At 32.2% G+C, this 57,671-nt stretch carries 49 protein-coding genes and 1 pseudogene (1 of these 50 running past the window's edge); 15 read left to right on the top strand and 35 right to left on the bottom strand.

The features are described 5' to 3' along the window. Together Q4Q35_RS03850 and Q4Q35_RS03845 are read left to right on the top strand one after the other, a co-directional pair. Positions 1-58, top strand: partial view of a PspC domain-containing protein gene (locus tag Q4Q35_RS03850; protein ID WP_303276615.1) — the final stretch only. Its footprint begins 1,778 nt before the window's first position; the window shows 58 of its 1,836 coding nt (coding positions 1,779-1,836); its start codon lies beyond the left edge, outside the window; it ends in the stop codon at positions 56-58. Positions 59-163: 105 nt separating this feature from the next. Next, the gene (locus tag Q4Q35_RS03845) at positions 164-892 is read left to right on the top strand and encodes a head GIN domain-containing protein (RefSeq protein WP_303276614.1); all 729 of its coding nucleotides are present in this window, start codon (positions 164-166) and stop codon (positions 890-892) included. 61 nt (positions 893-953) lie between these two features. Here the strand turns inward: Q4Q35_RS03845 and Q4Q35_RS03840 are convergent, their stop codons facing one another. The 12 genes from Q4Q35_RS03840 to Q4Q35_RS03785 form a co-directional block, all read right to left on the bottom strand. Further along, positions 954-1,538, bottom strand: coding sequence for a LutC/YkgG family protein (locus Q4Q35_RS03840; RefSeq protein ID WP_303276613.1), 585 nt, complete (start codon positions 1,536-1,538; stop codon positions 954-956). Next, the gene (locus Q4Q35_RS03835) at positions 1,531-2,898 is read right to left on the bottom strand and encodes a lactate utilization protein B (protein WP_303276612.1); all 1,368 of its coding nucleotides are present in this window, start codon (positions 2,896-2,898) and stop codon (positions 1,531-1,533) included. The genes Q4Q35_RS03840 and Q4Q35_RS03835 overlap by 8 nt, the downstream gene beginning before the upstream one ends. Before the next feature lie 2 nt (positions 2,899-2,900). Then, positions 2,901-3,638 (bottom strand): (Fe-S)-binding protein, encoded by a 738-nt coding sequence (locus Q4Q35_RS03830; protein WP_303276611.1) that lies wholly within the window; start codon positions 3,636-3,638, stop codon positions 2,901-2,903. A gap of 37 nt (positions 3,639-3,675) precedes the next feature. After that, positions 3,676-4,005 (bottom strand): L-rhamnose mutarotase, encoded by a 330-nt coding sequence (locus tag Q4Q35_RS03825; protein ID WP_303276610.1) that lies wholly within the window; start codon positions 4,003-4,005, stop codon positions 3,676-3,678. A gap of 4 nt (positions 4,006-4,009) precedes the next feature. Beyond that, on the bottom strand, positions 4,010-5,371 hold the full coding sequence (gene fucP / locus Q4Q35_RS03820) for an L-fucose:H+ symporter permease (protein ID WP_303276609.1): 1,362 nt from the start codon (positions 5,369-5,371) through the stop codon (positions 4,010-4,012). 44 nt (positions 5,372-5,415) lie between these two features. Then, positions 5,416-6,198 (bottom strand): SDR family oxidoreductase, encoded by a 783-nt coding sequence (locus Q4Q35_RS03815; RefSeq protein WP_303276608.1) that lies wholly within the window; start codon positions 6,196-6,198, stop codon positions 5,416-5,418. 27 nt (positions 6,199-6,225) lie between these two features. Continuing rightward, positions 6,226-7,056: an amidohydrolase family protein gene (locus Q4Q35_RS03810; RefSeq protein WP_303276607.1), complete on the bottom strand. Its 831-nt coding sequence runs from the start codon at positions 7,054-7,056 to the stop codon at positions 6,226-6,228. Continuing rightward, a complete protein-coding gene (locus Q4Q35_RS03805; RefSeq protein WP_303276606.1) occupies positions 7,056-7,910 on the bottom strand; it encodes a fumarylacetoacetate hydrolase family protein in 855 nt (284 codons plus the stop codon). The genes Q4Q35_RS03810 and Q4Q35_RS03805 overlap by 1 nt, the downstream gene beginning before the upstream one ends. 20 nt (positions 7,911-7,930) lie before the next feature. After that, a complete protein-coding gene (locus tag Q4Q35_RS03800; RefSeq protein WP_303276605.1) occupies positions 7,931-8,713 on the bottom strand; it encodes an SDR family NAD(P)-dependent oxidoreductase in 783 nt (260 codons plus the stop codon). 32 nt (positions 8,714-8,745) lie between these two features. Next, positions 8,746-10,407 (bottom strand): UxaA family hydrolase, encoded by a 1,662-nt coding sequence (locus Q4Q35_RS03795; RefSeq protein WP_303276604.1) that lies wholly within the window; start codon positions 10,405-10,407, stop codon positions 8,746-8,748. Between the two features lie 184 nt (positions 10,408-10,591). Continuing rightward, complete coding sequence (locus tag Q4Q35_RS03790) at positions 10,592-11,455, bottom strand: AraC family transcriptional regulator (RefSeq protein ID WP_303276603.1); 864 nt, start codon at positions 11,453-11,455, stop codon at positions 10,592-10,594. A gap of 380 nt (positions 11,456-11,835) precedes the next feature. Continuing rightward, positions 11,836-12,021 (bottom strand): hypothetical protein, encoded by a 186-nt coding sequence (locus Q4Q35_RS03785; RefSeq protein ID WP_303276602.1) that lies wholly within the window; start codon positions 12,019-12,021, stop codon positions 11,836-11,838. A gap of 324 nt (positions 12,022-12,345) precedes the next feature. Here Q4Q35_RS03785 and Q4Q35_RS03780 point away from each other — a divergent pair, with 324 nt between their 5' ends. After that, positions 12,346-12,861, top strand: a complete 516-nt coding sequence (locus Q4Q35_RS03780) for a CAP domain-containing protein (RefSeq protein ID WP_303276601.1) — start codon at positions 12,346-12,348, stop codon at positions 12,859-12,861. 43 nt (positions 12,862-12,904) lie between these two features. Here Q4Q35_RS03780 and Q4Q35_RS03775 read toward each other — a convergent pair whose 3' ends face one another. The 23 genes and pseudogenes from Q4Q35_RS03775 to Q4Q35_RS03665 all read right to left on the bottom strand — a co-directional run bounded on the left by Q4Q35_RS03775 (position 12,905) and on the right by Q4Q35_RS03665 (position 41,137). Beyond that, positions 12,905-13,699 carry a LuxR C-terminal-related transcriptional regulator gene (locus Q4Q35_RS03775; RefSeq protein WP_303276600.1) on the bottom strand — a complete coding sequence of 265 codons (795 nt, stop codon included), beginning with the start codon at positions 13,697-13,699 and terminating at the stop codon, positions 12,905-12,907. A 2-nt stretch (positions 13,700-13,701) separates the two neighbouring features. Next, a complete protein-coding gene (locus Q4Q35_RS03770; protein WP_303276599.1) occupies positions 13,702-14,505 on the bottom strand; it encodes a hypothetical protein in 804 nt (267 codons plus the stop codon). A gap of 786 nt (positions 14,506-15,291) precedes the next feature. Then, positions 15,292-17,589: a GumC family protein gene (locus Q4Q35_RS03765; RefSeq protein ID WP_303276598.1), complete on the bottom strand. Its 2,298-nt coding sequence runs from the start codon at positions 17,587-17,589 to the stop codon at positions 15,292-15,294. Between the two features lie 164 nt (positions 17,590-17,753). Further along, the gene (locus Q4Q35_RS03760) at positions 17,754-18,509 is read right to left on the bottom strand and encodes a polysaccharide biosynthesis/export family protein (protein ID WP_303276597.1); all 756 of its coding nucleotides are present in this window, start codon (positions 18,507-18,509) and stop codon (positions 17,754-17,756) included. 1 nt (position 18,510) lies between these two features. Continuing rightward, positions 18,511-19,548 carry a non-hydrolyzing UDP-N-acetylglucosamine 2-epimerase gene (wecB, locus tag Q4Q35_RS03755; RefSeq protein ID WP_303276596.1) on the bottom strand — a complete coding sequence of 346 codons (1,038 nt, stop codon included), beginning with the start codon at positions 19,546-19,548 and terminating at the stop codon, positions 18,511-18,513. Between the two features lie 30 nt (positions 19,549-19,578). Further along, positions 19,579-20,274, bottom strand: a complete 696-nt coding sequence (locus Q4Q35_RS03750) for a WecB/TagA/CpsF family glycosyltransferase (protein ID WP_303276595.1) — start codon at positions 20,272-20,274, stop codon at positions 19,579-19,581. Between the two features lie 343 nt (positions 20,275-20,617). After that, positions 20,618-21,823, bottom strand: coding sequence for a delta-aminolevulinic acid dehydratase (locus Q4Q35_RS03745; protein WP_303276594.1), 1,206 nt, complete (start codon positions 21,821-21,823; stop codon positions 20,618-20,620). Then, positions 21,807-23,951: a bi-domain-containing oxidoreductase gene (locus Q4Q35_RS03740; protein ID WP_303276593.1), complete on the bottom strand. Its 2,145-nt coding sequence runs from the start codon at positions 23,949-23,951 to the stop codon at positions 21,807-21,809. Before Q4Q35_RS03740 ends, Q4Q35_RS03745 begins: the two co-directional genes overlap by 17 nt. Before the next feature lie 11 nt (positions 23,952-23,962). Next, positions 23,963-25,186: an O-antigen ligase family protein gene (locus Q4Q35_RS03735; protein ID WP_303276592.1), complete on the bottom strand. Its 1,224-nt coding sequence runs from the start codon at positions 25,184-25,186 to the stop codon at positions 23,963-23,965. Continuing rightward, positions 25,183-25,641, bottom strand: a complete 459-nt coding sequence (locus tag Q4Q35_RS03730) for an acyltransferase (RefSeq protein ID WP_303276591.1) — start codon at positions 25,639-25,641, stop codon at positions 25,183-25,185. The genes Q4Q35_RS03735 and Q4Q35_RS03730 overlap by 4 nt, the downstream gene beginning before the upstream one ends. After that, positions 25,638-26,804, bottom strand: coding sequence for a glycosyltransferase family 4 protein (locus Q4Q35_RS03725; protein ID WP_303276590.1), 1,167 nt, complete (start codon positions 26,802-26,804; stop codon positions 25,638-25,640). The genes Q4Q35_RS03730 and Q4Q35_RS03725 overlap by 4 nt, the downstream gene beginning before the upstream one ends. Further along, entirely contained in the window at positions 26,797-27,891 is a 1,095-nt protein-coding gene (locus Q4Q35_RS03720) for a glycosyltransferase family 4 protein (RefSeq protein WP_303276589.1), read from the bottom strand. The genes Q4Q35_RS03725 and Q4Q35_RS03720 overlap by 8 nt, the downstream gene beginning before the upstream one ends. After that, the gene (locus tag Q4Q35_RS03715) at positions 27,888-28,973 is read right to left on the bottom strand and encodes a glycosyltransferase family 4 protein (RefSeq protein ID WP_303276588.1); all 1,086 of its coding nucleotides are present in this window, start codon (positions 28,971-28,973) and stop codon (positions 27,888-27,890) included. Before Q4Q35_RS03715 ends, Q4Q35_RS03720 begins: the two co-directional genes overlap by 4 nt. Further along, on the bottom strand, positions 28,951-30,111 hold the full coding sequence (locus tag Q4Q35_RS03710; protein WP_303276587.1) for a glycosyltransferase: 1,161 nt from the start codon (positions 30,109-30,111) through the stop codon (positions 28,951-28,953). Before Q4Q35_RS03710 ends, Q4Q35_RS03715 begins: the two co-directional genes overlap by 23 nt. Continuing rightward, on the bottom strand, positions 30,108-31,262 hold the full coding sequence (locus Q4Q35_RS03705; protein WP_303276586.1) for a glycosyltransferase family 4 protein: 1,155 nt from the start codon (positions 31,260-31,262) through the stop codon (positions 30,108-30,110). Before Q4Q35_RS03705 ends, Q4Q35_RS03710 begins: the two co-directional genes overlap by 4 nt. Before the next feature lie 6 nt (positions 31,263-31,268). Continuing rightward, a complete protein-coding gene (locus Q4Q35_RS03700) occupies positions 31,269-32,420 on the bottom strand; it encodes a glycosyltransferase family 4 protein (RefSeq protein ID WP_303276585.1) in 1,152 nt (383 codons plus the stop codon). Then, positions 32,413-33,867, bottom strand: coding sequence for a lipopolysaccharide biosynthesis protein (locus Q4Q35_RS03695; protein ID WP_303276584.1), 1,455 nt, complete (start codon positions 33,865-33,867; stop codon positions 32,413-32,415). Before Q4Q35_RS03695 ends, Q4Q35_RS03700 begins: the two co-directional genes overlap by 8 nt. A gap of 193 nt (positions 33,868-34,060) precedes the next feature. Next, on the bottom strand, positions 34,061-35,158 hold the full coding sequence (locus Q4Q35_RS03690) for an MraY family glycosyltransferase (protein WP_303276583.1): 1,098 nt from the start codon (positions 35,156-35,158) through the stop codon (positions 34,061-34,063). Between the two features lie 10 nt (positions 35,159-35,168). Beyond that, positions 35,169-36,299, bottom strand: coding sequence for an OmpA family protein (locus Q4Q35_RS03685; RefSeq protein WP_303276582.1), 1,131 nt, complete (start codon positions 36,297-36,299; stop codon positions 35,169-35,171). A gap of 512 nt (positions 36,300-36,811) precedes the next feature. Further along, positions 36,812-37,564 (bottom strand): LytR/AlgR family response regulator transcription factor, encoded by a 753-nt coding sequence (locus Q4Q35_RS03680; protein ID WP_303276581.1) that lies wholly within the window; start codon positions 37,562-37,564, stop codon positions 36,812-36,814. 156 nt (positions 37,565-37,720) lie between these two features. Beyond that, positions 37,721-38,270, bottom strand: a pseudogene (locus Q4Q35_RS03675) (transposase); the annotation flags it as partial. Between the two features lie 1,153 nt (positions 38,271-39,423). Further along, the gene (locus tag Q4Q35_RS03670; RefSeq protein WP_303276580.1) at positions 39,424-39,687 is read right to left on the bottom strand and encodes a hypothetical protein; all 264 of its coding nucleotides are present in this window, start codon (positions 39,685-39,687) and stop codon (positions 39,424-39,426) included. 406 nt (positions 39,688-40,093) lie between these two features. Further along, positions 40,094-41,137 (bottom strand): LacI family DNA-binding transcriptional regulator, encoded by a 1,044-nt coding sequence (locus tag Q4Q35_RS03665; RefSeq protein ID WP_303276579.1) that lies wholly within the window; start codon positions 41,135-41,137, stop codon positions 40,094-40,096. A gap of 225 nt (positions 41,138-41,362) precedes the next feature. On the opposite strand from Q4Q35_RS03665, the gene Q4Q35_RS03660 reads away from it, so the two are divergent. The 12 genes from Q4Q35_RS03660 (at position 41,363) to Q4Q35_RS03605 (ending at position 57,368) form a co-directional block, all read left to right on the top strand. Next, positions 41,363-44,584: a TonB-dependent receptor gene (locus tag Q4Q35_RS03660; protein WP_303276578.1), complete on the top strand. Its 3,222-nt coding sequence runs from the start codon at positions 41,363-41,365 to the stop codon at positions 44,582-44,584. Between the two features lie 133 nt (positions 44,585-44,717). Continuing rightward, complete coding sequence (locus tag Q4Q35_RS03655) at positions 44,718-45,656, top strand: class II fructose-bisphosphate aldolase (protein ID WP_303276577.1); 939 nt, start codon at positions 44,718-44,720, stop codon at positions 45,654-45,656. 16 nt (positions 45,657-45,672) lie between these two features. Next, positions 45,673-46,557, top strand: a complete 885-nt coding sequence (iolE, locus tag Q4Q35_RS03650) for a myo-inosose-2 dehydratase (RefSeq protein ID WP_303276576.1) — start codon at positions 45,673-45,675, stop codon at positions 46,555-46,557. 3 nt (positions 46,558-46,560) lie between these two features. Beyond that, a complete protein-coding gene (locus Q4Q35_RS03645) occupies positions 46,561-47,412 on the top strand; it encodes a 5-deoxy-glucuronate isomerase (protein WP_303276575.1) in 852 nt (283 codons plus the stop codon). 9 nt (positions 47,413-47,421) lie between these two features. Then, on the top strand, positions 47,422-48,459 hold the full coding sequence (locus Q4Q35_RS03640; protein WP_303276574.1) for a Gfo/Idh/MocA family oxidoreductase: 1,038 nt from the start codon (positions 47,422-47,424) through the stop codon (positions 48,457-48,459). Between the two features lie 35 nt (positions 48,460-48,494). Continuing rightward, on the top strand, positions 48,495-49,316 hold the full coding sequence (locus Q4Q35_RS03635; RefSeq protein ID WP_303276573.1) for a phytanoyl-CoA dioxygenase family protein: 822 nt from the start codon (positions 48,495-48,497) through the stop codon (positions 49,314-49,316). Between the two features lie 11 nt (positions 49,317-49,327). Continuing rightward, entirely contained in the window at positions 49,328-50,332 is a 1,005-nt protein-coding gene (gene iolC / locus Q4Q35_RS03630; protein ID WP_303276572.1) for a 5-dehydro-2-deoxygluconokinase, read from the top strand. Beyond that, positions 50,333-51,349 (top strand): Gfo/Idh/MocA family oxidoreductase, encoded by a 1,017-nt coding sequence (locus Q4Q35_RS03625; RefSeq protein WP_303276571.1) that lies wholly within the window; start codon positions 50,333-50,335, stop codon positions 51,347-51,349. It begins immediately after the preceding gene. 11 nt (positions 51,350-51,360) lie between these two features. Next, positions 51,361-53,238 carry a 3D-(3,5/4)-trihydroxycyclohexane-1,2-dione acylhydrolase (decyclizing) gene (iolD, locus tag Q4Q35_RS03620; RefSeq protein WP_303276570.1) on the top strand — a complete coding sequence of 626 codons (1,878 nt, stop codon included), beginning with the start codon at positions 51,361-51,363 and terminating at the stop codon, positions 53,236-53,238. A gap of 13 nt (positions 53,239-53,251) precedes the next feature. Then, on the top strand, positions 53,252-54,730 hold the full coding sequence (locus tag Q4Q35_RS03615; protein WP_303276569.1) for a CoA-acylating methylmalonate-semialdehyde dehydrogenase: 1,479 nt from the start codon (positions 53,252-53,254) through the stop codon (positions 54,728-54,730). 39 nt (positions 54,731-54,769) lie between these two features. Next, the gene (gene iolG, locus Q4Q35_RS03610; protein ID WP_303276568.1) at positions 54,770-55,753 is read left to right on the top strand and encodes an inositol 2-dehydrogenase; all 984 of its coding nucleotides are present in this window, start codon (positions 54,770-54,772) and stop codon (positions 55,751-55,753) included. 37 nt (positions 55,754-55,790) lie between these two features. Further along, on the top strand, positions 55,791-57,368 hold the full coding sequence (locus tag Q4Q35_RS03605; protein WP_303276567.1) for a solute:sodium symporter family transporter: 1,578 nt from the start codon (positions 55,791-55,793) through the stop codon (positions 57,366-57,368). Positions 57,369-57,671: the final 303 nt, after the last annotated feature.

Below are 57,671 nucleotides of genomic sequence, written 5' to 3'. Positions count from 1 at the left end.
TGATGTTGTAAAAGTAAATATCGATTCTACCGGAATAAATATAGAATCGAAAAACTAACAATTCATCAATAAAAAACTACAGCTCGGATATTTAAGTTATTAATCAACAACATTTTAAAAGATATTTGAGCATTATATTAATCATCAATTAAAACGAATTATTATGACAACACTCATTAAGTTTATTCTAGCCACCATTTTAAGTTTAACACTTTTTTCTTGCAATTTCGATCTAAAGTTCGGCCACGGAGTTCAAGGAAATGGAAACGTTACGACAGAAGAAAGAACCATCCATGAGCCTTTTTCTACTATTAAAGCTACAGAAGGTTTAGATGTCTATTTAACACAAAGTGATAACGAAAGTATTACTGTTGAAGCAGATGATAACTTACACGACCTTATTATCGTTGAAGTAGTGAATGATGTTTTAAAAATACACACAAAAGAAAACATTGGTAAATCTTCATCGAAAAAAGTAATGGTAAGTTTTAAAGATATTTCCAGTATTATATCTACCAGTGGAAGTGATGTATATGCTACAAATGTTATTACTACTGAAAATTTAGAACTTAAATCGACTAGTGGTAGCGATATGAAACTTGAAGTAAACACATCTGTATTAAACTGTAAATCGACAAGTGGAAGTGACTTACGTTTGTCTGGAAAAACGATCGAGTTAATTGCAGAAGCCTCCAGCGGAAGCGGTATAAAAGCAAGTAATTTAATTGCAGAATCTAGTCATGTAAAAGCTACCAGTGGAGCAGATATTAGCGTAAACACTTCTAAAGAACTTACGGCAAAAGCAACTAGTGGAGGGGATATAAGATATTACGGAAATCCTGAAACAGTTAATAAAAACAACAGCGTTTCTGGGAGTATAAAAAAACAATAAATAGATTTAAGCTAAGAATACTAGGGTTGGATTTTTTAATAAAAGTCTAACCCTTTACTTTTTAAACTACCATAACCGTTAGACTAACAGCACCATGCGCTCCAATAACTAAACACTGCTCAATGTCTGCCGTTTTTGATGGCCCAGCAACAAACAACCCAAAAGTTCTTTCTCTCTTTGAAATTAATTTATAAGCATCATGTAAGTGTAAGCAAATAGCATCTTTGGATATTACCAAAATTAAATCGTTTGTTATAAATGGTAAAACCCTAATACTGAAATCATTTTCAGAAATCCAAACAGCTCCATTTTCTGCAACACCAAATTCTCCTTGTATAATCGCTAAATCAATAGTTTCTAAACTATGTGGATCTGTATCTTTTGAAATTGAAACCGTGCCAAAATCGGATTCTTTAACAGAAGAAACAATTTGTTTTGCATTAGGATATAATGCTTTTATTTCATTATCTAAATCTGATATTGAATTTAATACTTTGGCACGTCCTCCTACAAGTTCTACACTTTTTATAAATGTTTCAAGTAAGTTAATATCTTCATTAAAAACATCTAAATCGATTTCCGGTAATGGTAATAATTCAGGTTTGTTATTTTTAACCGCTTTTAAAATGGAATCTCTACTACTCATTTTTTTGTCTTTTTTTATACCACTCATCAAAATTACCATCCTTCACTTTAGGCAATTCTCTTGCTTTCCCCCAAGCATTTAACTTAGAATATATCATAAATCGAGGCATATGCTTTAGCATAAATCGCGCTGATTTACCCATAAAACCATACATTTTAGAATTCGCTAAAACACGTCCGGTTATTTTTAAAACAGATTTCTTTACAACAGGCTGCTTTACTTCTTTAGTTATTATTTGCCTCCATTGATATAACTGTTCATGAATATTGATTTTTACCGGACAAACATCAGAACATGAACCACATAAGGTAGATGCAAACGGTAACGAACTGTTTTTCTTTAAATCGATACCTGGTGATAAAATAGAACCTATAGGGCCTGGAATGGTTGTTTTATAACTATGTCCACCACTACGTCTGTATATGGGACATGTATTCATACAAGCACCACATCGAATACAGTGTAAAGAAGCTCTAAAATCATCACGGCTTAGTTGTTTGGTTCTTCCGTTATCGACAATTACGATATGCATTTCTGTTCCTGGAGCCGGTTTATTAAAATGCGACGAATAAGTGGTAATGAGTTGTCCTGTAGCACTACGTGCCAATAATCGAAGGAAAACCCCTAAATGTTTTTCTTGCGGAATGATTTTTTCCATACCCATGCACGCAATATGAACTTTTGCAAGGTGCGTGCCCATATCGGCATTTCCTTCATTGGTGCAAACTACAACACCACCTGTATCTGCTACTGCAAAATTTACTCCTGTAATGGCTGCATCTGCTTTTAAAAACTTTTCTCGTAAATGCTTTCTCGCTTCACTTGTTAAATATTGCGGATCACCATTACTCGGTTTTGTATTTAAATGCTCTTGAAACAAAACATCTACTTCTTCTTTTGTTTTATGAATAGCTGGTAGAACAATATGGCTTGGCGGCTCTTTGGCCAATTGTACGATGCGTTCACCTAAATCGGTGTCTACGACTTCTATACCATTGGCTTCTAAATAGGGATTTAAGTGACACTCTTCTGTTAGCATCGACTTACTTTTCACTACTTTTTCTACCTTGTGTTTTGATAAAATGGAATGAACAATTTTATTATGCTCTTCGGCATTTGCTGCCCAATGAACATGAACTCCATTTTTTTTGGCATTTTCTTCAAACTGAACCAAATAATTATCTAAATTAGATAACACATTAGCTTTAATGGCTGAGGCTAAATTTCGGAGTTCTTCCCACCCTTTAACATTACTTCCAGCTTTGTCGCGTTTATTTCTAACAAACCACAACGCTTTATCATGCCAATTAACTTTTGATTCGTCTCTATTAAATATTTCTGCTTCTTTTGCGTGTGCCATGATTACATTGTGCTATTTAAAATTTCTGCAATGTGCATCACTTTTAATGGTTGATTATTTCTATTTATCAACCCCTCTAAATGCATTAAACAAGAATGGTCTGCTCCTGTTATGACTTCAACATCACTATCTATATGATCTTGTATTCTATCTTTTCCCATTTTAACCGAAATGGCTTCTTCAAAAACAGAAAACGTTCCTCCAAATCCGCAACATTCATCTGCTCTATTTAAAGTCTTTAATTCAAGAGATTTTACTTCTTTAAGTAAACTTTCTTCTGTAGAGTAAGGATCATCCATACGTTCGGAACATGAACCTAAACGCAATCCTCTTAATCCATGGCAACTTTTATGAATCCCAACCTTAAAAGGAAACGACGCGCCTATATCTGTTCTTCCTAATACTTTATAAATAAATTGACACAGTTCGTATGTATTATTTCTCACCTTTTTTACAGCATCTGTTTGTTCTAAAATATCAAAATGTTTTTTTACATGATATACACAACTTCCAGAAGGGCCAACAATGTAATCGTAAGCTTTAAAGTTTTCAACAAACAACTGACATGCGCCTTTAGAATCTTCTTCATAACCAGAATTACCTAAGGGTTGTCCACAACAGGTTTGCCCCATTGGATAATCGACTTCAACCCCTAACTTTTCTAATAGTTCTAAAGTAGCAACTCCAACTTGCGGATATAACTGATTTATGTAACAGGGTATAAATAAACCTACCTTCATTATTCTTTTTATCTAATTAATTATGAAATACATCTCATTAAAGTTTAAAAATGCGCTCCATTAAAATCCATTTTTCTCCAGGCTTAGCATTTGGTAATGCTTTTTGATAGTTCCACATAAGATCTTCCCATTTTTGAACTATTGGGTTTTCAGAATCCATTTTTCCTTTATTTTCAAGAGAAAATGATTCATGGGTATCTATTATTAAAAACAATCTGTCGAAAACATGGTATATTTCAGCATATATAATTCCAGAATCTTTTATACTCTTTAAAATTTCTGGCCATACCTTTTTATGATACTCTATATATTCACTAATTAAAGCAGGATCATCTTTTAAATCGAGTGCAAAACAATACCTTTTCATAAAACTAAGCTGTTTTTACTTCGTATTTTTTAAATACATGAAATCCGTACCAAGCGATATATATAAAACAAACTAAAGGTAAAATAAATGAAAAATTAACTTCTGAAACGCCCATTATTATAGTATCTGAAACACCTGTTCCTTCAATATCAATAATCATTCCCTGTAACATAGGCATTAAAGCACCTCCTACAATAGCCATAACTAAACCAGCAGAACCAACTTTAGATTCTTCTTCTGTTAAGTCTCCTAAAGCAATGCCATATATGGTAGGGAACATTAAAGACATACAGAATGAAATTCCAACTAAACTATAGACACCAAACATACCTTCAATCCAAATTGTACCTGCTGCGCATATTGTTGCTAAAACAGCAAAATACATTAAAAGTTTTCCAGAACTTACAAAACGTAATAAATACGTACCAACAGCTCTTCCTACTACAAATAATATGAAAGCTAAAAATTGATAATAAAAAGCATCTTTTTCAAACTCCAGACCCAAAATATTGATACTCGAAATTTCGAATACATTTTTGGCTAAAAGCCCTTGCACATAATGATATATATATGTCCAACACATAATTTGCGCACCAACATATAATATTTGAGCTAAAACACCTAAAACGTATTTATTATTTTTAAATAAAATAATAAAGGTATCTTTAATACTAGGCATAGCTCCCTCTTCTTTAGATTGTGGCATTTTACTAACCAAAAACATTATAAAAACAGCAATTATAACTAAGCCTAAAACAACATAAGGATCACGAATAACAGATAAGTCAGCCATTCTTATAGCATCCCTAGTCGATTCATCTAAAGTAGAAAAATCAGCAATATCATCTGATTGTAATTTTTCTTTAACTGAAAATTTAGCAATCAACAACCCTGCTACTAATCCCAAAGGATTTACTGCTTGAGCTAAATTTAAACGTTGTGTTGCTGTTTCTTTTGCTCCCATAGCTAGTGCGTATGGGTTTGCAGCTGTTTCTAAAAATGCTAATCCAAAAGTTAACACATATAATCCTAAACAAAAAAATATAAAACTTTCTGTTTGTGCAGCTGGGTAAAACAAAAGTGCTCCAGTAGCATATAGTGCCAATCCTATTAAAATACCTACTTTATATGAATATTTACGCATAAATAAAGCTGCTGGTAATGCCATACAAAAATATCCGCCATAAAATGCCATTTGCACCCACGATGCTTGAGTATTTGATAATTCTAATATCGTTTTGAAAGCTCCAACCATTGGATCTGTTACAGCATTAGCAAACCCCCATAATGCAAATAATGAAGTTACCAAAATAAATGGCAAAAGCATTTTTTTAGGAACTACTGGAATTTTAGTCGTGTTTTTCATATTCATGGTTTTAGTTTAGTTTCAATATATTTAATTATTGTGTATTATTCAAGAGCTCTATCCAGATGGGTATAACCACCATCTACATATAAAAGTTGCCCTGTAGTATGACTGGATTTATTTGATAGCAAAAAGGCTACAGTATCTCCAATTTCCTCGGCGGTTGTCATACGCTTTTCTAAAGGTATATTTTTGGTGATTCCTGCTAATTTCTCCTCTTTATTAGGAAATGTGCTAATCCATTTTTCGTATAAAGGTGTATAGCATTCTGCCACAATTAAAGCATTAACACGAATGCTATAAGGTAATAACTCTACTGCCCATTCTCTTGTTAAAGCATTTCTACCTCCATTGGAAGCTGCATATCCGGATGTGCCTCCTTGACCTGTATCGGCTGTTTTAGATCCTATATTTACAATAGCGCCTTTACTTTTTTTGAGTGCTGGCAACGCATAATGTGCCATAAGGTAATAATGAACTACATTGCGTTTTAATGATGACATAAAACCTTCGTAATCGCCATTTTCTAAACCAATACCGTCATTTACACCAGCATTATTTACTAGCCCGTCTATTTTTCCGTACTTTTCTATAACACTTTCTACAGCTGCTTTGCATTGTTCTTTATCTGTAAGTTCTGCAAGCGCATAAAAAAGGTCTATCCCTCTTTTTTTAAACTCTGGTATAATCTCTAAAACACTAGCTTTATTTCTAGTTATTATAGCAGGTATAGCTCCTTCTCTAACTAAGGATTCTACAATCCCTAGGCCTATTCCTTTAGACCCCCCTGTTACTATTACGACCTTATCTTTTAGTTGTAAATCCATTAATTAGTCTCAATTTAGTTTCTTTTCTTAATCTAGTTTATATATTCTTGCAGCATTCTCACCCATAACCTTCAAAACATCTTGTTTTGAAAACTTTTCAAAATAACGCTGTACTATTTGTATGACTTCTCCATAAGTTCCAGCGAGTAAACACACCGGCCAATCGGAACCATAGAGTAATCTATCTACGCCGAAAGCATCTACTATGACATCTAAAAAAGGCGTAAAATCTTTCTCCTGCCATTTAAAGTCTTGTGTTTCGGTAACCATACCCGAAATTTTACAAGACACATTTTTATATGCCCCTAAAGCTCTCATGTGCTTTTCCCAAATCGAATCTACACCATTAGATATTTTAGGTTTTGCTATATGATCTAAAACAAACTGCTGATTTGGGCATTTTTCTACCAAAGCAACAGCTTGAGATAGTTGGCCTTCATGAATTAATATATCGTATGTTAATCCAAATTGTTCCAGTTTGTTAATACCATTTAAAAAATCTGGCTTGAGCATAAAAGCATCATCTGTTTCTGCTTGTACAATATGTCTAACTCCTTTAAATAGTTTATGCTTTGAATAATGTGTTAAACGCTCTTCTATATTTTCTGCCCGTAGATCTAGCCAACCTACAACCCCTTTTATAAAAGGATTATTTTTAGCGCATTCTAGAAGAAATTCTGTTTCTTCTTCTGATTGGTCTGCTTGTACTGCAATACACCCATCAACATTATTGGCTTCTAAAACTGGCCTTAGGCCTTTAGGTAAAAAATCTTTACGAATGACCTGCATCGAATCGTCAATCCAGCTATCTCTAACTGGATCGTAATTCCAAAAATGTTGATGTGCATCTATTATCACTATTTATAAGCTTTTACGTTTTGTTTAGATACTCCTAAACCTTCTATTCCTAACTCCATAACATCACCTTCTTTTAAATACATAGGAGGGTTTAAGCCTAAACCAACACCAAACGGCGTTCCTGTTGAAATGATGTCTCCTGGTAAAAGTGTCATGAATTGGCTAATATGGCTCACAACGTGCTGTACGTTAAAAATAAAATCTGACGTTGAGCTATTTTGCATCTCTTCACCATTTAGTTTTAACCACAAGTTTAAGTTATTAGGGTCTTTAATTTCATCTTTAGTTGCAATAAAAGGACCTACAGGTGCAAACGTATCGCAGCCTTTTCCTTTACACCACTGCCCTGAACGTTCTAATTGATAAGCACGTTCGCTTACATCGTTGTGTAATACATAACCTGCTACATGATCGAAAGCATCTGCTTCTTCAACATAAGATGCTTTTTTACCTATTACAATGGCTAACTCTACTTCCCAGTCGGATTTCTCGCTCCCTTTTGGTATAATAACATCGTCATTAGGGCCCACTAATGCTGTAGTCGATTTAAAAAATAACACAGGCTCTTTAGGTATCTCCATACCTGCCTCTGCTGCATGCTGCGCATAGTTTAGTCCTACACAAACTATTTTAGAAGGTCGTGTTAAAGGAGCTCCTAAACGTACACTATCATCAATTACAGGACAACTTGATTCGTTTTGCTCTAACCAAGCACTTAATTTTTCGATACCATCATTTCCAAAAAATGCTTCATCATAATCACTTCCAAATGCCGATACATCTATGTTAGTTCCGTTTGCTAATTGTACACCTGGTTTTTCTTCACCAACAGCTCCAAATCTTATTAATTTCATATCTATACGTTTTCTCTATTTTAATTTCCGTTTAATTTTATAAATCCGCCATCTATCGCGTAATCTGATCCTGTGATAAACTTAGCTTCGTCTGAACATAAAAACAAGGCTAAATCTGCTATTTCCTGTGGCTTACCCATTCTACCTATAGGTTGTGTTTTAGATAATTTATCGAACATTTCGTCTTCCTTACCCGGGTAATTTTTCTTAATAAATCCATCTACAAAAGGTGTATGTACTCTAGCGGGAGAAATACAGTTACAACGTATCCCTTCTAACACATAATCTTTTGCTATAGAATATGTCATGGTTAATACGGCTCCTTTAGTCATAGAATAAGCAAATCGGCTATTTATACCAACTGAAGAAGCTATTGAAGCTAGATTTAAAATAACACCGCCTCCATTAGCTTTTAATGCAGGTAAACTGGCTTTTATACAGTTGTAAACACCTTTTATATTAACGTTATATAATCTATCCAGATCTTCTACCTCTACTGCTTCTATATTACCTACATGGGCAATACCTGCGTTGTTTATTAAAATATCTATGGTATCATTTTTAGTAATATTTTCAATAATCTCGTTAACATTACTTTGGTTAGATACATCACATTTGTGTGCAGCGGCCTGTTCTCCTAAGTTTTCAATTTCTTTAACTGTTTCTTCTGCTGCCTCTATATTAAAATCTAGGATATGTACTTTTGCTCCTTGGCTTGCAAAGGTTAAGGAAATTGCTTTTCCTATACCGCTTCCGCCTCCTGTAACTAATGCTACTTTATTTTTTAAACTAAACTTGGTCATTTTTAACTAGGTTATTCTTTTTTGTGTTTTTATTATAACGACATGCCTCTTTTCCACGGAATAAAATCGTCTTGTTTTAGCAATCTTGCTTTAGTTTGTTTTCCGCTAGCAACTTCAATCACATGGTCTAACAATGCTTCTCCCATTTCTTGAATTGTAGCTTTTCCTTCTATTATTTCGCCTGAATTAAAATCTATAATATCTGGCATTTTTTTATAAAGTGACGTGTTTGAAGATACTTTTACCGTTGGGGTAATAGGATTCCCTGTTGGGGTACCTAGTCCTGTTGTAAACAAGATGACATTACAACCAGAACCAGCTAAACCTGTTGTAGATTCAACATCATTACCTGGAGTGCATAATAAATTAAGCCCCGGTTTTTCAACTTGTTCTGTGTAATCCAACACATCTTCTACTGGTGAATTTCCTCCTTTTTTTGCTGCTCCTGCAGATTTTATAGCATCGGTAATTAATCCGTCTTTTATATTCCCTGGTGATGGGTTGGCATAAAAACCTGCTCCTAAAGCATCTGCTTTTTCATTGTAGGCAGACATGATACTCGAAAATTTATTTGCTTTTTCCTTACTTGTACACCTATTAATTAGTTCTTGCTCTACACCATTCAATTCTGGAAATTCTGAAAGTACTGTAGTACCTCCCATAGCAACAACTAAATCGGATACATATCCTAGTGTTGGGTTTGCAGAAATTCCAGAAAATCCATCAGACCCTCCGCATTCTAAGCCAACTATTAATTTATCTAGAGTTGCTGGTTTTCGTTCTATTTTATTCGCTTCAATTATACCGACAAAGGTTTTCTTTACAGCTTGTGCTAATAATTCTTTTTCAGATTTAATTTGCTGTTGCTCTAAAACATAAACTGGTTTTTTGATATCAGGCGACATTTTCGCAAGTGCTTCTTGTAAAATAGCTGATTGTGCATGTTGACATCCTAAACTCAAAACCGTTGCTCCGGCTACATTCGGGTTATTAATATACCCTGCCAATAGGTTACAAAGTGTTACAGAATCTGAAGTTGCTCCACCACATCCCCCATCGTGGGTTAAAAATTTAATGCCATCTACATTTGGAAAAAGTGGGTTTTTATTAAAATCTTCTCCATCCTTCAATATATTTTTTTCTAAAATAGTATCTGAAGATTCTCCTTCTTTATAACTATTAATTAGCGAATCAACATCTAAACTTAAATGTTGTTTCTTACCATAGCCTAATTTTTCTATTAACGCATCTTTTAAAACCTCAACATTTCTATTTTGACAAAACACTAATGGTATTACTAACCAATTATTTTCTGTACCAACCTTACCATCTGCTCTATGATAGCCTAAAAACGTTTTATCTTTAAACTTAGAAACATCTGGTGTATTCCAAACTATTTGTTTTTCTTCATTTTTAACACCATATTTCTCGGTATCGTGAACTAAATTGTGTGTATGAATTAATTCGCCTTTCGAAATGTTTTGTTTTGCTCTTCCTACTAACACACCATACATGTATACGGCATCGCCCTCAGATAAATCTTCTGAAACAAACTTATGTTTAGCATCAATATCACTTTGAAAATGATATTGCTTACCTTCAAAAGTGATTTCTGTTCCCTTTTTTAAATTGCATAAGGCAACTATAGCGTTATCTTTTTCATGTATCCTAAGGACTTTCTGTTCTGTATTCATTAAAAAAATAAAATAAATATTTGTGTGTTACAATACTAACACTTCTAAGACAAGATAGCTTCCTAAAATTTGATTAAATATAATACTTTTTTTGCCCTTATTTTAACTTATTGCTAATATGAGCAAATTTAAAACTTATTCACTTTAATCGTTATCGACTAAAGATAAGCCACTTAATATATTTTTAAGCGTTATACTCTTTAATATATGAAGATGGTGTTGTTTTCATGATACGCTTAAATTGCCTATTAAAATTAGAGATATTATCGAAACCAGATTCGTAACAAACCGCTGCTATATTAAATTTATCTTCTAACAAAAGCTTACATGCATACCCTATTCTAATTTCTGCTAAATACTGCGAAAAAGTTTTTCTTTGTATACGCTTAAAAAAACGACTGAAAGCTGAAGGATTCATACATATAACTTCTGCTACGTTTTTAGCACTTATATCATTTTTAAAGTTATCAAAAATATAATCATACATTTTATCTAAACCTTTATTAGTAAATTTATTACTTTGACTAATAAAACCCTGACTTGCCAATAATGTGTAATTTTTATGATTTGACAGTTCATATAGGATTTCTATAAACTTAATGGTTCTATTAAAAGCGGTGTTATTATTTAAATTGATTATTTTATCTTTTAAGGCCTTATTAACACCAATAAACCTAATACCTCGTGAAGCTCTTTCTATAAGCGCACTAATGGAATTCATTTCTGGAGCGCGGTTAAAAATATCACCTAAAAAATTCTCTGCAAAATGAATCGCTATGGCTTTAGCTTGTAGCTTTGATGTTTTAGAAAAGTAGTTACTGTCATTAAGCCATTTATGGGGAAGATTTTTTCCAATTAAGATAATTTCACCTTCTTCAAATTTCTCAATACTATCTCCTATAAAACGAGTTCCTGTACTTTTTAATATTACAACTAATTCTAACTCCGGATGATAATGCCATAATTTTAAAAAATGGGCATAGCTATTTTCGCCTATAGAAAATGAGGTATTATCAAATATTGTTTTATCTAATAAATGAAGTTTCATTAATACAATGTTTATAACACTCTAAGATTACGAGGCTGTTTCGAAATAAAAAAGCTTCGATTTTGATTAAGATATTAGAGTTTCAAAGATATAAAACAAAGTTTAAACGAAGTCAAAAATCGCCATAGCAAAATTTACATACTTTTTTATGATATGTTTAATTACTAAAGGTTGGTAATAGTCCTATGAGGTAAGATTATATAGCTATAATTATTTATTTGGGATGCTTAAAAAAAAAATATATCATCGTGTAGTTACCAAGAAGGCTTTGAAAAGTTGCTGATTGTTTAAAACAAAATAGAGTGGCTAATCAAAATTTATTGCAATTGTTCCTACTAAGGTATTCTTTTAGTATACAATGTTCATTTTCTCATCAATTACTAATTACAATATAAATCTTGTCCTTTTTCATTTTTAGCATCTTTAATGGCTTCTTCTTTTATGAATTTAAACATTTTAAAAAACAAATAAACAAGTGTTACGATTAAAAAAAACAAAATGAAAAAGAAAATACTTTTTAGTTCTGTTTGTGTTAGGCTTAATGCCACTTTAATAATATGACTCATTGTATTCATTTTAAAATATCTATTAACATAATCGCTTCTTTATAAGCTTTTGTAAATGTAGATAATGCATATACCGTTAGTAAGTACAAAGTAATAACTGTATCATATCTCGAATATCTAGTTAAGCAATCGGTGATATACTTAGTTTTTAGTTTAAAAAAGCTACAAATCTATATGCTATTATTAGGATATGTGATATTAAGCCGTTAAATAAAAACCGTTTATTTCTATTCTCTCCCTGTTAAAAAAAGAATACACCCACTTATTACTTTTCACTTATAAAACCTCCTTTTTATTGTCAGTTTTGTAGCATAATAATTGCTTATGATTTCTGATAAATTAACACTAAAAACAATTACGCTTTCTTTCATTATAATGTCTGTATTATCGTGTACAACCGATAAAATGGAGGATAATAATCTTGGTTTATATAACGATATTGATTTAGCTCTTGTTAATGAAAACGACTGGAACATGTCTAATACTATATTAGACTTAATTAATAAGCATAGAAGCGAAAAAGGCAAAAGTATACTTAAAAAAGACACCTTATATGCAACTGCTTATGCTGTTAAGCATAGTAAATATATGATCTCTACCGATAATGTTAGTCATGACTTTTTTTACTTTAGAAGTAATGGGTTAAAAAGCAAAGGTGTTATTGATGTAAGTGAAAATGTTGCTTATGGCTATAGTTCTGCTCAAACGGTGGTTAATGCCTGGTTAAAAAGTGAAGCTCATAGAGAAGTCATAGAAGGTGATTTTTCGAATATAGGTTTTGGCGTATTAAAATCATCATTAAAGGATAGGTACTACTTCACTACGTTATTTTATAAATGATTTTTTTTGAACTTATACCGTTTCAAATACGCAGATAAACAGATTATGATGCTTTCATTTTTAATAAGCAATTATATTCCAAAACGTTGTAAAAATCAATCAGTTGGTGATAAACTACTAAATGTTTTTCTTTATCTGTTAAATTAGTAAATGATTTAATTGCCATTATTTTTGAAGCACAATCTAGTGCTTCTGTATACATATCTAAAGATAAGTAATCCTGTCTATTTAATATCCCATAATTAAACCCTTTTTTTATACTATTAAACCATTCGTGAGTTTTTAATTTTTGAAATATACTCTTCTTTAATGCACTAACTTCATCTATCGATAATTTTAATTCTTCGATAATAAAACTGGAAGGCAAACCTTTAAATTTAAGTTCTAAATAACTTTTTTCTTTTAAATTAAAAAAGACTTTGCTTTTTGCCTGTAACTCCATTTCGCATGTCTCATAAAATTCAACAACAGCCATCCCTAAAGTATTTATACTATTATTACCCATATCTTCTGTTAGCTCATTTATTCTATTACTAACAGTATCTGCATAAATAGATGCCTGATCTTTTATAGACTCTTCTACGAAGTCATACTTATCTAAAATATTTAATTTAAAAGCTTTAATTATAGTATCAACATTCGTTTTACATTTAAGTTTATCTTTTACCCTCTTTGTATATACATAAAGTGTTTTCTTTTTAACATTCAAAAAATCGCAAATCTCGGAAGTTTGACAGCCATGAGATATAAGTCTTAAATAGTATATCTCTTTAGACGTTAATTCAGTTCTTTGTTTTACATTTTTTTTGCAGAAATTTTCTAAATATAAGTCAGTCATAATTACGTTAGCATGTTTTTGGGGAATACATTCTTATTCAGTAAATAAGAATATTCAATATCTGTATATAGTTTATTTAATAAATAATAAACCTTATTTTTTTTCTCGTAATAGTCTGTGTTTAATTTGTTTATAGCATTTAATTTTTCGGCGGTTTTGTTAATTTCAGTATCTAAATCTATTAACCAATAATCTCTTTTCTCTAAAATATTAAGTTGAAATGCTACCCTAAAAGCATTAAACCAATTAGAAACATCTAGCTTGTAAAAAATACTTTGATTTATCTTTTTAAAGAATTTAAAATTTGGTAATTTTCCTGAAATACTTAGTGGTACCATCAAACTTTGATATTTATATTTTATAAAATCAATCTCTTCCGACATAAGATCTAATTTCATTTTATGAAATTTCTCCTTCATTATTTCATTTTCGCAAGACCTGTAAAACTCTAATAAATAACTTTTAAGTTCGTTCGTTGTTAACGACTCTAAACAAATATGTTTATCAAAAATAATTTGAGTTTTTTCTATAGAAAGTCTTTTAACAGTACTTTCGATAAAATCCTCTCTTTTTATAAGCCCTTTTTCAAAAGCTTTAGAGATTATTTTTATCCAATTTTTAGAACCAAATTTCACATGCAAATTATGCCTTATTAAATAGATTTTTTTAGTGTCAATGTCTAAAAAATCTTTTATTACAGTATCATTAAAATTATGAATGTAAAGCCTTAAATATGTCAATTCAGAATAGTTTAATATTATTCTGTTTACATTGGTATCCTCCTTTAATGTATATATCTTAACCATTTTGAAGTATTTTATCAACATATTTACGATTAAGTAGCAACAATAAAAAAACCCGAGTAATAAGTGGACTTAGACTAAAATAATTGACGATACGATTGTAAACTCAATTCCGTTTTCGATACCTCTCTAAAAAACTATTAACTAAGTTGAAAAGTTTTAAGTTTCTATGATTACTAAAAATAAAAAGGAGAACAAATGTTCTCCTTTTCCCCAAATCTACTTTCTAATTTAACCTACTTAGATCAGAAAGAAGTACTAAGGTAAATTAATAATATATATATTTATTTAATAAAGTAATAACTGAACGTATATTCTGGTAAGTGTTTCTTTATCTGACTACTTTACTATTTACAACCATCAAAAAAACTACCTGAAGGACATGTTTGTAATAAGTTATTATATTATTCAACTCAATACTTGATAAGCTCCAAAGAGTAAGGCCGCCAAAAAAATAAGACAGCACAAAAATTCTTTAATACTAAGTGACACTTCATAGCAATGTTTTAGATGATTTCGTTTTATTGTCATTTATTCTAGGTTTTTATATGCTTTTCGTCTGTTGATATTTATGATTTTTTGCCAGATTAGTTTTTTCTTAACCGCTAGGCTCTAGTTTTAATCATGGCTATTCTTCTTTTTAGTAAAGAAAAACATATACAGGTTGCATATAAAAGCATAAGTAATATATGGGCATTATTACTTATAATCGAGGTATTCAACTCACACAGACTATGTTACAATGGTGTATTCATTTAATATAAACTAATTATTTTTCTTTAATTAGGATTAATTTTTATACCCATAGCTATACCCATAGTTATAATTATCTTTTTTAACCCCATTAACTACCAACGCCATATTTGATAATTTTTCCGTTTCATGTAACATTTTTAAATGTTTAATTATCTTTTTATCCGAATAATTTGCTCTAACGACATACAACACTATATCTGCATATTTAGAGATAAGAAAGGTATCTGAAACTAAAATTGTTGGCGCCGTATCTACTATAATATAGTCGTATTTATCTTTGGCTTCGTCTAATAGCTTTTTAAACGACCCGTTAATTAATAATTGAGGAGCGTTTGGAGGAATAGGGCCTCCTAACAAAATATCTAAACTTGAACAATTTTTAAATCCTTTGATTAGGTTATCTTCCCAGTGTGTGTTATTATCCCCATTATATAGATAGTTAGATAGTCCATTATAATTTTTATCATAACCAATAAGGTTATGAATTTGGGGATTTCTTAAATCTGCTCCCACCAGTAAAACTTTTTTCTTAAATGATGCCAAAACTAAAGACAAATTCGTACTTACATAAGTTTTCCCTTCCCCTTTAATAGATGATGTAGTATAAATAACTTTTGACTGGTCTTTTTTACTAAAAGAGTTAATTAAACTTATGTTAGAACTTAATATCCTAAATACTTCATTTTGTATGGTATTTTCGTTTGAATTAACAAGAATTTGTTCTTTAGGGCTTTTGTTTAACGGGATTTCTGCTACTATAGGAATTTGCGGCACAAATTTTTCTAAATCTTTAACGCCATGTATTTTTGTATCTAATGTAAATACAGCATATAAAACTCCAAATGGGCATAATAATCCTAATAAAATAGCCATAGAATAGATTATAAATGGCTTAGGAGATATGGCGTCTATATTAGATTTAGAATATTCTACAACCTTTGCCGATGGTTCTATTACAGATAGATTTATAGCCGCTTCTTCTTTTTTTTGGAGTAATAGTATATATAGACCTTCCTTAATCTCCTGCTGTCTTTCAATAGAACGCAATAACTTTTCGTTTAAAGGCAATGAAGCTATTTTTGTGTTTATTTTTTTATTCTGGCTCTTTAATTGAGTTTTTTTAAATTGAAATTCTTTAATAAATATATCTAAAGAATTCTCTAAATTATTTTTAATTTTATCGAGTTGCTCTTTAATATTTATGATTAATGGGTTACCAATTCCGGCATTCGAATTTAGTTTTTTATACTCCAATACTTTCGTATTATAATCATCTATAAAGTCATTTAGATTATCATTGTTAAATCCAAAATTCGCAGGTAATAAATGTATCTCTTTAGAATTGCTTATCAATTTATCTTTTAAAGCATTAGCCAGAAATAACTGATTAGATATTTCAAATACTGAAACATCAGACATATTAAGCTCCATAATGCTCTGAGCTGCATTTTTTTGTATATCTAAAAACTTACTTTGTAGTTTAAATTCTTTCTTATTGTTTTCAATTGAATCTAGTTCTCCAAATAAACCTATTAACCTTTCATTAATAAACTCTATAGTTTTTCTGGATACCGATTGTCTGTCTTTTATACCATCTTGGTTATATTCTTCAATCAAGGAATTAAGTATTAACTCTGATTTTGTTTTATTTTCACCTTGCAAACTCAAGCTTAGTACATTACTCAAATTTCCAGCTTTTTTAATCTTTATTCCCAATTTCAATTGACTTACTACTTCTTCTTTTGGTGTAAATTTTATTTGATATGTATGCCCTATAAGATTACGCATATTTTTAGCTTCTTCAAGTATTTCAAAAGGAAGTTCGTCTACATGATCTAAAGTATTATAATCTTTTATTTGTATTCGTTCATTTTTGTTTTGATTTAAAATATCGTACCCGTTAGAAGTAATGGTAATATCGAAACTTTTTGTAGTGTGAATACTGTCACTCTTTACTAGTGCTATTAATTTAAACGGTAGCTTTACTAATTCGGAGGTTTGTATGCTTCCTTTCTCAAAAAAAGTAATATTTAAATTATTATTAACAACCACCTTTTCTATAATTGGATATGATTTTAATAACTCAACTTCATTCTCTAAATTAACATTCAATCTATTAAAAAGAGATACAGATGCGTTCAGTTCAATGCCTTTCGCCTTATCTAATACCTGTATTTTTGCATTTGTTAAATAAATTTTAGTACTATACTTTAAATAAAAAAAACTAATAGTTATGGTACTTACTAATACTATTAAAAACCAAGGCCAATACTTTAAATATTTACGAATGTCGTCTAAAACATTAATTTGATCTGCTTCTGTATTAAACATTGATTTATTATTTTGATTTTCCATATTTAACTATTGCAATCTCTTTTTTAATAGAAAGCATACTTATAATTGTCTTTATTGCTGGTGAATACTCCTTTTGTAGTAATATTTTTATTGATAATTCACTGTATTACTTATTAATATTCTTAAAATCATATTTAAGATTAACGCGTAATTAAAATAATGGTTGATATTAAAATGGAAGTTACAGATAAAACTGTTCCGAAATTATTTATGTAACCGCCACTTTTCACTTTAGCCATGTTGGGTTTTACGTAAATAACATCATTTTGTTTTATGGTATAATATTGATTCTTCAATAGGTTGGCCGATGTTAAATCTATATTGGAAATATGCCGAATACCATTCTCTTCTCTAATAACCAAAATATCATTTCTTTTACCATTAATAGTTAAATCTCCTGCATAACCTAATGCTTGCAATAAGGTAATAGATGCTTCGCTAAAATTATAAGTTCCGGGAGCATTAACTTCTCCTAAAATGGTGACTTTAGAATTTAATAAACGAACGTCTACATTGGGGCTGTCTAAATGATTGCCAGATAAAAGTTCTTCTTTAATCACTTCTTCCAGTTGTGCTGGTGTTTTATCCTTCACAGAAACCGCTCCAATTACAGGAAGTTTAATCATATATTTTTCTGATACTAAATACCCTTCTAATTTTAAAAGCTCTACACTACCACCAACTGGATTCGTTTGTTTATTGTATGGAATTGCTGCTTCTGGAACCGGAGTTCCTATTGTAATTTTAAGAATATCGTTAGGCTGAATGTATGCATCGTAATAGTCAATTTGTGAAGCAATATCTGTATTTGTATTTTGCAGGTATATAATGCTTTTTTTACCTGTACAGGATTGTACAATAAAAACTAGAATACAAATAAGAATTTTTTTTATCATTCTAAGACGTTTTTTTTAATTCACAAATCAATATGTCTACAATTCTTTTTGCAGCTTTTCCGTCCCTCAAAGGAATATCTTTAGACGTTTTCCATTGATTAGAGCCCAAACTAACTGTTGCAGGTCTTTCTGTATCATTACACAATGTTAAACATGGAATATTTAATACACTGGCTTCTTCTGTAATGTCTCTGGAATCGGTAATAACAGCTTTAGAATTTTGTATCAAATAATTGAATTCTAAATAACCCATTGGTTTTACGATGTGTAAACGCGAACAATTGATTCTTAAACTATTAAAAGCTTTAACTGCTCTTGGGTGTATTGGAAAAATAATAGTAAGGTTGTTTGTATTATTAATTATTTCGGTAATTAATCCCTTTAAGTTTAGCATTTCATCAACATTAGAAAGACGATGAAGCGTTAAAACGAAATAATTTTCAGCTTTTAACTTTAAGGAATCATAAAAATCAGGTTTCTTAAAATTAGGTCGTTGTTTTAATAACGTATCAATCACTGTATTCCCAACAAAAAAGACTTTAGATTCATCAAAACCACTTTTAACAAGGTTTTCGCTTGTAAGGCTTGAAGTCGTAAAGAGATAATTTGAAATACTATCAATTATTAATCGATTTATTTCTTCTGGCATACTCCAGTCTTTTGAGCGTATCCCAGCTTCTATATGTGCTACTTTAATGTGTAATCTTTGGGCTGTAATAGCACAAGCCATTGAAGAAGTTATATCGCCAACAACCAATACCAAGCTTGTTGGATTAGCCATTAATTCTTTTTCAAAGCCCTTCATTACATTGGCTGCTTGTTGTATTTGAGTTCCTGTATTACATTCTAAATCAGCATGAGGCGCAGGAATTTGAAGTTGCTTAAACATGTTTTTATCATAACGCCGCCCGGTATGAACTAATCTAAAATCTATAGGTATAAATTCTGATTGTAAACGCTTTATTTCATGAATAATTGGAGCAACCTTCATGAAATTTGATCTTGCGCCAGCTACTATTGTAATTTTGGGTCTATTCATATATTAATTGATTCTAAAAACACTAGCCTCTTAGTACTTAAGAACCAAATTAAAAACAAAACGCACTAAATGTATTTGACGTTTAATTCTTGAAGGTTGTTTAATTAACCTGTTAGCCCATTCTAAATTATTATCTCGCCACCATTTTGAAGCTCTCTTAATACGACCTGTATACACATCAAAACTTCCTCCTAATCCTTGATAAACTGTTTTATACTCTTTTTGCAAAGATTTCATAAATTGCTCTTGTCTAGGCGATCCCATAGCAATAAAAACCACATCTGGTTTATGTTCCTTTATATCTTTAATTAAATCTTGTTTTTCTTGTTCTGTTTTTATGTATCCATTCCTGTAGTTACAAATATTAACCCCTTTAAAATCTTCCTTTAACTTCTTAACAGTACTATCAACAACATGTTGCTCTGCTCCTATTAGATAAAAGGATTTGGTTTTATAATAAGATTCTATTATTTGCAGCCATAACTCGCATCCGGGAACCTTAATAGCATTTTTATTTCCTTTTTTCCTTAAAATAAGAACAGCTCCATAACCATCTGGATAGCCTATATTTTCGTTTATAAGATTTTTAATTTCTTTTGATGAGTGCAGAATTTTTTCGGCGTTAACAGCTATTAACATATTTTTCTTATTAAATGCATACTCAATAAGTTCCTGCTTTGAAGTGGGAGCATACGTTTTCACACCATTTAAGATCTTAAATTCCATCCTTTTACTTGATTTAGTATCCCTTTTATTACGCTACCTTCTGTAACACTGAAAAACAATAAGTCAATCAGTGTTAAGAAGCTTTTGAAAATGACTAACACGAACAATAAAATATAGCATTGATATTAGATTGATGGCGCAAAAATATCATGTGACACCTGACTTAATAACTGTAAAGTAATATGTGGGAGCTATAATGAATAAGAGGCTTTAAACTTATTTTTGAAAGAGTAAAAAACACTCTTTTTTGAATCGGATTTGTAACAAAGAATTTCTTGAAACCAAATATCCCCAAGGCAGAGCCTAGGGGAATTCTTTTCGATTGACTATACCGATTTACAACTTAAATTTTATGCTTTTGGATTTCTTTTTCTAACAGGTAATAAGACATGGCATTAAACATAAATGCATTACTCCATCTCATATATGAGATTTTAGAATTTATTCCTTTTTTTATTTGATAATAGAAAAAACCTCTTTTGTCCTGCATATGTTTTATTGTCCATTGCATTACCTGTTGTGCCAGAATATTATGCAAAGGAAAAACATTGAGTTTGGAGAGTGTTACAAACAATTGTCCTGGGCAATGGATATCTATTGGGTAGGTTTTGTTATGATAATATTTAGGGGTGCCATTACTTTTAAAAAAATGCTCTAAATAAAAACTTAACCCTTTGGCAATATTGGCTTGAAATGTTATATCTCCTGTACAGTCTTGATATGTTTGTATGGCATCTAAATTATAACCTGTGTGAAAACTATCAATCCAACTTTGTATAGGTAACATACCATAAATCCAAGAACCATTTTTATTCTGAGCTTCACAACAAGCTTTTATAGTTCTTTTTGCTGTTGTTTTTAATATATCATCTTTAGTATACATATACACCTGACTAAGAATTTTTGCACCTAACAAGCTGGCATTAAAAACTGTATTATTACCATTTAAAGGGGAATAAGAAAATAAAAATCCTGATTTATATTCTGTTCTATTCAAATCATTCAACACAAATTTTGATGCAGAAATACAGGCATTTAAATAAGTCTGTTTTTTTGTAACAGTATAAGCCTTTAACAAGGCATCTACTGCAAATGAAGTCGCTACAACTGTAGGTGTGTTTTTTGGAAATAAAAATAACCGTCTGGCTTGCCAATCAAAATTATACCCCCAACAAGCGCCACTATGATCTTTATTTTGAAGTGTTAATAAAAGGTCTGCCAACTTAATAATATATCCTTTTAGTTCTTTTGAAGAACCATAACTTGTGTTTTTAAATTTCGAAACATTATAAAGATTGCAATAGCCTGATAAAAACAAGGCAATACCTTTAGCATTATACGCTTTGGGCACACCTGTCAAAGTTCTAAAATTTACAGGAGAACGCTTAAAAAACTGAATCCAAAGTAATCTGGCAACATCCCATTTTTTAAATGGCAATGCCTGAAACAGTTTGGAATTCAACCCGTCATAAGGATCCCAGCCTTTATAATTTTGAGCTTCGCAATATTTTTTAAGCTTGTTAAAAGCTATCTCAGTTAAACACTTCACTTTGTTGACCTCCATTCTTTATAGATTCCAAAACCTTAAAAGAAGCTCTTGTAACTGCGACAATTTCATTAAAATCAATAGGGCTTGGTTTTCCTTTTAATAAACTATCCAAAAAAGTTTCAACCATGTTTTTCTGTCCTTTGTTTTGGTTGATTAATTTCTGCTTGTAAGGCTTTCTTTTTCCGTAAATTTTTAATGCTTTAAAATCGCTAAGAATGGCTGTTGTACCTGAGGCATATATTTCAACATATTCTTTTGACAATGATTTAGAACCATTGGCATAATACCCAATAGTTCCTGTAGATCCGTTTTCAAACTGAATTAGAATATTTACAGTATCATTCAAATTTAAAGGATCTGGTAAGGCATTTGCCGACACTTTAATTGGTATACTTCCGTTTATAAATGTTAAATAATCAATAAAATGGCACACTTCACCTAGTATTCTTCCACCACCAATTTCCGGATCTTGAACCCAAGTATCTTTAGGAATATACCCTGCATTAATTCTATAAATCATAGTCATTGGTCCAGAGCCTAGCGTATTTTTAATCTTTTGTGTTAAAGGAGAGAAACGCCTGTTAAATCCAACCATTACTGTATTGTTATATTTCTTTTGAGCATGAATTATAGCATTAAGCTCGGTTTCTAACAAACACAATGGTTTTTCTACAAACACATGTTTATTAGACTTTAGGCCTTTTAAAACATAACTCCCATGAGAATCGTGACGACTTGCAATAAACAATGTATCTGTTTTATCATTAAATATATCTGCCTCCAAGGTTGCACAATATTCAAATCTAAATTTTTCTGCAACTCGTTTAGAAGTAGTCCCCGTATTGGTTAGTACTCCTACTTTTTGTATTTGTTTTGATGGGGTTATATAAGGTAATAAACTACCTTGTGCATAGCTTCCTGCTCCGATAAAAGATATGTTTATTAAACCTCTTTTTGATGGATCGGAAATAATAACCTTGTCTTTAATTGCCGTTTTTTCAATATTATATTTTAAAGCTATTCCTGTAAAAGGCTCGGTTTTATTCACAACCAGATCAAAAGCTTTTGGGGCTGCTTCAAAATTAAATTCATGGGTTGTTAAATAATCTATGTCAATCCTTTTCTTTGATAATAATTCCTGAAAAGCTTGCATATTTCTTTTCTCGGTCCAACGTACATAGGCTACCGGATAGTCTATGCCTTTTTCTTCATAATTTAAATCGTACCGCCCTGGGCCATACGAGCAAGACATTTTTAACTCTAATTCTTTAGGGTACCAAAAAGGGTTTCTATTAAACCCAGAAGGAACATCTCCTAAAATAACGACTTTTCCTTTTTTTCTTGCAACTGCTCCTGCAAAATTTATAGGATCTAAGCTAGAGGTTGCTGCTGTAATAATAACTGTATCTGCTCCTATACCTTTGGTATAAAGACGAATTTCCTCTTCTAATCCGGATTTATTTCTTGTAAACCCAAGATCTACTGCTTTGTTTTTTACGGCCTGATTTAACGCCATTTCGGAAACATCGATACCAATAATATTAACACCAGAAGCTTTTAATATAAGGGCGGTTAATTGCCCTAATAAGCCAAGTCCTATAATGACACAGGTTTCGCCTAAACGCATATCGGCTTGTCTTACGCCTTGCATAGCAATGGCTCCTAATGTATTATAGGCGGCATGCTTTAGATTAGAGGTATCCTCTAATTTTACACAAAGGTTTATTGGAATAGCAACAACCTCTGCATGATTAGCATACCCTGCTCCGGCACAGGCCACTTTATCGCCAATTTTAAATTCTGTAACACCTTCTCCAACTTCAATAACTTCTCCTGCCGAACTATATCCTAGTGGTGAATATGCATCCAGTTTTTTCATAACTGCCCTATAAGTTTGCATAGGCCCTTGGCTTTTTAAAGTATCAAGTACTTGCTTTACTTGTTGTGGACGTTCTTTTGCTTTGCCTATTAAACTTTTTCGAGCTGCCTGTACTGTTGATCCTTCTGTGCCTGCACTAATAATGGAGTAATGATTTTTCACAATAACAAAACCTTTGCTTAGTTGCGGATACGGTATGTCTTGAATGATCATATCTCCAGAACCTAGTTTTTGTGTAAGTTGTTGCATGTATCGTTTTTTTAAATATTTTTAAGTAAATCAGGTTTTAATAACAACAAACCAATAATGCCCCATACCAATATGCTGTAATAATAGTAAACTCCGGGGGTTAAGCCTAAACTATCTATAAAGAACATTCCTAATAACATCAAACCAAAAACCCGTACTTTTTTATTAATTTCAAAAACATATTTTATGCTTCTAAAAATGAAAAAAGAAAACAAGATTAATCCAATAATACCGTTTGCTAATAACACTCTTAAAAACTCATTATGGGTAGGTCTGTTTATGCCATCTCCGGTCCATTGAAACAATGGGATTTGTTCATTTATCCAAAAACTCCATAAATCGTCCCATATGTAGCCACGACCCGCAAGCGTATATCTTACATCGGTGTATGTGCCGTCATTATATCCAACTTCCTTGCTAAAAAGTTGTTGGATATTATCATAAATGACATCTCCTAAATTAACAGATACCAGAATGAAGCATATGGAAAAAAAGAAAACATATTTAAGTTTTATCTGTGAAAAAGCAAGCATTAACAATGTCCATAACACTATAATAGTAACTGCTGCTTTACTGAATACCAAATAGACCGAAAATAAAGCGGCACAGCATAATGCTATTAAAACAACAATTGAAAGCTTGTTCTTAATTTTAAAAATAGAGAGGTACATGAGACATGAAAAAAGTGTAAACATCCCATAAAACCTAACTGGAAAGGCATCATGATAAAGCCCAACATATCTGGTTAAACCGGCTGTTTGCCGTTCGGAAAACAAAATACCTGTTTGAAACTGAAAAATACTGATTGCTATAGGGAACATTCCAGAAACCATAATAGCGATTAACAACTTTCGGAGTTTATCCCTACTATCAACCAATAGAGGTATTAGTAAAAAACCCATTAAAATATTAATGTTTATTAAAAGAATCTCAAGGCTTTCCATAGGTTTTATTGGAAAAGCAAACAACACTCCAAAAGAATAGGCTATAAATAATAATTTGGCGTTTGAAATCCACTTACCGGGCAAACACCTCATTTTTAAAAATACTGGATAAAATAGTATGGGAATTAAAATACCTCCTACAGAACTAAATGATAATGGACCAACTCTTATATCCCAAAAAGCATCCATAAATGATTTTGTAGCTACTAACACTAAAAAAGCAGCAAACATGCCCTTAAACAATCGGACAAAAATGATAACTATTAGAATTAAAACGAGAAATACAATCATTTTACCAGCTTATGTTTTTTAGGCAATATCTTGTAAGGTTTTGGCAACTCTTTTATTATCTTGATAGGGTTTCCTGCAGCCACTACACCCTCTGGTATATCTTTGTTTACTACAGAGCCTGCTCCAATTACAGCATGATCGCCTATTGTTACATTACGCATTACAACAGCATTTACGCCTATAAATACATTATTACCAATGGATACAAAACCTGAGCCATCGTCTTTATGATTGATAACATGTGCGGCACCATCATGTGATAAAATATAACAACCATGAGTGATTAAACAATTATCTCCAATGACAACCTTTCCACGTCTTACATCAATCTTTGCATTTAAACTTATCATCGTGTTTTTTCCAATTTTTACACCAGAAGCTCTTAGAAATGACATGTGAAAAAACCTAAGTATATTTCCCAAATGATGAATAATATGCCTAATTAAATGTCTCATTTTGCTAACGTCTTTAAAATTATAGATCTAAAATCATTCGCTATTTTATCTAATGAAAAATTGTTTTTTACATAGTCTGAGTTTGCCTTACCTATGGTTAAAAGCTCATCTGAATTAGTAAGCATATAAGTTAAAGTTTCTTCTAATTGATTCAAGTTTCCTGGTTCAAAACTAAAACCATGTATTTTGTTTGTAAACACTTCTTTATGGGCACCTACCGGTGTATATGCAACAGGTTTCCCTACAGCCATAGCTTCTAAAAGAGACCTTGAAAACCCTTCAGAATATGAAGCACTTAAATACAATTGAGCCGTTTTAAGATGTATCATTTTATGCACACCTGTAATAATTCCCAGATTATTATAATGGGTTTTATAGACAGAATCTTTAATCTCTTTTTCGGCTAAAAAAGGGTCTTCATATTGCAACTTCTCCCCTGTAAATTGGTTATAAAAAACACCGCGTTCTCCTTTTCTTATATTACCGGCGAAATAAAACTCTACATACGGAAATTGCTTGCATATTTTTGGAATGACCTTTAGTATATCTGTATAGCCTTTTGCTTTCGTGAGATGCCCTATAACTAGTATCTTTCCTTTAACTGTAGAAAAAGAATGCTTAGTAGAGTACTCATGTACATCTATAGATTGATATAAAACCTCTATATTTTTTGAACAAACATAGGGGGCAAATTGATCTTTAAGATACTTTGCCTGTACCACAGCTGTATCAACTTTCTTTAAACTATATGCTATTAACCTTTTAAAAACTGGATAAAATTGAGCAAAATTGAGTTTAAAATGGCTTCCTCGTAAATGAATAATAACTTTAATTCCAAATAGTTTACTTAATATAATAGTCCATACATCTCTACCCACCCAACCTATTTGTGTTGGCGTTACCGGATAGTACACACATTCGGGACGTACAACTATTAGCAATCTAAAAAGCTTAAAAAAGTAAATAAAGAAGTTCGTAATCATTAAAAAATCGAACAACCCTTTTCTTGTATTGTCAAGCCTAAAATTGGTTTTTAAAAAAGTAATAGAGAACGCATCGTTTAGCACATCAGATTCTAAAAATTGTTGCATACTCAATTCCGGACCGGAAAACGGTGGTGGTGTTGGACCTATAAATAATATTTTGGGTTTATTATTATTCATGTAACAAGCTAAATGTTATTTGTTGTACCCAATGCTCTATAGATAGCTCCTCACCTTTTACTTTAGCATTTTGGCAAAACGTGGTTAATAAGGCTTTACTTGTAAGTAGTTCTAATAATTTAGTGGTGTTTTCATGAAAAGTTCCGCTAAGGATATACCCATTTTTGCCATGTTCTAAATAATTAATTTCTGGTCCATGTTTATCTGCTTCTAATGTAATATAAGGGCGACTATAAGTAAATGCATGATTGATTGATAAACCTGACAAACCAGGAACAAAAACTATGCTGCATGTCTTCATAATTTTCGATATTTCTACCTCATCAACAACAGCACCGTGGTGGGTGATATTTTTATCTTCTTTTATAGCAGATATCAGAGTTGAGAGTTCTGGCCCGTCACCAATTATATCTAATTTTAAATTTGGTAAATGCGTTTTTAAAACTTTATAATAGCGTATTAAATCATGCAATCGCTTCGATGGAATGAGTCGTCCTATAAATAAAATCGCAGGTGTTTTTAAAAGCGGCAACTCAAATGAATAATATTTTTTCACTTCCAGTGTATCGATCGTATTATTAGCCCAATAAGCTTTTTTTGAATCTATTAGTTTTTTTTCAATTGCCCACTGACAACTTTGCTCTGTATAAAAAATAACCCGATTTAATTGCTTATAGTAAAACTTAGTAATAAACCAATCCAAGAAAGTTGTTTTCCTTTTTCCAGATTTTGATATAGGATGTGTATACGTAAACAACTTGGTTTCTCGATGTCTTATTCTCAAATACAAGGCATAAATAAAGAGCAATAAATTTTTCTTTTCTGTTGGAATTAACACCCAATCATAGTTTTTAAAACAACCTTTAAGTGATTTTCTTACTAATGCTGATTTTCCGAAATTTTGTTTATTTATATTTAACCGAATTTGATTAAAATGATATGATGTATCTATTTCTTTGTCACCCATACCCTCTCTACCAGTACCCGAAAGTACTGTGAGTTTTATTTCCTTTACGTTTGCTAAATAGTTTAAAAACCTAGCTTTGTAATGGTTAAAGGTTGGTGCTAACCAAAGTACATGTATCATCTTAATAAAATCGATTTATATGCCTTATAATAATCTCGTTCCATACGCTCTATACTAAAATGTTTTTTAGCATAAGCAATTCTATTTTTTGATGCTTTGAAAATTTCTGCTCTATGATTTTCATAAAACAATAAACGCTTTGCATACTCATCTTCATTTTCAACAATGTTATAAGGCTCTATAGGTTGTATAACCTCTTTCATTCCTCCTGAATCGTTAAATACAATTATTGGTTTGCCATATAAAAAAGATTCGACTGCTATTAAACCAAATCCTTCATTATCAGACGGATGAGCAATGATATCAAAAGCATTATAATAGTCTTCTACATTGGTTTTATAACCAACCATTTTTATTAAATTTTCTAACCCCAAACCCTTCACCATCTTCTTAATAGTATTAAATTCAGTTCCATTTCCTACTAAAATTAACTCACCTACACCTCCAATGTTCCTATATTTATTAAAAGCATTTATAAGTCTGTCTATTCTTTTTCTTGGTGTAAAACGAGAGACTAAACCTATTGTAAACTCATGGTTTTTAGGAACTGAATTTGGAGTATAATCGGCTAGCTTGATTCCATTTAATATGGTTTTTGTTTTAACCGTTTTTAAACTATAATGCTTTCTGGCTAAATCTAACGTATAATGAGAGTTAGCTATTAAAACATCTACGCTGTTAAGAAACCATTTTTTTAGAAATTCTCTAGCATGATATTTTAATCGTTCTTCTTTTCTCACATTTTTAGATAATCCGTGAATCGTATATATGGTTTTTACTTTTGAATGTTTAGCGGACATTGAACGTAGTACCGAAAAGCTATGTAAGTGAACAATTTGAAATGCTTTAAACTGTTTTTTTAATTGTTTATATGTTTTATAATTAAAATCCCAACCACCTTTAATACCCGAATCCAGAATAGGAATCTCTTGCTCTAACAGATAGTTATAATACTGCCCTTTACAGGTATCTAACATTATAGAAACGTCTATGCCCTGCTTTTTTTGAGCAATAGCAAACTCTATAACCAACCGTTCTATACCGCCAACATGTGGACTATTAAGACAGTGCAACACTTTCATTCTTTATTGTTTTTAAAAAATTATCTGTCATTATTTTAATACTATGATTTTTACTGCCATATTTATAGGCATTATCAGATATTTCCTTATAAGCTTTATAATTGGACATTAGTAAGTTTAGCTTTTCTATGCCTTCATCAAGAGATTCTACATTATAACCTAATTTGTATTTTGTAATAATATTATCAGGGTTAAATCCAAAACTTATAACTGGTATTTTTCTTAACCATGCTTGAACAAATGTGTTCGGAAAACCATCGCCACCTGGGGATGACGTATTAATAAAAATTGAAGCGAAATCAAAATAAGTTAACGCCCTTTCAAAAGGCAAATGACCAGTACAATATAAATTAGAAGGTTTATCTTTTAAAAGATCCTTCATATAAGCTTTATCACTATGACCTCCAACCATAATAAATTTGATAGAAGTATCTTGCATATGCCTAGCTAACTGAACGAACAATTCCGGACGTTTATGTATTCCAAAATTAGCACACCATAATACAGTTTGAAATGCATAGCATGTTCCCAAGCTATAATTATTTTGAGGTTTTGGATGCCCCGTAATCATAGTATAAGTTTCAATATCAAAATTTTGTTTTATTGTTTTTTTTTGAAACTTGTTTTGAGAAAACCCATAGTCAATATGTTTCATGCCATTATTGCGATAGCTATCCATTATTTTAGCATTTATTAAAAAAAGGACGTATTTCAATAAAGAGGTATTTTTTAAATTAAACCTTTCTTTAAATTTTTTAACATGAAAATTTTTAAACGGGCTTAAATTATCGGTACAAACCCAACAATATCTGGCTTTATTTTTTTTGCAATAGTTCCCTATGATATAGTTTACATTTGATGTTAAACGCTGAATAATTATATCTGGTTTTATTTTATGTAGTGGTTTATAATATTTCCCTTGATCTAACCATGGAAATCGACCAGATGGCTTTAGCCAATAGATATTTATATGGTTAACTGTCTCTATACGATCTATTTTGTTTTCATTTTTGGTTTGACATATATAATTTACCGTATACCCCCTATTTGCTAATTCTAATGCCAGATAATTGGCCTGAACCTCTGCCCCACCTCCTCGTTCTGATATGTGCCAAGGCATTATAAAAGTAATATTCATCTTAATGTTCTTTTAGAGGTGTTTTTAAAAAGTGTTATATACTCTTGTATAATGGATTGGTTGGTAAATATTTTTTCAGCAAACTCCACAGCGTTAGCACTCATAATTTCTAAGCGTTTTGGTTCATTTATTAACAACTGTAGCTTTTCTTTTAAAGCTTTAATATCTCCGTTGGTACAAAACCCTATATTATAAGTTTCCATCCAATTATTTGGGTCGTGATTTAAGGATAAAACAACCGCACCACTTAACCAGCTCTGAATAAATGCGTTAGGCAAACCATCTGCTTCTAATTTACTTGTATTAATATATATTCTGGATGACTTATAATACCTGAAAGAGTCTTTAAAATCAATTTTTCCTTCCACCTCAATGGATTGTTCTTTAGCTAAACTGATTATTTTACTTTCATACTTCTTATCTAGTGTTCCACCACCTAAAATTGCCTTCCATCCATTTAATGAACAACCATTTATTAATTCTATAAACAAATGAGGCTGCTTATTAGGTGATAAATTTGCCAGCCAAAGAATTTTGTTCTCTTTTATGTTTGCTCCTTTATCCTTAATAAAGTAGCTTGGTAATATTATACCTTCTTTTTTAAGGATGCGTTTGGTTTCTTTTTGCTGGTATTCTGACTGGTTTATTATTTTATTTGCCATTTTCATACCTTTATTGATATAACAATCTTCGTATGCCTTAATAGGCCATAGTAAACACTTTTTATAAATAGGTTTGTTAGTATTTCCAAGTCTTTTTATATTTTTCCAAAACTCGGCACTATCATCACCATTTGTAGCCCAGACGTAAGGAATATTATATTTTTTAGCATATTTTCCAGCAACGTACTGCATAACATTTCTACCTCTTACATACAGAGCATCTGGTTTAACTTCTACAAGTACATCTGTATAAAAAGACATCATTTTTTTCCAAGAAAAAATGCTTGTTTCAGCTTGTATCCAATGAAAATGGATACCATCTATAATTTCTTTACCTAACTTAGCTTTATCTTTGGTACTTGCTATATAATGCACTTCAAGACTTGCTTCTTTAAAGCCATAGGCCAGATTATGCAACTGTACTAATGTCCCATTAATTCGTGCAGTTTTATCATATAAATAGGCTTGCGCCAGTAAGGCTAGTTTCATAATAGGTTAAACTATTTTATTAAATATGTTCATCATTTGTTTAGCTATATTTTCCCAAGTTAAATGTTCCACCGATTGGCTAATCATAACTTGATTATTATTAAAAGTGTCTCTTTGCTTATAAAAAGTCAATATCATCTCAGCTAAAGAAGCTGGGGTTTCTTCATCGATGACCCATCCGGTTTCACCTTCAACTATGGCATCTCTTATGCCATGTTTTTTTCCTATAATAATTGGAATACCACAAGCCAAACTATCTGCAGCAGCGTTACCAAAAGATTCCACATAAGATGTTGAAATGTATATATTTGATGAACGATATAGGTTTATTAGTTCTGGGTATGGTGTCTGAATATTTATATTCTGATTTTTAGGAATCTGTCCCGTAAAAATTACATGATCCTGTATTCCTTTATTTTTAGCTAATTGTTGTAAACCTTGAACTGGTCCTACACAGATACACTTTATTTTTTTATACTCTTTTAATTTTTCAAGCGCTTCGAAAAGCAAAGACATACGTTTTACAGGTTTATTTCTTCCTACTGTTATAATTAAAAAATCATCCTTTTCAATACCCCACAATGCTCTTTGATTCTGAAAGGGGATTTTATTAATCTCTTCTATTTGTATCCCATTATGGACAATAGAAATTTTGTTTGCATCTGCCCCTAAGTCTATCATATTTTGCTTGTTAATTTTGCTTGCAGCAATGAGGTGATCAGCATGTTTAACAACCTTTTTTATACGTTGCTTTAAATTAGAATCCAATAAAGCACCATACGCTATAGCTTTTACAACCTGAACATCAGCCCCTTGTAAATGTGCTATATAAGGAATATCTTGCTTTAATTTTTGTTGGTAACAATAATACCCTCCACCGTGTAGCATTGGGTCATGAAGTAAATTAATATGTTGTTCTTTTATCATTTTATCTTGATTGTATTTAAACAACCAAGGGGTTAAGTATGAAAAACTTTTAGCCCGATAACAGTTATAATTATAATGAAAGGTTTTAGAAATACCTTTTAAAGAGTTGCAAGCCACATTAACTTGTACGCTATCATTTTTATGTAACTCATTTGCCATGAAATGAACAGCATACTCCATACCTCCAAGTCTTGGGTAATGATGTGCTGTTAGAATTCCCAGATTAATCATAAGACTTAACTGATATTTTGTTTAGTTTTCTCTTAAAAAACAGCATCATAGTCTGTTTTTCGCTAGTTCCTATCATTAAATAATACACAACTAAGGAGGATATTATCTGTAAAATTAAGCTCAACTCTCTTGAAATATTTAAAATATATTGAAGCGAAACTACTACAAAAATGACAGCCCCAATCTTTACCCCCTTTTGCATTCCTTTGAGAAAAGCATATTTTAAATTGACTTCCCTATTGTAAATAATACCTGTATAAAGAAATCCAAAAAAAACTCCAACAAGGTAGGCACCTATTAAGCCATTAACTTTATATTTTGGCATCAAAAACCACATCATTGGTACAGACACTAGCATTTCAATTAATGCCGACCTAAAAATAATTTGAGACTTTCCTTTTGCTAATATGGCAGAACGTAGCATATGAGAAATGCCTCTTAAAATACCAACAAAACATAGAATTAATAAAAAAGGACTTGCTCCACTCCAGCTATTACCATAAAACAATGGAATAGTATTATAACTAGAGGCCGCTATAAATAACATTAAAGGAATAAAAACTAAGGATGTATACTTTAACATTAAACCATATCCGTTGACAAATTTTTCAGTTTTAAACTGTATTTTTGAAAAGCTAGCCGTTAGTACGGTGGTAATAATGGTCTTAATTTTAGTAGCAGGTATTATTGCCAAATTATATGCCAAATTAAATAAGCCCAACACTTCTTTCCCCAAATATTTTCCAGTTAGTATGGCTACCAGATTCTCAACGAAATAGTAGACCATATTAGACCCTAACATATTAACACCAAATTTAAATAAGGGTTTTATACCTTTAAATTCCGGTTTTGTAGGTAACCAATTTCCATAATAAAAAGAAAGTAATCCAAAAAGTATTCTTTGAATAATCAACCTCCAAACCAGTGCCCAAACCCCATAACCTATAACCGCTAAAAAAATGGCAACCCCATTAGATAAAACCATCGAAAAGATTTCAATTAATGAAAAGCTTTTGAACTTTAATTCTTTTCTCAATAAAATATTTGGAAACTGTAATGTTTGCAAAACAATAACAAAAGAAAACACTCTAATTAGCGGTGCTAGCTCTAATGCTTCGAAAAACCCTGCTGCTAAGTCTGCACTAAAAAAAACAACTATGGTTAAAAAAATATTTATAGTTAATTGTATATAAAAAATGGCTGAAATCTGGTTCTTATTAACCATTTGGCTTTGTATAATTGCACCTCCAAACCCTATATTGGTCATTGCCACTACAAACCTGTTAACCAGCATTGCCATTGCCACCAAGCCAAAATCACTTTTAGAGAGTAACCTAGCTAAAATCATAGTGAAAATAATTTGCAATATCTGTTGTATGATATCTGAACTACCTCGCCATGCAATACCCGATAAAGTTTGATTTTTTAAAGATTTTTTATTCAACATTATAAACTTCTGAAACTAATGATAGATTTTAGAAAGGTTTCTAAAACCCCCATTACATAATTCTATTTCTTTAATCCAAAAACCTGGATCTTATTTATTTTCTAACCCAACCAATGGGTGTTTTCTGGCAAATAAATAGGCTAATGAAAACTCTATGTAGTTCAAACCCGTTACTGCAATTCTATAGAAAGCACTACTCATGCTTATATCTTTTATGAAATTGCGAAATAAGCGGGATAAAGTATATAAGCATAGACATTATTAAAATGATAATAAAGTGATTATTTATGTTTAAAAATCTTAGCATAAAGGCAATCAAAAAAAGCAAAATGGTATAAAAGACAATAACCAACGTACTCATCCTATGCGATAAATGTAATTTAAGTAAATGGTGATGCATATGGTTATTGTCTGCTCTAAAAGGACTTAACCCTTTAAACAACCTAACAAAAAAAACTCTTAGTGTATCTAACAAAGGATAACTAACTAACGCCATAATTATAATTTGAAAATTTTTAAACAGCTTATCGGTAGCTATGTCTTCTATTTGAACACTTTGATTAATGGAAAGAATAATACCATAGGCACTTATTAAGCCCAAACATAAAGCTCCATTATCTCCCAAAAATATTTTTCTTTTCAGGTTACGGCTAAAATTAAAAAACAGAAAAGACAGTGTAGCTCCCGAAAAACTAAACATGATAATAGCATTAAAAATGGAATCATTTTTAATAAAAAAGAATCCCATAAAGAGATTGCTTATTATACTAATAGATGCCGAAAGTCCATCAATACCATCAATCAAATTAAAAGAGTTGATTAAGAGTATAAACACAAATAAAGACAGTATATAACTAAACAAAGGATTTAAAGAGTAAATTCCAAAAAGGCCATTTAAACTTAAAATATTAACATCACTAACCGATATTAAAAAAGATACCGCAAGTATTTGAAATATGAATTTCTCGATAGGTTTAGTCCCTACTAAATCATCTTTCAACCCAATTAAATTTAGAGTAAACAATGCTACAAACAAACCAAAACCAAGCTTTAAGTCTAAAATATTCTTACTCAACGGGTATGTACTGCCTATTATTAAAACAACAAATATTGTTGACAAAAAAATACTAACCCCACCCAAATAAGGTACTTTTTTGCGATGTGACTTCCTTAGAGATGGCTTATCAAATAATTTAAACTTCCTTGATATGTATATAATACGTGGTAATATCGAAAATGAAATAAGTATTGATAAGAAAAAAGGTAAAACCGAAGTAATTATCTTGACCATAAAAAAGAGTTTAATCAATTCTTACTATTTCAACTCTTCTATTTTTTTGACGCCCTTCTTTTGTTAAATTTGATGTAATAGGATACAACTCTCCTTTCCCTATTACAATAAGGTTATTGGGATTGACTCCCCCCGCAACTAAATAATTTTTCACGGTATTTGCTCTTTTTTTAGACAATATTTCATTATCATTAAACTCACCAACGCTATCGGCATGCCCCTCTATTCTTAATTTAATATTAGGGTATTCTAAAAGCCTTAAAAGAATTCTGTTTAAGTCTTCATAAGACTCTTGAGTAAAATTATAATTTCCAACTTTGAATTTAATTTTCCTCGATAAGTTCAAAATATAATTAGCTGCAACATCATCAAAATCATTTTCTGAATTATCTATTTTCTCGGTATTAGATTCAATTTGATTAGGCGCCACATCCTTATTATTATCAATCTCTGGCGCAGCTTGTGCATACGCATCTTTTACTACATCTTTAGATTCGGAGTTAACTTTTAAAGTATTATCATTCAATTCATCCAATGCTTGTTTTTTAGTACCATTAGATAATTTAAAAATAACAGCTGCTGAAAACTGAAGATGATTGGTATCATACTTAGCAGGGGTTTCATCTAAAGTCCATTTTGAAACAGCTGTCAAATTCAATCCTATTTTTTGAGAAAGCCAAATATTAGTTCCTCCTCCAAAATTACCACTCAAACCACCTTCATTTATTTTAAAGTAGCCAACACCTACATCTAAATATAAATCCAACCAATCTGCATTTGAAAACCAATTAAAAACCTCATCTACATAAAGGTTTAATTTCGTATCTAAAGAAAAATAATCTTGATCTTCTGTTATTTTTTCTAAATCTATTACAGCATCAGGTGCTTTCCATTTGTTTATACTTCCATCTACCCCTACAGAAAATAGGTCACTAAACCTATATTCGACACCTAATTTTAAAGGCTGACTAAAAGCTCCCTTTTTAAATGACGTTAAAAATTTAAACGGATTCGAATCTCCTGAATTATCAACATAGTTTGCTCCTAACTTAATCAAAAAACCATTCGGGTTTTTAGGTTGATTTTGAGAAAATGAATAAAAAGACATTATACATAAAAGAGAGAGAGAAAGAACTTTCATAATTTAAAACATTTTGACGCAAAGCAAAAGGTTTTACGCCTTACATAACATAAAGAAGTAACAAGTGGTTCATTTATATAATAAGTGCTTTATTTAACTATATCTGTTATAAAGCCCATTTATAAACAGCTATTTAAGTTCAATCTTATCCAGGTAAGAAAATCTAGAACACTACAGTTAGAAAAAAATAAATATTTAGAAAGTTGTTGTTTTCTATAGTCAACCTATGACAGGTATGGTATGCACATACCTGAATTTAAAATTTTGCCTTAGCTTAATTGGTGATTGAAGAGGTATTAAAATTGATCTTACAATCCTTTTAATATTGCATATATAGCTAAATCATCATAATTTGACATAGGCGGAATTTTATATTAGACCTGCCAGGTTTTAAAAACCTAGCAGGTCTTTCGAAAGAAGTAAATCTAATTAATGACGATTTATTTTGATTTAGCTATATCACATTAACAGATAACTTTTATATTATAAACTAAGAATGCGTAACAACTAGGTTACTTTAAATTTAAAAACCTATTTAATTCATCCTGTCTTCGCTTAGCAATTGGTAGTGTTTTATGGTTCATCAAATGACAATAATTGCCGTCAAGTTTATTAATATGATGAATCATAAGTATATTAACTATGTAAGAATGATGAACTCTAAAAAACAAATTTTTATCTAATAATTTTTCGTACTCTCCCAAATTACGGCTGGCTACTTTTGTATCCCCATTTATTAGATGAAATTTCGTGTAGCGTCCGTCAGCTTCACAATATAATATGTTTTCAAATTTAATTAGTTCAATTTTATCAATATATGGAATAGCTATAATTTTTGGGTATTCTTGGCTTTTTTTCTCCAATCGTTTCAATGCTTCCATTTTTATAAAAGATTCTATGTTATGCACTGCTTTATTAACAGCTTTTATGAGATCTCTTGGAGAAATAGGTTTTAAAACATAATCGGTAACAGCGTACTTTATAGCTTTAACAGCAAATTCATCGGTAGAAGTTGTGAATACAACTTGAGGGTTATATGCTTCTTTTTTTAAATCATCTAACATAGAAAATGAATTTTCACCTCCTAGGTTAATATCTAAAAATATAATTTGAGGTCTTAATTGTTTATATGAGCTAATAGCATCACTAATATTTTTGGCAACACCTAATATATTAATATTTTTTAAATGTGTTCTTATTTGAGACCTAAGAATATTAAGGCTAACTGTATCATCTTCAACTATTAATGCGCTAATTTTATTCATTAAATTTTGATTTAGGGAGATTATTGTCAATAAACAAACTTATATATAATTAAAGAGAATGTTTATTGAAAAGATATATAAGGACTATGCACGATATAAACGTTTATTATACGAAATAACCGATGTTTTAATTGTATAAATGATTTTCTATTTAAATCATAATCCAGTAATATTAGCAATAACAAGCTTATCAAATAGCACATCTCTAAAATACTTTTGATTTAATTTATAAACGAACCCACTTAAATATAACTGAAGGTACTTACCTTTTATTTTATGGTAATTACTCAATAAATTACTTATATTACTTATTGTAATGTGCATCCATTTTAAAATTTCTTTTATTGTTTCTTTACTTGCTTTTTTAGTTACATGTCGTTCTATAAGATCAGCAATATCAACATAAGAAATGCTTTTATCTGTAAGAATAATACTTTTTTTCATTAATAGAATTCTCTATGGTTGGGTTAATTTCTGTTATATTGTGAGTGCTTAATGCCTTAGATTTAAAGCATCTAGGTTGTCTTTCTGTTTTTTTTGTTTGGATATCTTCTAAAGGGGCTGATTCTGCCATAATAGCTACATTTTGTTTTCCTACTGTTCCACGACCACTTAGGTCTTTAAATTGTTCTAACTCTAAGGATACTACAGTAAAATAAGCCTTCATATCCATTAAGATATAGCTGTCATCTTTGTTACTCATAGCTTAAATAACTTTTTATCCAATAATGTTCGGTATAACCACATTAGCAAACTATGCCTAACTTGTTCCAATGCAAATTAAAATAAGAGTTACAAGCTTTTTCACTATCAAAATTCGCTATTGATTTTTTATCAAATTTAAGCTTTGTATTTTTAATTGTGGTCCATTATGGATATTCAATTGTTTTAAATTAAATGGTTAATAATTTTAAAGTTTATTATATTTTATTTTGCTACAATATAAATGTATCTACATACCATTCGGTTATCAATAGAGGTATATAAGGGGTTTAATCAATAAAGAATTAAAATATAAAGGTATTTTAATGTAGCTCAAAAAACAATAATAATAACATTTTATTTAGAGTTATAAACAATAATACCGTCGTACTTTTCTAGTTCTTCCAAATAAATATTCAAAACCTTACTTCACTTTAGGTTTTATAACCTAGTTTGTTTGAGTATTTAACCATATTCACTAAATTAAAAACCAAAATATTTCTGTTTAGGCTATACAAAATAACTTTCATCTTTAACCTAGATATATTAATAAATACAATTAATCTTTCGAATAAAAAATTTATATTACTTACTGTAAACTTATATTACTTATTACAAATTACAAAAATTGATATTAATCAAAATACGCTTTTCGTCGAAAAATTCAAAAAGCCGTTGTGGTAAATCCGTAAAACGAAAAGGAATCATTCTAAGATAGATTCAAAATTATTTATCATCGATTAACACATATTAAAAAACTTTCATAATAAACAAGAAAATACATTCAAAAATAATTTGTTTTTTAATGTCTTTTATAGAAATCATCTTGACTTTTTGTTTTTAAACGAAATAAAATTTGTTCAGATGAGACTCTTTTTGAAAAGCATAGCATCACTAAGCATAAAAAAAGTAACGAAATATGGGCGAATTTTAGCCGTTCCTACCTACCGGCAGGTTTTAGGAAATAGAAAAAGTCAAGATAAGTTCAGTATAGGTAGATATAGCAAATATACTCATAACCAAATATAAAAATATATCTGATTATGAGCATTTTCAGGTACACCTTTTGAGAGACTACTCATGCTCTCATTTAGGGCTAAGAGCATATTTTTTAAGGTTACCCTACTTATTTAATTTGCTACTGGTATGAGTTAACATTAGGTTCTATCATCCGTCCAACTATTAAGAGCTTGATTTATTTTAATTACATTGGAATCACCATTGGTACTAATATGATTATCTTCTAATTTATTAGTTTGGTTCGTTTGTTCAACCAAATTAAATATGTTCTCAAAAGATTTATAATTCTCGAACTTATTTTCTATTGAACATGAAAAAGTAAAAAATACTGAAATTGTTAAAAGACAAATACTTGACTGATGTTTAATTTTAACATGATTTTCAGCTTTTATATTTAACATAGGTTAAGTATTTAATTAATAGCACTATACAAAAAAAGAGAAAATAAAACACATGGTGTATGATTTTATACATATTCACCCCTATATTGAGACAAATGAATGGATGAATTGCAGAAATTAGGTTGAAAGTACTATAAGGGGAATTTTGTTGAAAAGGAGTGTCTATGAAAATTTGCTCCAAGACCTGTTATAATAATATAAATTCACATGCTTATGAAAAAACACAAAATCAAAACACTGATAATCTAAACATTACAAATACAACCGGAAAGGTTATATAGATTAAAAAATTATTAAAACCAACGATCTCTGTCTGTCGAATTTATAGAATTATATCTACTACTGTAAGCCAAGCCTTGTGCATCTAATGATAATTATGACGCAAATTCAAGAAAATAGCAAACTGTTAAATGTGGTATTCTGAATTTTCCTTTACAATAACATGTATCGGAGATATGTATTTACTTTTTAAATCAGTATTATGTGCTAAATGGTCGAACATTAATTTTACACTATTGTAGCCTTGGTTAAAAGGCTCTTGACCAATAAGAAAAGTAATCACTCCAGATTTTAAATATTTTAGATTATCAATAGTTAAATCATAACCAACAACAGTATCCATTTCTATTTCAAATTCGTCTAAATATTCTGCAACTATATTGATTTTTATAGATGGAACAAATATGCCTTTTATATCATTATTCGTAATGAGCTTTTTAGTCAAGTCCTTAGTAATGTTTTCTCCAAACTTTGCAATCTCTAAAGTTTCAATTTTTAAGAGAGAAGAAGGTTTTTCCTCAAAGTACTTTCTAAAACCTTTAATTCTACTATCTAATATATGGTAATTTTCTATTTCTTGAAGAGCCGTTATTATTAATATAGTAGATTCTTTTGTTTGAGAAATATCGAAAAGCTTAGCAGATAAATAACCGCTTTTAAACGAATCTTGACCTACAAAAGAAGCATTATTAAACCCATCTAAATCAGTATTAATAAAAGTATAAGGGACTTTTAGCTTTTTGAAAAGGTTTTTGTGTTTGATTGATTCTTTTACAAAATGTGGAGAAATTATAAGCCCATCAACACCTTCAAGTGACAACACAGCAACAAGTTCTTTTTCGAAGGATTTAGGATCGTATTGATCGAAATAGCGTACATCCACTTTAGCTCCAAAATGGGAAACTTCTTTAATTGCTTTTTCTATTCCCTGCTTTGGAAATATCCAAAAAGGGCTATCCTCATTAGAAAAAGGAATAAGCACTACCAGATTATATTCCTTATTAAGTTTTAGATTTCTACCAATCAGGTTAGGCTCAAACCCCGAATCTTTAATAATTTGATTAACTAATTTCTTTGTTTTTTCAGAAACTCCACCTCTGTTATGAAGGACTCTATCTACCGTTCCCGCAGAAATATTAGCTAGTTTGGCAATATCCTTAATAGTTTTCAATTATATTATTTTTTTACAATTTACTAAATTAAATAAAATTATAGAACAATTAATTCCACAAGTTTTAAAAAAAACGTTATCGAACACTATTTAACTTTATGAGATTACGATTTTTTCATTCAAAAGTACCTATTTTTGTCTATTTGTTAATATTTTATCAACATTTTTTTGGTAAATTGAAAATAAATATTATCTTCGTGTTCGAACACTATACAAACACTCTAAATGAAAAACAAACTAATCTTGATAAAAACGTCAATAAGGAAATTGGCTTTTATCGCATTATTACTAGGAAGCAGCGCTACTGCCTTCGCTCAAAACGAAGCAGAAATCTCAGGAACAGTAAAAGACCTTCAGGACAACGCACCCATTACAGGAGCAAACATCATTGTAGTGAATAACGCAACAGGCTTTAAGGCAGGAGCTATAACAGATTTTGATGGTAATTTTGTAATACGAGACCTTCAACTAGGTGGTCCCTACACTATTACTGTTAGTTATGTAGGTTATCAAACCATTACAAAAAAAGGATACCAACTTAATTTAGGTAATAAGTTAAAGTTACCTTTTAATATGACTGCAGGAGAAGCATTGGATGAATTGGTGATAACCGCCGATGTGTCTGGTTTTCAAAATAGCGACCGATTAGGGTCTGCTCTTTCTGTAGTTGGCAAAACACTGGAAAAAATTCCAACTACAACCAGAAACTACGAAGATTTGGCAAATCTATCTCCCCTATCAACCCCTAATATAGGGCTTAATGAAGGGAGTTCTTTTGGTGGAATTAGCGTAGCTGGTTCCAATGGTGGTAGTACAGGAATAACCCTGGATGGGGTGAATAATAGGCGTAATGTTTTTGGAGGAACAGTTGATGGTCCTGCATTTTCAATATCATTAGAGGCCATACGAGAATTTGAAATTGTAACTAACGAATATGATGTATCTGGACCTAGAGGTTCTGGTGGTTCAATTAAAGCAGTTACAAAAAGTGGTTCAAATGACTGGAGTGGTGCCGTATGGTACTATGGTTCCGGTGGTAGTTTAAGTGGAGATAAAAATTTTGATGGCAGTTCTAAATTGGTGGATTTTAATAATAATCAATTCGGAGCTAGAGTCTCTGGACCAATTATTAAAGACAAACTCAGCTTTATTGCTGTTTACGATCAATTTACACAAGAAAGTCCCGTGGGAGCAGGTAGTAACTCTGCTGGGTTTATTAATTTTAATTCAGGTCAAACCTACCCTTTTGTTGAAAGTGATGTTCAGAATTATGTAGACGAACTTGTAAATTTAGGAGTCTTAGAAAATAATGATTTATCCACTCAAATAGGAGAACTAGGTGAGGAAAAAGTCACAAAAAATATATTTTTAAGAATGGATTGGAATATCAATGATAATAATAATTTATCATTACGATATAACGATTTAGATTACACAGAAGGCTTTCAAGCAGGATCTGATGGTTTCGATAATGTAACCTTATTCTCAAGAGGGTATCCATTTCTAACTAAAGATAAAAAAGTCATCGCGAGTTTAAAGACGCGACTTAAATCAGGTTCAAATGATCTAAGAGTGTCTTATTCCAGAGGAGAAAGAGTAAACGAATTAGCCCCTGGTGTAACACGTACTCCTAGAATTTCTGTTGGATCAATAAATAATGGCCCTCAATTTAGAGTTGGATCAGGATTAGCTACTTGGGTTCCTGAACAAGTTTATTTTGATAGCTTTCAATTCATTGATGTACTTACCAAACAAATAGGAAATGATACCTATACATTTGGAACAGACATTTTAATTACAATGTCAGATGAAAACATACCTCATAATATAGCATCCAGCTTTAGGTATGACACGCTTGAAGATTTACAAAACGGAACACCATTTTTCTTTAACAAAAAGTTTGCTAATGATCCAAATGATGATGGTCGATTAAAATACACGGCTTCTGAATTAGCATTGTTTGCACAAGGAGAATACGATTTAACAGATGACTTAGAGCTAAAAGTAGGAATTCGTTGGGATGGAACTATTTTTAATCCAAAAATTGACCCTACCAATCCAAATTTAAATAGCATTGTTTTTAGAGGTGAAAATATTGTAAATAATAGTGAATTAAGAGATTTTAATAATATTCAACCTCGAGTTAGTATTACATGGGATAGAAAAGGTGAAGGAAAAGAAATTTTTAAATTTGGGATGGGTTTCTTTGCATCTCAGTTCACAACACAACCTTATACCTCTACTTTAGCGAACAGCGGCTCACGTTTCACTACAGTTAGTACGACCGACCCAACGGCATTAGCAGCTATTCATCAGAATTATGTTAATAACGGAGGTTTTAGCGATTTAGATAGCCAGATAACTGCCGAAGAATATGCAGCAGCTACAGGAGTTGATTTTGATGATATTGCCCCCGACGTGGTGATATTAGACCCAGATTTTGATATGCCAGTAACATTTAAGGCTAATGTAAGTTACCATCGTTTTTTTAATAATTGGTTTCGCTTAGGAGGTAGTTTGTACTATAACAATACTAAAAACGTACCTTATTACAACAACATAAACCTTCAAGAAAACGGTATTAACCCTTTAGATGGCAGAGTTGCATATACAAATGGGGCGTCTCCTAATTTCGGAAATATACATGTATTTCAGAATTCAGATTGGAAAGCTACATTTTTTGCAGCTTCACTCGAAGCCTATGCAAGGTTACCAAAAGGTGGTAATGTAAGTGTATCATACACAAAATCAGCATCAAAAGGATTCTCTTATTATAATGCTGGTGGTGGTATAGAAGACGGTAAACCTATAAGTTATGCTTATAATAGTTACCCTACAGAAGCTCAAAATTGGCACGATGGGAACTCTATTCCAAATAAATTAGTCTTTAGCTTTGTGACTCCAGAAATACATGGGTTTACATTAAGTGGTTCATTGGTGGCAGGCCAATTTGGTAGGTTTTCTGCAACAACAGCCCCTAACGCTAATGGAAATGTTATAGGAGGTTTAAATCTAGCATATATTCCTACTGAGGCAGAGGTTGAAAGCACAGAATTAGTTAACCCAAATACAAGCACATTGTATAATCCTTACGAAGGGTTCAATTTATTATTGGCGTCTACAAGTCCAGAGTTTAGAGAATACATAAACAAACACAGAGGTGAATTTGCAGACTTCAACGGAGGTATACAACCATGGGCATATACTACGAATATGAGTTTGATTAAAAGCTTCACTTTTGCCGAAAAGCATAAAATAAGCCTGAGAATGGACATTTTCAATGTACTAAACCTATTCGACTATAAAGACGGATCATTTGATGTAGTTAGCAATACCAACTTATTTAATGAATCTGATGGTGTTTATTCTGTAAATCCGATTGCAGGTAGATATAATACTGGCGGTGATCAATTTAGAATGCAATTTGGGTTGAAATATGAATTCTAATAAAAAACGACATAACTTTTTTAGCATATTAATAACATGTATTGATCCTTTTTCTTTGGGAATATATTTAATATCTATATATTCGTGTTCGAACACGGAACTAATTAAAAGTATTTAAACGCACATATTGTAAATGAAAGTTAACGCAAACAAATTATTTGAAAAGGCTTATGGCAGCTTTTGTATTCCTGCAATAAACATCTCAAACCCAGAGCAAGTACATGGTTTATTTGCGACAGCACAGAAAATGGAAGCGCCTATTATCGTGCAAACCACGCCAGCAGCACGAGAATATGCGCATCCTCTAATGTTATTAAGTTATATCAATGCCGCAGCACAACTCTATCCTGATGTTGTTTATGCAGTACATGTAGATCATGGTTATGAAGCGCATATTTACGACGCCATAAATAGCAATGAATATACCTCGGTAATGATTGATGCTTCACACGATACATTAGAGAAAAACATCGAACGTACAAAAGCAATTGTCTCATTAGCACATTCAAAAAATATTTCTGTTGAAGCAGAATTAGGGGTGCTAAGCGGGAAAGAGGATGATATTGATATTAATGATGAAAATGCACTATATACAGACCCAGCAGAGGTAGAATATTTTGTTAAACAAACCCATTGCGATTGCTTAGCAGTGGCTGTGGGAACAAGTCACGGAGTTTACAAGTTTTCAGGCGGTAGAGGTTTGCGTTTTGATTTACTGGAAGACATTCAGCGAAGAGTTCCAAACTTTCCAATTGTATTGCATGGAGCATCCACCATTGATCAGAACGAAGTTTCTCGGATTAATGCAGCAGGAGGCGGTCTTCAAGACAATGCAAAAGGTATAACAGAAGCAGAAATAAAAAAAGCAATCACGCATGGTGTCTGTAAACTCAACATTGCTACAGATTTACGATTGCTATGGACCCGAGTTTTTCGGGAATACTTTCGCGATCATAACGGTGAATGGGATCATTTAATCCCTGGAAAACAATATATGGAGGAGCTAGAAGTGCTTCTCGCTAAAAAATTCGAATTGCTAGGTAATGCCGGAAAGGCACATTTATATAAATAAACATAATAAAATTAAAATGATAAAACTTGGAATAGCTCCTATAGGGTGGACCAATGATGACATGCCCGAACTAGGTGGTGAAATCACTTTCGAACAGTGCATAAGCGAAATGGCTTTAGCAGGTTACGCGGGTTGTGAAGTTGGCACAAAATATCCCGTGCACGACAAACAATTGTTAAAACACATGTTAGATATTCGTGGGATTACAATTTGCAATCAATGGTTTAGTTATGAATTCTCAACAAAACCATTTCAAGAAGTAAAAGAAAATTTTATCAATCATATCGATTTTCTTAATTACTTCAACGCAAAAGTAGTTGGAGGTGCAGAATGTGGAAACACATTACACGGACAATATCACACGCCACTTTCTTATAGAAAAGAAGCCAGTAAAGAAGACTGGAAAAAACTAACATCAGGCTTGAATGAATTAGGGCGTATTTCATTAGAAGAATATGGAATAAAATTAGCGTACCATCATCATATGGCAACAATGGTTGAAACCCAAAGTGAAGCAGATAGATTGCTTAATGAAACGGACGATAAATACGTGACACTAAATTATGATTGTGGCCATTTTTATTTTGCTGGTGAAGATCCAGTAGCAATGCTACAAAAATATATTTCCAGGACGTCTCATATTCACTTTAAAGATGTTAGGCATAGCGTAAGAGAGCGCGTTCGTAAAGATGACCTCAGCTTTTTAAAAGCTGTTAAATTAGGTATATATACAGTACCAGGTGATGGAGATTTAGATATGTATGCCTTGGCAGATATAGTACATAAAAGCAATTACGAAGGTTGGCTTGTAGTAGAAGCTGAGCAAGACCCTTCTGTTGCTAATCCATATGAATATTCTAAAAAAGGATACGAGTTTTTAACGAATCAATTAAAATTTTAAAGTATGATAAATCATCATATAGAACCATATGATAATAAAAATAAACCTATAGTAGATGTAGATAACACATCTGTTCCCTTAGTTTATTTTAATCATGTGAAGCTAAATAAAGGAGAATCGCATAGCTATCAATTAGAAAATCATGAAAGTGTGATGTCTGTTGTACAAGGCACCATTGATGTCACTGTAGATAGCGAAGCATTTAATACCGTAGGGAAAAGAAAATCGCTATGGGAAGGTAAACCAGAAGGTGTTTATGCTGGTAAAGGAGCAGAAGTAAAATTTACTGCAGTTTCTGAAAATGGTGCTGAAATCTATGTAGCAGGAGGAAAAATAGAAACAAAATATCCTCCATTTTATGTAGATCAAAATGAAGTGGATAAAGTACAGTACGGAAGTGATGACACCAAAACACATCGTAAAATCTTTCATATTCTAGGTCAGAATGCCAATGGTAGAGCAGGTCGCTTATTGGTAAGCGAACTTTTTACGGTAGGTGCTGGTGGCTGGTCTGGTTTTCCGCCACATAAACACGATGAAGACCGTCACCCTGTCGAAACAAGATTTGAAGAAGTATATCAGTTTCGATTTAATCCGCCACATGGTTTTGGCGCACAATTTATGTACCCAGAAGACGATAGCTATGGGCCTGTTTATCATGTAAAAGATCAAAGTAATATCATGATAGATAAAGGGTACCACCCATCAGTAGCTGCACCTGGTTACGAAATGTATTATTTCACAATTATTGTTGGAGAAACCCATCGTTCATTAATACAATATTTTCATCCCGATCACGCCTATCAATTAGAAACAATTCCGGGAATAAAAGATATGATAAGCCATTTTAAATAGATATAACAAATGATAAAATTAAATATAGGCATAGTAGGCCTAGGAAGACTTGGTAAAGAATATGCTAATAACATAGCATACTTAGTACATAACGCAAACCTTATTGCAGCTTGTAGTTTAGTTCAGGAAGAATTAGATTTTGCAAGAGATACTTGTGGTGTTAAGAACTTGTATAGTTCTTACGAGGACATGTTAACCAATAAAGAAATAGATGCTGTAGCGATTATTACTTCTACAGATCAACATGCAGACCAAATAATTATGGCTGTTGAGGCAGGTTTTCATGTGTTTTGTGAAAAACCTTTGGCCATTAATATTGAAGACTGTTATAAGGTTGAGAAAGTGGTAGAAAAATACCCAGATCAAATTACAATGTTAGGTTTTGTGCGTAGGTATGATCCGAGTTATGCAGATGCAAAAACAAAATTAGATGAAGGTTTGGTGGGCAGTCCATTCTTTGTACGCTCACAAACTGTAGATAAAGATGTTTTTGCGCCTTTTCAAATAGAATATTGTACAGCTAGTGGCGGTATGTTTCATGATTTTAGTGTTCATGATATAGACCTTGCACATTGGTTTTTAGGTAGCGATATTAAAAAAGTATGGTCGTTGGGTGGTGCCTATCGATTTAAGGAATTTGGTGAAGCAGGAGATGCCGACAATGTTTTTGCTATGTGTGAATTAGAAAATGGAACAACAGCTGTAATCGCAGCCTCTAGAGTGTCTCCTTTTGGTCACAATACATTTACAGAGATAATGGCAACCGAAGGTAATTTAAAAGTGGGAGATCCACCGCGTAAAAATATGCTGGAAATAGCAGATGTACATGGTGTTCGTTATGAGTGCTTAGAGACTTTTTTCGAACGTTTTAAAGGCGCCTTTTTAGTACAGATCCAAGATTTTGTAGACTGCGTTTTAGAAGGAAAACAACCCGCATTAACCATGCAAAACGCTACCAAAGCAACTTTAGTAGCAAATGCGCTAACCTTATCTTTTAAAGAAAAACGATTAATTAATGTTGATGATTTGGTTTTGCAAGCGAAATAAATCAAAAAGGATCATAATAATAGCTTGATAATTATATGAGTATTATACGAACTTATTCCGACGAACTCCTCTATGGCAAAGGCTATATAGTGTTGCCTGGAATTTTTTCAAAAACAGAAATAAAAGAGGCAAATAATCGTATTCAAGACTGTATCGCTCAAGAAAAACAAAAAGTAACCCATTTTCAAGGCGCTAATAAAGATACTATGCACTTGCAAAAAAGAGTATGGAATCTTTTAAATAAAGGAGATATTTTTATAAAAATGGTACAACACCCTAAGATCATGGAGATTGTAGGCGATTTTCTTGGGAGTGAATTCTGTTTAGGTTCTATAGCAGCAAATTGTATTCTCCCCGGTGGACCTGGGCAAGAACCCCATGTAGACTATCCTTATTGGGATATGTACAAGGAAAAAACATTTCCTCAGAATATCAATGCTTCATTTCCTTTAAACTGTCAGGTAACCATATTATTAGATGATTTTACAAAAGAGAATGGTGCTACAGGAGTCCTTCCTTATTCACAGAAATTATGCAGATATCCAAATGAAAAAGATGTCAAACTTTACTATGAGGAATCAGAACGAATGACAGGTGAAGCAGGAGATATTGCTATTTTTTATGGGCTTACGTGGCATAGTTCAATGCCAAATAAAACGAAAGACCAAATGCGTAGCGCCATTTTGATACAGTATTTGCCAAAGTTTGTAAAACCTTTAGAAGATCAAAAACAAGGAGTTAAAAAAAATATTATTGAAAATGCTTCACCAATGCTAAAACAATTATTGGGCTTTGATTATCCCTATCCAAAAATATTAGATAGCGTAGAAGCTTCAAATGCAGAAGGAAGAAACTAAATAGAAAAAAAATGAATTTTGACGTATTAACATTTGGTAGAGTATCTATCGATTTATATTCTAAAAATATTGGGGCAGAGTTCAACGATATAAAAGAATTAACGACCTCAATTGGGGGGTCACCTACCAATATTGCCGTTGGGTCACAACGATTGGGCTTAAAAACAGGATTGTTTTCTGCCGTAGGTCCAGACCCAACAGGTGGATTTATAATCAATACTTTAAAGGATGAAGGTGTAGATATAACACATGTGCAAACTATAAATAATACAACGAGTACAGCGGTAATTTGTGGTATCATACCACCAGACCGTTTTCCTTTAATTTTTTATAGAGATAATGCTCCTGATGAAAAAATCACCATAGATCATACCGAAAAAATAAATTTTTCAAGATACAGATCCTTTCTTATGAGTGGTACAGCACTTGCCGTAGAGCCTGCAAGAAGTGCCGCTTTATATGCTACAGAAAAAGCAAAAGAAGCTGCTATTCCTGTGATTTTAGATATCGATTTTAGAGCTATTTCTTGGAAAGATATTCGAACACATGGCATTGTATTGCGACAATACCTAACACAATGTAATATAGTTATAGGTACAGAAGAAGAATTATTATCTGTTTTTTTAGAAGACTCTAACCAAGTCTCAATAAAAGAAAGCGCCATAACAGACCCCACTATTAGTGGTAATGTAAATGAAGCCATTGCCAAAGTGATGAAATTTGGTGTAGACTTACTCTTAGTAAAAACAGGAGCCGAAGGTGTGGTTGCCTATCACAAAGACGGTACTGTAGAAAAAGTACCAGGTTTTAAGGTAGATCCCGTTAATATTCTTGGGGCTGGCGATTCGTTTGCTGCAGGTTTTTTATATGGATACCTCAACGGATGGGATACCTATAAATCATGTCGTTTGGCAAATGCATGCGGTGCTTGGATGGTAACCAAACAAGGGTGCTGCAATTTTGCACCTTACTATGAAGAAATTATACAATTTATAGAAAATAAAGGAGGGTTTTAAATGGATAAAATTAAAATTGGAGCCGTAGGGATTGGACGCTTAGGCGCCACCCATGCTAGAAATATAGCCTATCAGATTCCACAAGCCAATTTGTTTGCTGTCTGTTCACGTACCCTTTCTTCTGCTCAAGCCTTACAACAAGAACTAGAAGTACCTTATGCGTATGATAGTTTTGATGAAATGCTGGAGAATAAAGAGTTGGATGCCATTTGCATTACAACATATACGCGGTTTCATCCAGAACAAATACTAAAAGCCTTAGAAGCAGGACTGGCAGTATTTTGTGATAAACCGATTGCAGAGAACTATGAAGCATCTAAAAAAGTCGTGGAGCAAATAGAGAAGCATCATGCAGATAAAATTTGCATGATTGGGTATATGAAACGTTACGACCCATCCTATGCCTTTGTAAAAAAAGAAATAGAAGCCGGTAAATTAGGTACGCCCATATTGTTTAGAGGCTATGCCGTTGATAGCAAAAAAATATCGAAACAAACCATCGATTTTTTAAGTGAAAGCGAAGGGATATTTTATGACTTCTTTGTGCATGATTTTGATTTGTCTCGTTGGTTAGTAGGTAGCGATTGGATTGATGATAGCGTTTCTGCTATGGGATCTAATTACCTATTCAAAGAATTTGAAAAATATAATGACCTTGACAATGCAACCTGTCATGCACAGTTTAAAAACGGAGCAATGGGGTTCTATTACTGTGGAAGAACAGCCCCTCATGGGTATCTTATGGAAACCGAAATTGTTGGCACCAAGGCCATTTACCGTATCGGATCTTCACCATCAAAAAACTTAGTAGAAGTTATAGATGGTACAGGAAAAGTGGTAGAAGAGCATTTAATGTTTCTAGACCGTTTCAAAGATGCCTACGTTGAAGAAATGAAAGCGTTTGTTGACTGTGTAGTCAATAATCGACAACCAGATATTACAATAAAAGATGCTTTGGAATCGAACCGAATGGCATATTTAGCCACAGCATCCTTCAAAAAAAGAATAAGTATTTAAAAAATTAAGTTATGACAAGACGATTGACAGTAGCGCAGGCAACAGTTGAATTCTTAAAAAAGCAATACGTAAAAAGAGACGGAGTAGAAACGCCGTTTTTTGCAGGTTGCTTTGGGATTTTTGGACATGGTAACGTAGTAGGAATGGGAGAAGCTTTAAAACAACATCCCGATTTTAGATATTATCAAACACGGAATGAACAAGCCATGGTACATACCGCAGCAGCATACGCCAAGATGAAAAACCGTTTACAAACCTTTGTTTGTACAACGTCTATAGGCCCTGGTGCAACAAATATGATTACGGCTGCTGCAACAGCTACAATTAATAGAATTCCAGTGTTACTTTTACCAGGAGACTTTTTTTCCACAAGAACTGCCCTACCCCTTTTACAGCAGCCAGAATATAGTTTTACACAAGATATGTCTGCGAACGATTGCTTTAAACCTATTTCTAAATATTGGGATAGAATCAATCGTCCAGAGCAATTAACATCTTCTTTATTAGATGCTATGCGGGTATTAACCTCACCAGCAGATACAGGAGCAGTGACCATAGCCTTGCCACATGATGTACAGGCAGAAGCCTATGATTTTCCTGAGGAATTATTTGAAAAACGAATCTGGTATATACCAAGAGCAACTCCAGATGTATATTTAATAGAGCAAGCCATAGAGACTATAAAGAAAGCAAAAAAACCAATGATTATTGCTGGTGGTGGCGTACTGTATTCTGAAGCCGAAGACGTATTAAAAACCTTTATCGAAAAAACAGGAATACCAGTTGCCGAAACCTATGCAGGAAAAGGGTCATTACATTTTCAACATCCATTAAATTTAGGGGCAGCCGGTGCTACAGGCACCAAAGGTGCTAACGAAATTGCTGCAGAAGCAGATGTGGTTATTGGTATAGGAACGCGTTATGGCGATTTTATGTCGGCTTCCAAATCTGCATGGCAAAACCCAGATGTTACTTTTATTAACATCAATGTTGCCGAAATAGATGCTTTTAAACATAGCGCCATACCGTTACAAGGAGATGCTAGAGAAACCTTGAAAAAATTAGAGGAAGGACTCAGAGATTACCACACGGGCGAAGCATATGTTCGAAGAGCCAAAACATATAATCAAGAATGGGACACCATAGTCGATAAAGCTTATGCACCAGTAGATGAGGCACACCCTGTACAATCAGAATATTTGGGAGCTTTGAACAATTTTATGAAAGATAACGATGTCGTATTATGTGCTGCTGGTAGCGCTCCTGGTGATTTACACAAATTGTGGCGTACCAAAAACTCAAAAGGATTTCACTTAGAATACGGTAACTCCTGTATGGGGTATGAAATACCCGGTGGTTTGGGGGTAAAAATGGCAGATCCTTCTCGAGAAGTATATGTAATCTGTGGTGATGCTACCTATTTAATGCTACCATCCGATTTAATTACAACCATACAAGAAGGGTATAAAATTACGATGATACTCATTAATAATAACGGTTATGCTAGTATTGGCGGACTTTCTAATGAAGTAGGAGGCAATGGTTTTGGAACACATTTTAAATACAGAGACGAAGAAACAGGGCAATTAGATGGCGATTACCTCCCTGTTGATTTAGCTAAAAATGCGGAGAGTCTAGGTGCTATTGTTTATAAACCAAAAGGCATGCAAGAATATAAAGAGGCCTTAGCAAAAGCAAAGAAAAACACAAGAACTACAGTTATTTATGTAGAAACCATTCGTGATAGAAAACTAGCAGGATATGGGCATTCTTGGTGGGAAGTTCCTATTCCTGAGGTATCCGAATTTGAAGATGTTCGTAAAGCAAGGAAAAAATATGAAGAAGAAAGGAAAATCCAAAAACAATATATAAAACCTAATAAATACTAAAAATACCTTTTTTATGAAAGTATTACCTAATTATATAAATGGTGCATGGGTTTCTAGTAAAAGCAAAGAATCTTTAGATGTGCACAATCCAGCAACACAAGAAGTTATTGCTAAAGTGCCTTTTGGTTCTGGTGCAGCTATAGATGTGAACAATGCCATAGAACTTGCACACGAAGCTTATTTAGAATGGAAAGATGTGCCGACGATGCAACGCATTCAACCACTGTTTAAGTTGAAGACTCTTTTAGAAAATCATAAAGAAGGGATAGCAACGCTCATAACTAATGAGTGTGGTAAGACGTTTGGCGAATCTATAGGGGAAATACAAAGAGCTATTGAAAATGTTGAAGTGGCATGCGGTACTCATGTTTTGAGTCAATCGGAATTTTCAGAGAATGTCGCAACTGGTATTGATGAATTTATGATTCGGCAACCCATAGGAGTTTCTGCCTGTATTACGCCTTTTAATTTCCCAGGAATGATTCCTTTTTGGTTTTTACCCTATGCCATTGCTACAGGTAATGCCTTTATATTAAAAACATCGGAAAAAGTACCGATGACCATGCAATACGTCTTCGAACTTATCGATAAACATATCGATCTTCCCAAAGGTTTATTAAATATGGTACATGGTGGTAAAGAATCCGTAGATGCCCTATTGCAACATCCCAAGGTGAAAACCATAAGTTTTGTTGGTTCTACAGCAGTCGCACGATATATTTATTCAGAAGGCACAAAATATGGTAAACGCGTACAAGCGCAAGGAGGGGCTAAAAACCCAGTTGTTATTATGCCCGATGCAGATATAGAGATGACCACTAAAATTATTACCGATTCTGTTTACGGTTGTGCAGGACAACGTTGTTTAGCAGCTTCAATTATTATACCTGTTGGTGATGATAAAGGCATATTCCAAGAAGCCTTGGTAGAAGCCGCAAAAACAAGAACCGTTGGTTATGGGATGGATAAAAGTACCGAGATGGGGCCAGTAATTAATTCAGACAGTAAAGTTCGCGTTGAAAGACTCATAGAAAAAGGTATTCAGGAAGGAGGAAATCTTTTGGTAGATGGAAGGAACCCAAAAGTTTCAGGTTTTGAAAAAGGTAATTTCATTGCGCCAAGTATTATAGAAGGACTTCCGTTAGATGGTGAACTTATTAGCACCGAGATTTTTGGCCCAGTAATGAGTTTAGCCAACTTTAAACAGTTAGACGATACCATTGATTTTATTAATAAAGGACTTTATGGCAATATGGCCTGTATTTTTACTCGTGATGGTTTAGCTGCTAGAAAGTTTAGAAGTGAAGTAATGGCAGGTAACATAGGCATCAATATAGGCGTTGCAGCACCTGTGGCGCAATTTCCTTTTTCAGGATGGAAAGAATCCTTTTTCGGTGATTTACACGGTCAAGGTAGACATGCTATAGAGTTTTTTACACAAACCAAAGTGGTTATCGAAAGGTGGCCAAAAAATTGGTCAAGAAAATTTTAGGAAAACTCTTGATTAATAGTATTCAAAAACAAAAAGTATATGAAAATAGGAATTATAGGATTGGGAAGAATTGGGAAAACCCATCTTAAAGCAATACAGAAAATAGATGGTTTGAAAGTCATAGCTGTTTCTGATATTGATGAAAAACAATGCAATCAAATAGCCGAAGAAAATAAGATCCCTTATTCCTATATTGATTATAACAAGCTTATAGCTAATAAAGAAGTAGAGGCTATATGGATCTGTTCTCCTTCTAAATTGCATTATGAACAAGTTTCAGCAGCGCTTGAACATAAAAAATATGTGTTTTGTGAAAAACCATTAGAAATTGAAATTGATAAAATAACCGCTCTTCTCAATAGTTTTTCAGATATTGATAAACGATTAATGATTGGTTTTAATAAAAGGTTTGATTCAGAATTTATCGAGGCTAAGAAAAATATAGCTAAAATAGGGGTTCCTACAATTGTAAAGATTACCAGTAGAGACCCTGCGCCACCAACCTTAGCATATCTAAAAACCTCTGGAGGCCTATTTAAAGATATGACCATTCATGATTTTGATATGTCACGTTTTATTGTAGAAGATGATGTAGTTGAAGTATATGCAACGGGAAGTATTAATTATATAGAAGGGATTGATGGCGTTGATATAGATACTGCCATGGTCACTTTAAAATTCAAAAACGGAATAATATGTACTATCGATAATAGCAGACAGAGTCCATATGGGTATGACCAACGTTTAGAAATACTCGGCACTTTGGGAATGCTTCAAGTAAATAATAAAAAGGTGAACCATAACAGTTTTTACACGACTCAAGGGAAGCAATCAAGTGTCTATCAGAATTTTTTTCTTGAAAGATATGCAGATGCTTATGAGCAGGAAGCTCGTGCTTTTCTAGATTGTGTAGTTACTAAACGCGAATTTCCAGCTACCGCATACGATGCTTTAAAGGCTTTGGAATTGGCTGAAGCTTGTAAAAAATCTTTACTCGAAAATAGAGCGGTTAGAATATCTTAAAATTAAATTAAAAAGACAAAATTTAAAATAACAAATTATGCAAACTTTCCTTACTTTTATTGGTTTTACAGCTTTCGTTGCTATTTATTCATGGCTAAAACTTAGAAAAGAAAAACTAAGTTCTGAAGAAGGCTATTTCCTTGGAGGTAGAAGTTTAACAGGTGTGGTGATAGCCGGATCTATGTTATTGACCAATATTTCAACTGAACATCTTATTGGCATGAATGGGTCTTCATACAAAAACGGATTCATTATTATATCATGGGAAGTCACTTCGGCATTAGCGCTTGTGGCTGCGGCTATTTATTTTGTGCCCAGGTATTTAAAAATGGGATTGACTACTATTCCTGAGTTTTTGGAAAAGCGTTTTGATAAAACGACCAGAACCATAGTCGCTTTCTTTTTAATCATTTCATTTGTGGTAACACTTTTACCCGTTGTATTGTATACAGGGGCAATCAATCTGGAAAGTATTTTTAATATTTCGGAAGTCTTAGATGTTACTAAAGAAAAAGGGCTTTGGATAACCGTTGTTGCTATAGGTGCTTTAGGCTCATTATATGCTATTTTGGGAGGTTTAAAAGCTGTTGCTATTTCAGATACCATTAACGGTTATGGTCTATTGATTGGAGGTTTAGCAGTTCCTTTAATTGCCTTAATAAGTATTGGAGATGGAAATTTTTTAACAGGTATAGCTAAGGTTTATGAGAACAGCCCCGAAAAATTTAATGTCATGGGCGCCAAGGATTCTGTGTTGCCATTTGAGGTTCTCTTTACAGGGCTTATTATTAACCAACTTTATTTTTGGGCCATGAATCAGACTATTATACAAAGGGCATTGGGAGCAAAAAATTTAGTAGAAGCCCAAAAGGGATTATTATTTACTGGAGTTCTTAAAATTTTAATTCCTATCGTAATTATTCTACCTGGGGTTATTGGGTACTATTATTATGGTGATTCGCTTTATGACAATCAAGATATGATTTACCCAGAACTTATTAAAAAAGTACTGCCTTTAAGCTTGGTTGGTATTTTTGCAGCTGTAGTTATGGGTGCCGTATTAAGTACTTTCAATAGTGTATTAAACAGTGCGGCGACTATTTTTAGTATTGATATCTATAAGCAGCATTTTGGAAAAAATACTAGTGATCTAAAACTGGTAAGGATTGGTAAAACGGTCTCTACAATTTTAGCAGTCTTTGCAATTATGGCAGCACCTATGGTAGCCAATGCTCCAGATGGTCTCTTCCAGTTATTACAGCAACTAAATGGCATCTTTTTTATTCCTATAGGGTCTATTATGATTGCTGGTTTTTTCTTAAAAAAAATATCTGCCATGGGCGCAAAGGCGTCATTATTTGTGGGGCTTGCCTTCTATATTTTATCTACGTTTATTTTAAAATTAGATATTCACTTCGTTCATATTTGGGGTATAGAATTTTTATTGAATGTAGCAACCATGTTCGCGGTATCTTATTTTTACCCAGCAGACAAGTCTTTTACCTTACAAGATTTGCATGTCGTGGATATGCATGAATGGAAATACACCAAGCATCTGTCTATATTCTTATGCGTGGCAACCTTATTGATTTATATATTACTTGGAAGGAACTAAAAAAACGGGCTAGGTTTTAAGTCTAGGGTTTTAACAAAAACAACAGTATTGGTATTGGTTTAGTTAATGAATCAAAACACCTTCATTGTCCTAGTGGAATAGTACTTAATGGTAATAACGGCACGAACAACTACGTATTAAAATATAAGAAAGACTAAACCGCTATGGACTGGAAGTCCATAGGTTCGTTTTGGCAGACTGAAAGTCTGCTTCGTGAAATATGGTAAAACTGAATTCGTGTCAAAAGTTTTTAGAAGCTGAAAGCGACATGCACTAAAGTACATAGTTTTAACTCCATTTGAG

Origin of the sequence: Flavivirga aquimarina, from assembly GCF_030540835.1 — a bacterium.
GTDB lineage: Bacteria > Bacteroidota > Bacteroidia > Flavobacteriales > Flavobacteriaceae > Flavivirga > Flavivirga aquimarina.
This window is presented reverse-complemented; position numbering and strand designations above follow the sequence as displayed.

Bases quoted from the DNA above. Each gene is read 5' to 3' on its own strand.
- Q4Q35_RS03845 (WP_303276614.1), top strand. From the start codon at position 164: ATGACAACACTCATTAAGTTTATTCTAGCCACCATTTTAAGTTTAACA.
- Q4Q35_RS03840 (WP_303276613.1), bottom strand. From the start codon at position 1,538: ATGAGTAGTAGAGATTCCATTTTAAAAGCGGTTAAAAATAACAAACCT.
- Q4Q35_RS03835 (WP_303276612.1), bottom strand. From the start codon at position 2,898: ATGGCACACGCAAAAGAAGCAGAAATATTTAATAGAGACGAATCAAAA.
- Q4Q35_RS03830 (WP_303276611.1), bottom strand. From the start codon at position 3,638: ATGAAGGTAGGTTTATTTATACCCTGTTACATAAATCAGTTATATCCG.
- Q4Q35_RS03825 (WP_303276610.1), bottom strand. From the start codon at position 4,005: ATGAAAAGGTATTGTTTTGCACTCGATTTAAAAGATGATCCTGCTTTA.
- fucP (WP_303276609.1), bottom strand. From the start codon at position 5,371: ATGAAAAACACGACTAAAATTCCAGTAGTTCCTAAAAAAATGCTTTTG.
- Q4Q35_RS03815 (WP_303276608.1), bottom strand. From the start codon at position 6,198: ATGGATTTACAACTAAAAGATAAGGTCGTAATAGTAACAGGGGGGTCT.
- Q4Q35_RS03805 (WP_303276606.1), bottom strand. From the start codon at position 7,910: ATGAAATTAATAAGATTTGGAGCTGTTGGTGAAGAAAAACCAGGTGTA.
- Q4Q35_RS03800 (WP_303276605.1), bottom strand. From the start codon at position 8,713: ATGACCAAGTTTAGTTTAAAAAATAAAGTAGCATTAGTTACAGGAGGC.
- Q4Q35_RS03795 (WP_303276604.1), bottom strand. From the start codon at position 10,407: ATGAATACAGAACAGAAAGTCCTTAGGATACATGAAAAAGATAACGCT.
- Q4Q35_RS03790 (WP_303276603.1), bottom strand. From the start codon at position 11,455: ATGAAACTTCATTTATTAGATAAAACAATATTTGATAATACCTCATTT.
- Q4Q35_RS03785 (WP_303276602.1), bottom strand. From the start codon at position 12,021: ATGAGTCATATTATTAAAGTGGCATTAAGCCTAACACAAACAGAACTA.
- Q4Q35_RS03780 (WP_303276601.1), top strand. From the start codon at position 12,346: ATGATTTCTGATAAATTAACACTAAAAACAATTACGCTTTCTTTCATT.
- Q4Q35_RS03775 (WP_303276600.1), bottom strand. From the start codon at position 13,699: ATGACTGACTTATATTTAGAAAATTTCTGCAAAAAAAATGTAAAACAA.
- Q4Q35_RS03770 (WP_303276599.1), bottom strand. From the start codon at position 14,505: ATGGTTAAGATATATACATTAAAGGAGGATACCAATGTAAACAGAATA.
- Q4Q35_RS03765 (WP_303276598.1), bottom strand. From the start codon at position 17,589: ATGTTTAATACAGAAGCAGATCAAATTAATGTTTTAGACGACATTCGT.
- Q4Q35_RS03760 (WP_303276597.1), bottom strand. From the start codon at position 18,509: ATGATAAAAAAAATTCTTATTTGTATTCTAGTTTTTATTGTACAATCC.
- wecB (WP_303276596.1), bottom strand. From the start codon at position 19,548: ATGAATAGACCCAAAATTACAATAGTAGCTGGCGCAAGATCAAATTTC.
- Q4Q35_RS03750 (WP_303276595.1), bottom strand. From the start codon at position 20,274: ATGGAATTTAAGATCTTAAATGGTGTGAAAACGTATGCTCCCACTTCA.
- Q4Q35_RS03740 (WP_303276593.1), bottom strand. From the start codon at position 23,951: ATGCAACAACTTACACAAAAACTAGGTTCTGGAGATATGATCATTCAA.
- Q4Q35_RS03735 (WP_303276592.1), bottom strand. From the start codon at position 25,186: ATGATTGTATTTCTCGTTTTAATTCTAATAGTTATCATTTTTGTCCGA.
- Q4Q35_RS03730 (WP_303276591.1), bottom strand. From the start codon at position 25,641: ATGAGACATTTAATTAGGCATATTATTCATCATTTGGGAAATATACTT.
- Q4Q35_RS03725 (WP_303276590.1), bottom strand. From the start codon at position 26,804: ATGAATAATAATAAACCCAAAATATTATTTATAGGTCCAACACCACCA.
- Q4Q35_RS03720 (WP_303276589.1), bottom strand. From the start codon at position 27,891: ATGATACATGTACTTTGGTTAGCACCAACCTTTAACCATTACAAAGCT.
- Q4Q35_RS03715 (WP_303276588.1), bottom strand. From the start codon at position 28,973: ATGAAAGTGTTGCACTGTCTTAATAGTCCACATGTTGGCGGTATAGAA.
- Q4Q35_RS03710 (WP_303276587.1), bottom strand. From the start codon at position 30,111: ATGAATATTACTTTTATAATGCCTTGGCACATATCAGAACGAGGAGGT.
- Q4Q35_RS03705 (WP_303276586.1), bottom strand. From the start codon at position 31,262: ATGAAACTAGCCTTACTGGCGCAAGCCTATTTATATGATAAAACTGCA.
- Q4Q35_RS03700 (WP_303276585.1), bottom strand. From the start codon at position 32,420: ATGATTAATCTGGGAATTCTAACAGCACATCATTACCCAAGACTTGGA.
- Q4Q35_RS03695 (WP_303276584.1), bottom strand. From the start codon at position 33,867: ATGTTGAATAAAAAATCTTTAAAAAATCAAACTTTATCGGGTATTGCA.
- Q4Q35_RS03690 (WP_303276583.1), bottom strand. From the start codon at position 35,158: ATGGTCAAGATAATTACTTCGGTTTTACCTTTTTTCTTATCAATACTT.
- Q4Q35_RS03685 (WP_303276582.1), bottom strand. From the start codon at position 36,299: ATGAAAGTTCTTTCTCTCTCTCTTTTATGTATAATGTCTTTTTATTCA.
- Q4Q35_RS03680 (WP_303276581.1), bottom strand. From the start codon at position 37,564: ATGAATAAAATTAGCGCATTAATAGTTGAAGATGATACAGTTAGCCTT.
- Q4Q35_RS03670 (WP_303276580.1), bottom strand. From the start codon at position 39,687: ATGTTAAATATAAAAGCTGAAAATCATGTTAAAATTAAACATCAGTCA.
- Q4Q35_RS03660 (WP_303276578.1), top strand. From the start codon at position 41,363: ATGAAAAACAAACTAATCTTGATAAAAACGTCAATAAGGAAATTGGCT.
- Q4Q35_RS03655 (WP_303276577.1), top strand. From the start codon at position 44,718: ATGAAAGTTAACGCAAACAAATTATTTGAAAAGGCTTATGGCAGCTTT.
- iolE (WP_303276576.1), top strand. From the start codon at position 45,673: ATGATAAAACTTGGAATAGCTCCTATAGGGTGGACCAATGATGACATG.
- Q4Q35_RS03645 (WP_303276575.1), top strand. From the start codon at position 46,561: ATGATAAATCATCATATAGAACCATATGATAATAAAAATAAACCTATA.
- Q4Q35_RS03640 (WP_303276574.1), top strand. From the start codon at position 47,422: ATGATAAAATTAAATATAGGCATAGTAGGCCTAGGAAGACTTGGTAAA.
- Q4Q35_RS03635 (WP_303276573.1), top strand. From the start codon at position 48,495: ATGAGTATTATACGAACTTATTCCGACGAACTCCTCTATGGCAAAGGC.
- iolC (WP_303276572.1), top strand. From the start codon at position 49,328: ATGAATTTTGACGTATTAACATTTGGTAGAGTATCTATCGATTTATAT.
- Q4Q35_RS03625 (WP_303276571.1), top strand. From the start codon at position 50,333: ATGGATAAAATTAAAATTGGAGCCGTAGGGATTGGACGCTTAGGCGCC.
- iolD (WP_303276570.1), top strand. From the start codon at position 51,361: ATGACAAGACGATTGACAGTAGCGCAGGCAACAGTTGAATTCTTAAAA.
- Q4Q35_RS03615 (WP_303276569.1), top strand. From the start codon at position 53,252: ATGAAAGTATTACCTAATTATATAAATGGTGCATGGGTTTCTAGTAAA.
- iolG (WP_303276568.1), top strand. From the start codon at position 54,770: ATGAAAATAGGAATTATAGGATTGGGAAGAATTGGGAAAACCCATCTT.
- Q4Q35_RS03605 (WP_303276567.1), top strand. From the start codon at position 55,791: ATGCAAACTTTCCTTACTTTTATTGGTTTTACAGCTTTCGTTGCTATT.